Here is a 57,671-nt window from a genome sequence, read left to right as displayed (position 1 = left end):
GAATACTGTTGACTTGTTCCATAGCGTTGATAAGAATAAATCATTTGCGCATCTACCCATTGATCATAAGATAATGCTTTCATCTTATGAAGCATAAGATTTTCTCGAAGGATAAGAATATCGTCTGATCCCCAAGAAAGCAGCATATATTCATCACCACACCATTTTTGAAAGTACTGCATAGCCGTCTTGAATGGCACACCATGATTGAGCTCATGGGTAGTTATCCCTGTCAACTCGCGCACATGTTTATGCATCCGTGTCAGATATTGAGGTTTGATGAACATCGTAAAATGATCTATAATGTCCATCTTTTCATTCAGTTTTACCGCTCCGATTTGAATGATTTCCCCTGTCAACGGCATTTTTGTGCGCTTCATAAAGCTAATGTCATTGCTATAGGGTTGATTCCATTCTAAATCAAATACAATATAGTTCATATGTTTATTTCGATTCTAAAAGCAATGTTTCCGCTGCTTTAATAACCTGATCTTCAGAAATTACAGATAAACCTTTATAATTTCCTTCTTTAATAATTTTTTTCATGCTTTTACCAATCTCATAAGAATCCATCGTTTCTAAAACGATAGCATGAGCTTGATAAGGTCCATAAAAGAATGGATTTGATGGACCATACAGTGCCACAATTGGCACACCTTGACTGATTCCTACATGCATTGGTCCAGAGTCATTAGTAATTAATAGATTACAACGGCTCATAGCCGCTGCCAAAGGACCTAACTGGAATTTTCCGGTAGCCACAATAGGCTTTGTTTCCATTTGTTCTACTACAGGCTGCACCATTTCAAGGTCCATAGGTCCGCCAAAGAAAACCGTCTTATAGCCTAAACGACCAAAGTAATCTGCTACATGAGCAAATCGTTCAGCTGGCCAACGTTTCTCAGGAACGGCGCTACCGATATTAAATCCAATGAGTATATCAGTATCAGTTAATCCGTGACCAGAATAAAACTCTCGAGCCTGACGACACCATTCTTCACAGGTCTCAATATGTAAACCAGAGTTAGAAGTATCTGTTACACCTAATTGCTCTAGTACATTAATGTACATATCCGCAGCATGACGAGTTTTACGATCTAACCGCGTATACTTTGTCATGAATGGTCTAAAGAGGAAATGACTCATACCAGTTGTAATAGGTGCATGAATCTTCCATGCTAAATATGAAGTACGCTCATTGGGATGTAAATTAATGACAATGTCAGGTTTTCCCTTAGCATTGATTTCACGAGCCACTTCATTGAGACCTGAGATGCTATTATGGCGCCCTTTTTTATCTACAACAATAAGTTCATCAATATTTGGATTATATTCCATTACTTGTTGTAATTTTTCATCTATTACATACGTAATATGACTATGAGGAGCCGCTTTGCGAAGCACTTCTAAAAACGGAGTCGTTAATATAACATCGCCTAAATGCATTAAAAAGGTTACCACAATGCGCTTATAATCTAGTTCCATTATAGTTCCTTTCCAAGTACTTGTTCATACACTGACCATACCGCGTCTACAGGAATTTGTGCCATACAGTCTGAATCATCTACTAGTGGTTGCTCAGGTGTAGCCTTAGAAGTAGGTGAAATAATGAGATGTACATGACTACCACCATAAGGGCCTGTACGTTTAGGAGATGTTGTACCAAACATGGCAATTAAAGGACGCTTCAAAGCATTTGCAATATGCAATGGTCCCGTATCGGCACTAATAAAAATTTGACAATGACGAATCAACTCAATGAGTTCAGGCATGGTTGTAGATCCCACTAAATTGATGAGATTCTTATGTTTTACATAATTTTCTATGAAAGCACCTTTATCTACATCATCAGGAGCACCGGCAATAACAACCTTCTTACCAGATTCACATAAACGAATACAAAGTTCTCCAAAATTTAGAAGTGGCCACTCCTTAACAATCCATCGTGCCCCTGGTACAACTACAATATATTCATCATCTACACCATGGCATTTCAACTTTTGTTTTATAGATTTCTCAGCCTCAACGTAAGCTGGCATAGGAAATTCAATCTCCTCTACCTCGCCACCAAGTGCACGTACAGTATCAAGATACCGTTCGATAACATGGTCGTATTTATGCTCACCTACTAAGGCTTTATTAACAAGATTACTGCCCTCACGAAGCTCCCAGTAGCCATATTTTTCAGGGGCACCAGATAATAAAGAAACAATAGCACTTTTTGCGATGCATTGAAGGTCTAAGGTCATATCAAAATGACGACTATGTAGCTCCTTGCGCAATTGATATAAATACGTAGGCTTCTTTAGTTGTTTTTTGTCAATGATAATCACATCATCAACCCATGGTGTACCAGGTAAGAGGCTAGCGAATTGCTCATGAATAGCCCATGTAATACGCGCATTAGGCCAATTCTTGCGCACAGCGTACAAGGTAGGCAATGCGTGAATTACATCACCTAAGGAACTCATCTTGATGATGAGTATATTCTTGTAATCTTTCATAAAGCCTCCCCAAATACAACACAACAAACCCAAATATATTCTTCCGAAATAGACTAAATGGAATAAATGATTAAATTATTGTTTTAATGAAATCCAATAGATTAGAACCTTTAAATAGGTACCCCTTAATGCCAGCAGCCTCAGCTGCATCAACATCACGTTGACTGTCACCGATAAGAAAACTATCTGATATATTTACATCATAATCCTTAATAGCTTGCTTAATCATGCCAGGTTTAGGCTTTCTACATTCACATTCTACTGCATAGAGAGGAACAATACCTTCTTTATGATGTGGACAGTAATAGAAATGTAAAATCGGTGCTCCACTGCGATCTAGTTCATGAGCCATATAGTCATGTAAAATCTGAACATCAGATTCTTTATAATAACCACGAGCTACACCACTCTGATTTGTCACTACAATGAGATCATAGCCCTTACTATGAGCATAAGCAAGGGCCTCTTTTGCACCATCTACCCACTCTAAATCGCTGATTTTATATAGATAACTAACATCCTTGTTAATAACACCATCGCGATCTAAAAATAATACCTTGCGCATTAGCGTAAATACCCTTCATTATTATCTAATAGTTCACAGTATTCTTTAACCGCATCTTCCATTTTATGGAACCCTTTATCATAGCCAGCTGCTAACAATTTAGTAGTATCAGCCTCTGTAAAGCTTTGGTATTTGCCTTTTAACACCTCTGGGAATGGCACATATTCAATTTTGCCTTGACCATTGTAGTCAATTACAGCTTGCATGAATTGGTTAAAGCTATGAGCATTACCTGTACCACAGTTGAAAGTACCAGAGATTTCAGGATGCTCCCAAAAATAAAAGTTTACATTAACTACGTCTTTTACATAGATAAAGTCACGTGTTTGACCACCATCTTCGTAGCCATCCGTACCTTCAAAGAGGTTAATGATACCTATTTCTTTATTTTTGTAGAACATTTGGCGTACTAAAGAAGCCATTTTATCTTTATGAGCTTCATTTGGACCGTATACGTTAAAGTAACGCAAACCTACAACTTGTGCAGTATATTCACCTTCATATTTGCGTACATAACGGTCGAATAACAGCTTAGAATACGCATATGGATTAAGTGCTTCTTCAGCTTCAGGCCTTTCTACGAAACCATTTGTACCATTACCATATGTAGATGCAGAGGATGCATAGATGAATGGAATGCGACGGTCTTGGCAATAATGGAATAGATTTTTAGAACCTTCATAGTTGTTCTTCATCATGTATTTGCCATTATATTCCATTGTGTCTGCACAAGCACCTTCATGAAATACGACTTCAATAGGGCCTACATCGAATGTACCATCAGCAATAGCACAATCAAAATCATCACAATCGATGTAATCTAGAAATTCTAGATTTTGAATATTGCGAATCTTACGACCATCTGTAAGATCATCTACGATGAGAATATCTGTACGACCACGATCATTCAGTGCTTTCACAATATTACTGCCAATAAAACCAGCACCACCTGTTACGATAATCATAATTTGCCCTCCTTAGCCATAGTGGCTATTTTCCCTACAATATCTGATGTAGAGTAACCTTCTTTAAACGAAAGAACCTCTACATTGTCAACGAACTCCCGTCCGATAATATCTTCGATTTTGTAATCTCCGCCCTTAACAAGAGTATTAGGACGTAAGTACGCTAATAACTCAGCAGGAGTATCTTCTTCAAATAATACAACCCCGTCAATACACTGCAATGCACTCAATAAAGCTGCTCGATCCTCTTCACTAACGATAGGACGAGTATCGCCTTTAAGACGTTTAACAGATGCATCTGAATTCAAACCAATGATGAGATGGTCTCCAAGCTGTGCGGCCTCTTGTAAATACGTGATATGTCCAAGGTGAAGAATGTCAAAACAACCATTGGTGAACACTACTGTCTCACCTTTGCTTTGCCATTGTGAAACGAGTTCTTTCATTTCTTCCTTTGTATATAATGGTTTAGATTGAATACTATGTTTATAGGAATGCCATAAGTCTAATAGCTCAGAACGATGTATTGGATACGTACCAACCTTAGATACTACGATACCCGCTGCACCATTGGCGATATGCAAGGCTAAACGCATCGATAAACCACTTGCAAGACAGGTCATCATCATGGATACAACGGTATCTCCTGCACCACTCACATCGAATACCTCTTGTTGAGTAGCAGGATTATGCCATGTACGGCCATCCTTTGCAATAACCGTAATCCCTTTTGCAGAGCGCGTAGCTACAATATAATCTAAATCTACAGTAGCGAGTACAGACTTAGCAGCCTCCACGATAGTAGCATCATCATTTTCTAATTTACGGCCTACACATTCACCAAGCTCTTTCACATTCGGTGTAATACATGTAGCACCATTATATTTAGACCAGTCTGCACCCTTAGGATCTACGATTGTTTGCACACCATATTCCTTAGCCAAACTAAAGATTGTCTTCAATAAGGTAGGTGTACAAACGCCTTTACCATAGTCGGATACGACAATACCATCGATACCAACTTTACATAGATTTTCAAGCCAACTAGATAATTGTTGCTCTTCTTGGTACGTTAGATCTGTAATCGTTTCAAAATCAAGACGCATCATTTGTTGACGATCACCTAAGATGCGCATCTTAGTAATAGTAGAGCGGTCATCACTAGTGATTAAACCAGTCGTATCGATTTTATCAGTATCAAGTAAATGTTGTAATAAACGGCCATGGTCATCATTACCTGCTAATGCACCAAGATACACCTTACAGTCTAAATTAGACAAATTAGATGCAACATTACCAGCTCCACCAAGGACCTCTTTCATCTTGGACACGCGGTTTACAGGAACCGGTGCTTCTGGAGAAATACGACTTACATCACCAAAAACATAACGATCTACCATTACATCACCTACAACGGCAATCTTTAAGTTCGGTAGTTGTTTTGTTAAAAATTGATTAATGGTAGTATTTATCATAATCCACCTATTCCTTATCAAAATTACATATGTTCCTAATTTAAATAAATTTTTAATTGAAACAATGTGTATCTATGAGTAAAAACCTATCGGTTAATAATCTTCTTCAATAATTTCGCACATAATGTGCCCAGCTAAGATATGCATTTCTTGAATGCGCGCTGTCACATTACTGGGAATAGCCAGCGTAATATCACATAGTTCGGCTAGTTTGCCACCGCCTTCCCCAGTGAAAGCAATGGTATGCATACCGATAGAACGGGCCATTTCTGCAGCTTTTACAACATTCTTGGAGTTACCAGATGTAGAAATACCGATGAGAACATCACCTGTACGGCCTAAGCCCTCTACTTGACGTGCAAAAATAGATTCAAAATCATAGTCATTCGCAATAGCTGTTAATGCAGATGTATCAGTAGTTAATGCAATGCCTGCAAGAGAGCGCCGTTCCTTTTTAAAGCGACAAATCAATTCAGCTGCTAAATGTTGAGAGTCCGCCGCAGAGCCACCATTACCACAGAACAAAATTTTATTACCATTTTCTAAAGCCGCTTTACAGCGATATCCGATTTCTTGAATGGTATCCATATGTTCCATCGTTTTACCAAACACTTCAAGATGCTCTGTAAAACGATCAGCAATGATTGGATTTAAATCAGTCATTATAAAATCTCCTTTAATAGTCTATCTGCATTTTTCCAGAATAACTTTTCACATTGTTCCACAGATAAACCTGCCTCTTTAAAAGCATCATAAAGACGACTCATTTGAGACATATCTGCAATCTCTGTGTCGGGTGGAATCCCATCAAAATCAGTTCCTAATGCCACTACATCTTCACCGCCCTTGTCGATGAGATATAGACCATGTTTAACAATATCTTCAATGCGACTAATTGGCGATGTACCGAGAAAATTCTGTGCAAAATTAAGTCCTATAATACCTCCCTTATTAGCAATAAGTCTAATAAGATTATCTGGTAAATTTCGCGTATGAGCCCGAACTTCCCGTGCATTTGAATGAGATGCTATAAAAGGAACATCTAGAATATCTCCTAGTTGCTCTGTACCAGCATCATTAAGATGAGAGCAATCAACAATTATCCCTAACTCTTGCATAGCTTCTACAAATTCAACACCTTTAGATGTTAATTTTTTATGTTGCTCACCACAGTGTGGCTCGCCAAGTCCATTTGGATAGTTCCATGTTAGCGTTATAAGTCTGACTCCATCTTGGTAAGCTTGTTTAAGTTTATTTAAATCGCCACCTAGCACTCCACCTTCCTCAATAGACATGAGCGCCCCAATCTTACCAGACTTGTATACAGACTCTACATCTTGATAAGAGAGCACATGTTGTATGTGCTCTCCATAGTTATGAATTTGTGATACACACAAATTACGCATCTCTTCATAGCGACCATAAGGGTCATTCGTCTCACCCATATTAATAAAGAGTGCAAAGTCTTGTATCTTGCTATGAGCCTTTTGTAATTTTTCTATATCTATTTTCCAAGTATTACGATATAAATCACCACTATGAGGATGATCTAGCAATTGCATCATCGTATCACAATGTAAATCTATCATAAAGCCTCACACATCGCTAATTTCAAAACTATGTATAACCAATCAGTAATACAAAATCAATTATTCTTCTACGACAGGTTTGCGTTTCGGCTTTTTAGCGTCTAACTTCTTCAGAGCCTTTAACTCTTCCATAAAGCTATCAATATTATCAAACTTACGATATACACTGGCAAAACGAACATATGCAACTTGATCTATGTCTTTCAGTTGTTGTAACACAAGCTCACCAATGCGATCAGTTGTAACCTCTTGGTTAATTTCATTCCGAATGTCACGCTCTACATCATTAACTACTTGCTCCATCACAGACATAGGAACTGTACGCTTATCACAAGAGCGCAATAACCCATTCAGTAGCTTACCGCGGTCAAATAATTCACGTCGTCCATTTTTCTTCAATACCATAAGTGGTACTTCTTCTATAATTTCATAGGTAGTAAAGCGACGGCCACAATTGATACATTCACGGCGACGGCGAATACTATTACCTTCATCAGTCATTCTAGAGTCTGTTACCTTCGTGTCTGTGTGTTGGCAATAAGGACATCTCATCTGTTACTACTCCTTTTCTACTAATCATTCTAAAATAACGCATAATACGCCCATTTTCTCTATATTATATAGTACCATGAAACCCTTGAAAATACAAAGAATCCCTAGGATTTCCTAGGGATTCTTCCATTATTCTTCAATTTTTCATTTTATGAAATATTTGAGAAATAATATTTTTAATTTTAAATGATTGTTAGCTTATCGTTTTAAAGCATCTTCAATACGAAGCAAGCAGTCACCAGATTCGATACGGCTACCTTCACGTACAAGGATTTCTTCTACGATACCATCGATAGGAGCTGTAATTGTTGTTTCCATTTTCATCGCTTCTGTAACGATCAATGGTTCACCTTTAGTTACAGATTGACCATTCTTAATGAGGATCTTAACAACGGAACCAGACAATGTAGCACCTATTTCACCAGGGTTAGATTCATCTGCTTTGCGACGAACAACACCAGTTGTCTTAGCATGTTTATCATGAACCTTAATGCTACGAGGTTGACCATTAAACTCGAACAATACGATGCGGTTACCATCTTCATCAGGTTCAGAGAAACCATTCATCTTGATAATCAGTGTTTTACCTTTTTCAATGGTTACTTGGATTTCTTCGCCCCGTTTCATACCAAAGAAGAATGTTGGAGTATCTAATACAGATACATCACCAAAGTCTTTTACAAATTTATTGTAATCTTGGTAAACCTTAGGATACAAGCAATATGCACTAATATCTTCATCAGTTGTTTGGGCTCCCATTTCGCTTAATTCATGACGAATATGTTCAAAATCTGTTGGAGGTAATACAGCACCAGGGCGAACTGTGATTGGGCGAGCACCTTTCAAGATGATTTTTTGTAATTTTTCAGGGAAGCCTTGATATGGAGTACCAAGACGTCCTTCAAAGAATTCAACTACGGATTGAGGGAAATCCAATACATCGCCTTTTTCGTAGATATCTTTTTCAGTTAAGTTGTTTTGTACCATGTACAATGTCATATCCCCTACCACTTTAGAGGATGGTGTAACTTTAATGATATCACCAAACATCATGTTTACTTGGTGGTACATTTTCTTAATATCTGTCCAACGATCACCAAGCCCTACCATTTTAGCTTGTTGTTGCAAGTTAGAGTATTGTCCACCTGGCATTTCATGTTGATATACTTCAGTATTAGGATATGCTTCTGCTTTATCTACACCTTTGTAATATGGTCTGATACTACCAAAATAATGAGACATTTCTTCCATGTAATCAATGTTCATTTCTGGTTGACGTTCATGACCAGACAATGCATAGTACATGGAATTCATGCTAGGTTGAGAAGTACCATTAGCAAATGCTGAGTATGCTAAGTCGATTACATCAACACCAGCATCTACAGCGCGGCCATATGTATAGATAGAGTTACCGGAGCCTTCATGAGTATGCAAGTGAATTGGAACAGAGACAGCATCTTTCAAGGCAGATACCAAGTTATAAGAAGCTTGTGGTTTTAAAAGGCCGGCCATATCTTTAATGGCAATAATATTGGCACCAGCTTTTTCAAGCTCTTTTGCCATATTTACATAATAGTCCAAGTTGTATTTTGTACGAGCACCATCAAGGATATCGCCAGTATAGCACAATGCAACTTCAGCTATTTTATTTTGTGCACGCACTTCATCGATAGCAACATGCATATTATCAAGACTATTCAAGCTATCAAATACGCGGAATACATCAATACCATTAGCAGCAGCCCGTTGAATGAATTGACGAACTACGTTGTCTGGATACGATGTGTAACCTACGGCATTTGCACCACGAAGAAGCATTTGAAGCAATGTATTTGGCACTTCACGACGGAACATGCGCAAACGCTCCCACGGATCTTCATGTAAGAATCGGTATGATACGTCAAAAGTAGCACCCCCCCAACATTCTAAGGAGAATAAGTTAGGTACACCTTTTGCAGCATGACCAGCTACGCGAGCCATATCGATTGTACGAAGACGTGTAGCAAACAAGGATTGATGGGCATCACGCCAAGTGGTATCAGTGAAGAATACTTGTTTTTGTTCCGATAACCATTTACTGAATTTATCTGGTCCAAGTTCATCAAATTTTTGTTTTGTACCAGATGCTGGACTTACATCCAAAGTAGATGGCATTTGAATCGGTTCAAAGTCAGGAACCTCTTGAGCCCCTGCACCAGAATAGCCATTAATTGTAACATCAGCAATGTAACGTAATAATTTAGTACCACGGTCACGATCTGGTTTCAATTCGAATAATTCAGGATGTTCTTCAATGAAGTTTACATTGTAAGAACCACTTTGGAATTCAGGATGTTCCAATACATTAATCAAGAAGTGAATATTTGTTTTTACACCGCGAATACGGAACTCTTTTAAGCAACGAAGCATTTTACGAATAGTTTCTTCGTTGTTAGGACCAAATGCTGTCGCTTTCACAAGCAAGGAGTCATAGTAAGGTGTTACAACGGCACCTGTAAAAGCATTACCAGAATCAAGACGGATACCAAAACCACCAGAGCTACGGTACGCTAAGATTTTACCGGTATCAGGCATAAAGTTGTTTTTAGGATCTTCTGTGGTAATACGACATTGGATAGCAGTGCCTTTACAAGGAATTTTATCCTGCTCAGGAATACCTACTTCAGGGCTATGTAAACTAAAGCCTTCAGCGATTCTAATTTGAGCATGAACAATGTCAATATCTGTAATCATTTCTGTTACAGTATGCTCTACTTGAATACGTGGATTAACTTCGATAAAGTAGAAGCTACCATCAGCAGTTACCAAAAATTCTACAGTACCTGCATTCACGTAGCCAACATTTTTCATGATTTTAACGGCAGCATCACATACAGCTTTACGAGTTTCTAATGATAACGCAAAGGCTGGCGCCATTTCAACTACTTTTTGGTGACGACGTTGAACAGAGCAATCACGTTCATGCAAATGAACTACATTGCCATGTTCATCACCTAAGATTTGAACTTCAATATGTTTAGGCTCTACGATAAGTTTTTCTACATATACATCATCATCGCCAAACGCAGCTTTCGCTTCAGATTTAGCACGATCATATGCATCTCGAAGATCTTCTTTATGATGAACTTCACGCATACCACGACCGCCGCCGCCATTAACGGCTTTAATCATCAATGGAAAACCATGTGTATCAGCAAATTCTTCTAGTTGAGCATAATCTTTTAAAGCCCCATCAGAACCTGGGATCATCGGAATTTTTGCTAATTTAGCTTGCTCACGAGCATTTACTTTATCACCAAACATATTCAAATGCTTGATTTTAGGCCCAATAAAGATAATTCCTTCTTCTTCACAACGACGAGCAAAGCCTTCATTTTCAGATAAGAAGCCATAACCTGGATGGATAGCATCGATGTCATGTTCTTTTGCAATACGGATGATATCTTCAATATCAAGATATGCGTCAACTGGTTTTTTACCTTCCCCTACGAGATAGGCTTCATCGGCTTGGTTACGGTGCAAGGATAATGTATCCTCTTTAGAGTAAATGGCTACAGTTTTAATTCCCATTTCATTACATGCACGGAACACGCGGATCGCAATTTCTCCACGGTTGGCAACCAATACGGATTTAATTTTTCTCATGTATTGCCTCCTACTAGCTTCCACAAATGTGAACTATCAGCTTTCATTTTTATTAATATATGAATATTTCCTATACTTATAGATAAATCAATATTGAGGAAAGCCTCATCAAAATTTATGATGAGGTTTTATATTCATAATAATATATACTTATTATACAATATTTTCATTATATTTAAAGGATTATACCAATTATGAAAGTATAAAATATATTTTTTACTGTTCATTACAAAAAATCATATGTCTTTCAATAATGCACATCGAATAAATTCCATTTTATATTACTTACCACCTAGAAAATGATTCATTAATCGATTTAATTGCTCTTGATCAGCTGCCCCCATCAATTCTCTAGCTGAATGCATTGCTAAAAGAGGCAAGCCTACATCAATAGTACGCATTGGTAACATAGCTGATGAAATGGAACCTACTGTAGATCCACCTGGAATATCCGAACGATTTACATAAATCTGATACTGTGCATCCGCTTCTTCACAAAGGCCTTTAACGATAGCAATGGCCTTAGCATCCCCAGCGTAAGATTGGCTACATGCAATCTTAAGGGATAGCCCTTTATTAAGTACAGGAATATTCGTAATGTCATTTTTCTCTGGATAGTTTGGGTGTAATCCGTGTGCTACATCGGAGGAAATCATAAAGCCTTTAGAGATAAAGCTGTCCATCTCTTGATTAGAATATCCTAATGCGTCATACACGCGTTTAACGAGATTTGGTAATATCATGCCAGCCCCACCTTGTTTCGTACGACTGCCCACCTCTTCGTTATCAAAGAGTATAGCACAGCGAACACCATTAACATTCATTTTTTTGGCTTGAATAATACCAGATAATACACTAAAGCAAGATGTTAAATTATCTAAACGAGGTGAGCTAATGAAATCACCTTCCGTACCGAGTACACAGCCTTGTTCCGTAGGATATAAAGTCATTTCATAAGATAATATTTCGGAAGGATCGCAATCTACTTCATCAGCTAAAAACTTTGTCCACTCATCGTATTGAGTATCTGATTCTGAAAATAAACTTGGATTATTTCTATTATTTAAAGGTTTTGTAGGATTATCTTCATTATTACGTTCCATCATCAATATAGGAAGCATTTCTTTTTGACGATTTAGTTTAACCCCATCATTAACAGAGCGATTCATATGAATAGCTAGGTTTGGAACAATAGCGATAGGCCGTTTTGTATCGACTAGAACAGAATCTACGTCAAAGGCATTTTTTCCTTTTAACACAACCGTACCTGCTGCACCTAATGGACGATCAAGCCATGTATTTTCTATAAGACCGCCATACATTTCTACATTTAACTTTGTGTATCCTTTCATAGAGGTTATAGGGTTTGGTTTAACACGAATAGCAGGAAAATCTGTATGAGCCGACGCAATACGTAATGTATGTTCTGGTTTCTTCCCTATATGAAAGGCAAATAAGGTGGTGCCGAACACGTTAACTACATAAGAACCAGAGTCTAACTGCCACTCATCTTCTAAACTGAGCTCTGTAAATCCTGAGTCCAATAGCATTTGTAAACTTGTATCTACTGTGTGATACGGAGATGTACAAGCGCCAATATACTTTAATAATTGTTCATTATCAAACTTCATAGGTCCCTCCTATGCACAAATCATATAAAATTTGTACAATTAGCTTGAATAATTTATTATGTATATTATTTTACAATATTTACATTAATTATCTATTAACTACTCATATTTTATCACAAAAAGCCGCCCCTATCGGGACGGCTTTTTATATACGATGTAAATGCATAGTACACTAAGTCTAATAGGTTTAAAGTACATGCCATTACAATCCTATAAAATTGTCAGTACTAAATTTTACCACATACCAATCAACTTCATCCATACAGAGCCAAGACCCATGAAGATAATTAAGTTGATTACAGATGTGAAGAAACCAAGTTTCCACCATATATTTTGAGGAACATAACCAGTATTAAAGATTACTGGAGATGGACCTGCTGCATAGTGAGTCAAAGACATACACAAGTTAGATGTGAATGCAATCATCAACAATGTCAACATAGGTGGGGCACCTGCAGAAATAGCGATTGCAGAGAATGCTACGAACATCGCAGAAATATGTGCTGTTAAGGATGCAAATACATAGTGAGCATATGTATTAACAAGAACAGCTACAACAAAGGCAATTACCCAAGAGCCTTCTGGAATATAACCACCCACTTGAACTGTAGCCCATTTGATAAAGCCCAATTTGGAAAGGAATCCGGCAAAGCCCATCAATGTACCCATCCAAACCAATGTATCCCAAGCACCCTTTTCACTCTTAACATCGTCCCAAATTAGAACGCCTGTAGCAAGTAAAATAGAAATACCTAAGAATGCAACAGTTGTAGCATCAAGTTTTGTAAATTGAGACGTAGCCCACAATACTAATGCTAAAATAAATACGCCAAGCATTACCCATTCTTGGAAAGAAATCTTGCCAAGACCTTTTAACTCTTCACGAATCATTTGTTGAGCTTCACGAGCATCTTTGATTTCCGGTGGATATACTTTATAAATGAAATACGGCATAATAATCAATGCAATAATACCAGGTACGATAGCTGCCATAGCCCAGTCGCCCCATGTAATACCAATACCAAAAGATTGAAGCGCTAATGCTGCAACCAATGTATTACCAGCCATGGATGTTTGGAACATCGCAGATGTAATCGTATTTACTTGGTAAATTGATTGCATCAAGAAAGAACCAATTTTACGAGGTCCATCTTGTGGTTCAGAACCGAAAGCTTTTGCTAAGCTAGTTGTAATTGGCATGATTACACCGCCTACACGAGCTGTGTTAGATGGTGTTGCGGGAGCTAAAATCAAATCAGACAAAGCCAATGCATAGGCCAAACGCAAGGAGCTACTACCAAAAGCAGAAATCAAATTATAAGCAATACGTTTCCCCAAACCAGTTTTAATAAAGCCACGAGAGAATAAGAAAGCACCTACAATTAGCCAGATTGCAGAGTTAGCAAAACCTGAAATACCTTCACTAATCTTTAATGTGCCTGTCAATGCAGCAACAGTAATAACAACGATAGATACGCCACCAATCGGTAACGGCTGAGTAATGAAGCCTACGATAGTAGCTACAAAGATTGCAAATAAATGCCATGACTGAGGAGTTAATCCCTCTGGAGTTGGAACAAACCACAGACCTAAACCAAAGGCTGCTGGAATGATCCAGTTCAATAGTTTTTTCATACACATACGTCCTACATAGGAAAACATTAAAATTAAACCAATATATGCCAATACACCCTATAGTATCATGTTAAGAAAAATAAAAATCTATACTAACTATGTTCAGCATATCTGTAGTAAGAGAATTAAAGATATAATTCTATCTTCCTACCATAAATATAACATAATTCACCATAAAAAGATGTGATAAAAAGCTGTGCATTTATAAATACACAGCTTTCATCATCATATGAATCCTATTCAGGTAGAGATACGTCCTCTAAATTTGTTTTTTCGATAGACTCAATATCACCTTTATCGCAAAGGTTTGCAATAGTTGGGTCAATTGGTAAACGGTTCAACAATAATAGACCGTATTTTTGAAGGATTTCTTCGATGTGGCTTTCACCAAAAATTTGATAATCCTTACCGTTATCTGGGCAATGGAAGTAAGAGTAGTTTTCCACCACACCAATAATAGGCACTTGCATTAAATCAGCCATTTTAACTGCTTTTTCAACAATCATGGATACCAAGTCTTGAGGAGATGTAACGATAATAATACCGTCCAATTTCAAGGATTGATATACAGTAATCGCTACGTCACCTGTTCCCGGTGGCATATCAACAAATAAATAATCGATGTCTTTCCAAATAACATCTGTATAAAATTGTTTTACTACATTACCTAAAATAGGACCACGCCATAAAACAGGATCTGTATCGTTTTCCAAAAGGAGGTTAACAGACATAACGTCAATACCGCCTTTAGATTTTACAGGATACATACCGATTTCGTCAGCATATGCCTTTTCCTTAATGCCAAACATCTTAGGAATAGAAGGACCTGTAATATCCGCATCGAGGATACCTACTTTGTAACCTTTACGCGCCATTGTAATGGCCATCAAGCTGGTAACGGAGGATTTACCTACGCCACCTTTGCCAGATACTACACCAATTACATGTTTAACAGAACTAAGCTCGTGTAATTGAGCTGTAAGATCTTGAGGTTGTTGAGACGCGCCACCACCGCAACCAGAAGATTGAGATGGGCATCCGCCACAATCACTGCTGCTACCGCAACCCATAGTAAACACCTACTTTCTTTGAGGCTATACCTCACATCTATATTAAAAACTTTTTTATATGGTAAACACAATGTATCTACGCCTACATTGTATCACGTTATATCAAAAATTATCAATATATTACTCACCACAAAATTCTTTAGTTAACCCGCCGAGAATTTCCATCCCCTTTGTAATTTCCTCTACTGTTGGTACCGTATAGCTCAAACGAAATGCATGACCTGCTCCTGCTCCATCTGCTGCAAAGGCACCACATTTAATAATCCCAACATTGCGGTCCATACAAGTTTCAAAGAATACATCACAATCTACATCCTCAGGCATCGTCATCCATGCAAACATACCACCTGTAGGTTGTGTCAAATGAACTTTAGAACTCGCATACTTTTTAAAAGCGTTAAGTAAAGCTTCACATTTCATTTTATATACTTTTCGTACATTATCTAAATGAGCATCGTAATCAATGGTATCAAGAACCTTCGCTACCACCTTTTGAGTTACTAATGGCATTTGACCGGCCGTATTATTTTTTAATGCTTGGATAGCTTCAATAACTTTAGTTGGGCCAAATAAGAAGCCTACACGCAAGCCTGCAGATAATGTTTTAGAATAAGAACCTGCATACAGAACACGATCTTCTGTGTCGAAGGATTTGAACGTTGGAATATATTCTCCGGCGAAACGAATTTCACCATATGGATCATCTTCATAGATAAATAAATCATATTTAGATGCAATAGCATAAATCTCCTTACGGCGCTCTAAAGGCATAGTAATGCCTGTTGGATTCTGGAAGTTGGGAATTAGATAAATATATTTACCTTTACCAGATTGAGCCGCTTTTTCTAACTCACCCGGAATCATACCGTACTCGTCAGTTTTAATACCTATTGCTTTACCGCCCATGTTGCGCACAGAGTTAATAGCACTGGTGAAAGTAAATTCATCCATATACACTTCATCGCCTGGTTCTAAAACTGTAATTGGTACAAGACCTAATAATTGACCTGCACCATTGGAAATAATGAGACCTTGTCCTTCCGAATTCATCTTATGAGTTTGTACTAAACGTTCTAACGTAAGTTCTGCTAAATGTGCATCACCTTGCATTGGACCATATTGTAAAAGGCTCATAGGATTAGAATGCACAACTTCATCAAAAGCCCTTTCGATGACCTCTACCGGTATCGCTTCTGGCGCAGGATTACCAATACCAAAGCTAATAAAGCCTTCCACGCCTACACCACGTTCAAATACTTCACGAATAAAATTAGGACCTTTTAAGGTTACACGTTCAGGAAGAGAAAAGCTCATACTATCGCCTCTTTCATATATACTATGTAGAAAACACTTCTAAGTAGAAAATATTACTAACATCAAGAATTAAGAATATTACATTATTAAAACGTAAGCAGCCTATAGTTAATTAGTTATTTTGTAATGGCTTACCTAATTAGACTTTATATTACGCATTAGGATCATGCTCTTGTTCCGCATTTTTCTTATTAATATAGTTCTTATATACTTTCCAAAGAATGAAGTATACAACACCTGCAACAAGAACAATAATTCCTAATCGTCCCATATTTTCTTGGAAATTTACAATATCTGTACCAATAGCTACTTCTAAAGCCGTAGATGGAAATTTACCAATCAAGTTTGCCAATATATAATCTCTAGGTTTGATTTTACTAATGGCCCCTAAGGCGGTAATGACTCCAGATGGAAAATACGGTAAGGATCGTGCAAATAACATGACCACAAAACCATTTTTACCGGAAAAATCATCTACTTTCATCAATACCGTACTCTTAGCAATCAACTTGTCCGCTGTATCACGTAAGAAGTAACGCATAATATAAAAGCTAATGACTACACCAATTGTTTCAGCCAACCAAGAAATAATGATCCCTGGCCACATACCAAATACTAAACCATTAGCTGTAGATATGAAAATTGACGGTAAAAAGCCTACGGCGTTAACAAAAATATCGAGGACCATACTCACCAACATGGCCATAGGGCCAAAACTTTGAATATACTCCGCTACCTCTTCCATAGAGCCACTTGTTGCTAAGTGCCACATGGTCGGATAAAATGTAGGATCTACAATATTTATAATAATTAATAAAACAATAAAACCTATGCCTGCTATTAACTGTACCCAACCTTCACCAGAAGGTTTTAAATTTCTTTTACTCATATATACCTCGTATAAAAAAGACTAGCTTCATTATATCACGTATTCTATAGAACAGTTATAACTAGTTACATTTCTTTAATTTGAATAGCTTTTTTAATATATTTAAAATTGATAACCGATATAGCATTAGAGGTGTATACATATATCTATAAAATATGTATCATTACATTAGCATAAAAATTATCGAAAGATGTATAATACTATTATAACGAGAATTTTCTTAATGAAAGAAGGTATAATATGGTATCAGCAGGTCAAACAGCTACGGCTACTGTAACAGTTACAGAATCTAATATTGCTAAAACAATGAAATCTGGTTCTTTAGATGTCTTTGCCACACCAGCCATGTGCGCTTTAATGGAAGAAGCGGCTCAAGAAGCAGTACAACCATACTTAGAAGAAGGTGAAGGCACTGTAGGTATTGCTTTATCCATCACCCATGAAGCCCCTACTCCACTTGGTGCAACAGTAACAGCAAAAGCTATTGTAAGCGCCGTAGAAGGTCGCAAAATCACATTCGATATCGAAGCTTCTGATGGCATTGGTATTATCGGTCGTGGTACACATGAACGCTTTGTCATTAACAACGAAAAATTTATGGCTAAAGTGCATAGTAGAGCAAAATCTAACTAATAATCTACTATTTTACTAATAGGTTTATTGCTAATATCTTATTTACTTTATTAAAATAATAAAATACAAAACAAAAACGGCATCTATCATACGGTAGATGCCATTTTTATATACTTTCATGTTTGCATAATTAAATCATATTTGCATAGTTAAATAATTAGCAAATTTTAACTACCCAGCCTTCAGGAGCTTCGATTTCACCATGTTGAATGCCAAGTAATGTGTCATATAATTTTTTAGTGATAGGACCCATATCATCCATGCCAGCAGGAACATTAATAGTGCCTTCTGGAGTATCGATTTGACCTACTGGAGAAATAACAGCCGCTGTACCACAAAGACCAATTTCAGCAAAGTCTTTTAATTCATCTTTATGAACAGGACGATGTTCTACAGTCATATCAAGGTAGTGTTCTGCTACATACATCAAAGAACGACGTGTAATGGATGGCAAGATACTATCAGATTTAGGTGTAACTAATTTACCATCTTTCGTAATGAAGATGAAGTTAGCACCACCAGTTTCTTCTACATGTGTACGAGTAGCCGCATCAAGATACATATTTTCTGCATAGCCTTTATTATGAGCATCAGTGATAGCATACAAACTCATAGCATAATTCAAACCAGCTTTAATATGGCCAGTACCATGAGGAGCTGCACGATCAAAATCAGTAATACGAATTTTGATTGGTTTAGCACCACCTTTAAAGTAAGGACCTACTGGTGTTGTAAACACACGGAATTGATATTCATCAGCAGGTTTTACACCGATAACGGAGTTTGTACCCATCATGTAAGGACGAATATAAAGGCTTGCACCATGACCATATGGAGGAACAAAGTCTTTATTTGCTTTTACAACTTCTTTTACAGCTTCGAGGAAACGACCTTCAGGTAATGTAGGCATCACAAGGCGTTCACAGGATTGATTCAAACGTTCTGCATTCAAATCTGGACGGAAGCATACGATGTGACCATCTTTTGTATAGTATGCTTTCAAACCTTCAAAAACAGTTTGAGCGTATTGGAATACACCAGCACATTCATTAAGGACAACGTTAGCATCAGTAATTAGACCACCTTCGTCCCATTTACCATCTTTATATGTAGTCAAATAACGGTAGTCGGTTTCTACATAACCAAAACCGAGATTATCCCAATCGATATTCTTGCTCATAACAATAACCTCCATTTATATTGATATACACTTAATCTTATCACTATCATCTTGTATTTTCAATAGATTCTATAGAGATGATAAATTATATATACAGATATAGTATCTATTAAGATATATCATCTATATATAGGTAACATATTAATAGATATGTATATTATCAAATAGGCCCCTAGCTATACTATCGTTGAATATAAAAATTGTTTTTTACAGTATAGCTACCGCCCTATTTATATTATAATAATTTCAGATATACATTATCCTATTTTACTAGAGGTCCCTATTATGAACGAAAATAAAAATTTTTTAATTCCTAATCCTAAAAGTATCATTTGTATCGGCCTTAACTACGCTGATCATATTGCTGAAACTAGTCTAGCTACACATGATTTTCCAGAAATCTTTATGAAAACATCAAATGCTCTTGCAGGTAATCATGATACAATTACTATTGAAGACGAAACTTTCCATTACGATTATGAAGGAGAATTAGTTATCATCATCGGTAAATCTGGTAAAAACATATCTCCTGAAAAGGCAATGGAACATATCTTAGGCTATACCATTGGTAACGACGTATCTGCCCGTACATTACAGTTTAGAGGTTCTCAATGGATTCTTGGCAAATCGCTTGATCACTTTGCTCCTATTGGTCCTAATATTGTATCTCCTGATGATTTTGACTTTGAAAGTGCTACTATTACGACAACAGTAAATGGTGAAATACGTCAACAAGCAAAGCTAGAACAAATGATTTTTAAGCCTTATAACATTATTGCCTTCTTATCAACATATATGACACTCCAAGAAGGTGACATTATCTTTACAGGTACGCCTAGTGGTGTAGTATTAGGTAAAAATGAAAGTAAGTATTCTTGGTTAAAACCAGGAGATATTGTTACAGTTTCCATAAGTGGTATTGGTACCTTAGAAAACAAATTTATTTAAAATAAGTACATTGTTAAAGTATTGTATTTGCTCGTATTCTTATTATTACGATATCTATTTACATTACAACTAAATATATCTAAACACAAAAAAAGATTACTTCTATGTATGTCTAACTATACATAGAAGTAATCTCTTTTATTATTATCTATGTTTTATATTTACTATTACTTTATTTATGCTCTGACTCTAGGTCTAGCATATATTTCTTGCGTTCAATGCCCCCTGCATAGCCCGTTAACTGGCCATTACTACCAATAACACGGTGACAAGGAACGATGATAGAAATTGGATTATGCCCTACAGCCCCCCCTACGGCTTGAGCAGAGAATTTCTCTTTACCTTGTTGCTGTGCAATCTTTTTACCAATATCTCCATAAGTCGTAGTCTCCCCATAGGGAATTGTCTGTAATATAGACCATACAGATTTACGGAACTCTGTACCCTCTAGCTCAATTGGTGGTGTAACAATAGGCTTTTTACCAGAAAAATATTGATCTAGCCACATAATAGTCACCTCAAAAGGACCTGTTTTTTGTTCTATATAATCTGCATCATCATACGTAGGTGCGTGACTTTCATCAACAAAAAACAAATCTGTTAAGTATGATAATGTACCAAGCATAACCATGGTTCCTAATGGGCTTTCATAGGTGTATTTATAATTCATAGTACATTAACTCCTTCTTAAGATAACAAATCATTCAATACCTTTTGTATGTCATTATTAAACAATACTGTATTTTGCTGAATATCAAATGGAATCGATTGTTTTTCAATATTAACTGGTACATATAGTGTGTCTATATTGTCATGTGCCATCCGCATAAATGGATATTTAATAATCATCGGTGTATTATAGCCAACACCAAGTTCTAACAATACGGTTTTCTTATCTTTATAATTCTCTATAAAACTTGCATATCGTTTTTGAGCTGCATACCAACCTTCGTCTTGCACAAAGGCACCGTCAACACGTAAATTCATCGTCATTAGTTCGCCACATCTAGGACAGTGAGGAATTAATTCTGTGGGAATTTTCATATCCTTTTGTTCTTTCACCATACGACGCACTTGTTCTTCATTATCATAAGTCTTTTGATGACATGGCTCAGAGCATTGCCACAAGCCATAATCACCTTGCATATAATAAAATCTATTTTTATCCACTCCAGCAAATTGCATTTGATGATCTACATTAGTGGTAATCACAAAGTAATTCTTATTTTGTAACAACTCCATCAACCAAATATAAGGTTCACCTGCTGAAATATCATAGCGATTATAGTAGATATGACGGCTCCACCACGCCCAATATTCTTCCATGCTTTCAAATGAATAGAATCCACCAGAATACATATCTGTGATAGCGTACTTTTTGTGAAAGTCATCGAAGTATTTATGAAAACGTTCTCCACTATAGGTCAGACCCGCTGCAGTAGACATACCGGCCCCAATACCTACGAGTACCGCATCAGCTGTATTCAAAAAATCTTTTACACGTTCTATATTATCCCAATAATTTGTTGTAGATGTCATAATCTATATCCTTAAATACGTTAAATACCACTTGGATTTTACTATTTGTTTCTTTTAAATACCTACGTACCGTATCGATAGCAATTTGGGCTGCCAATTCATTAGGAAATCTAAACTCACCTGTAGAAATGCAGCAAAATGCAATGGACTTCAAACTATAAGCATTAGCTAGCTCCAAGCAAGATCTATAGCACGATGACAATTGTTCTTTTTCTAAGTCTGTAACAGTATCATAAACAATAGGCCCTACCGTATGGATAACATGACTGGCAGGTAAATTAAAACCATAGGTCATACGAGCTACACCTGTCTTTTCAGGCATATCCATATACTCAGTCATCCTAGCACAGGCCATACGTAACTCAATACCAGCAAAAGTATGAATGGCATTATCAATACATTTGTGATTCGGTAGAAAACAACCGAGCAACTGCTCATTAGCTGCATTGACTATAGCCTTTACCGCTAGACGCGTTATATCCCCTTGCCACAAATATATCTGAGGTTCTCGCTCTTCCATATCGTTAATCGTAACGATGCCTTTTTCATGAGCCAATGTATTTAAGTATTCATCCTGTATCTTCATCCATTCCGCGGGCATGGCTCCTGCTGGACGAATATTACATAGTGCTCTAAATAGAGTAAATTGTTCTTCTTCATTTACTGGAATATCTATATGTTCGTTATATTTCTCTTTATATTCTGCTACCAATCCCTCTAAAAGATAGCTCAATCGTTCTTGTTGTGTCATATATAACTCCTAAATAGAATTAACTAGATTATAACCTATTATATAGCAAAAAACTGCTAGCACATAATATGCTAGCAGTAACTTTACTGATTAGTATTTTATCAAAGACTAAGGTCTAACAAAAGCTTGACCACCATGGTTTACGAGGATATCCCCATCTAATACTTTAGTAGTAACCCCTTGTAGACTACCTTGGATTTGGCTCATCATAAAGCGATAGCCTGGACTATTCAAGTGTTTAGTAAGGGCTTCCTGATTGCTATAGATCTGAATGATGTACCAGCGATTTTTTGCGTTTCTTTCACGAAGCACATAACCAGCCTTATAACCCGCATCATCCCGAACGGCACGTTCCATATCGAGTTGATATTGTCGTTGTACCGTATCGATTTCATTGCTATCAACAGTAAACTCAGTTAAGGTAACTACTGCCTTACCATCATTTACAATGGATAATGCATCTTTCTTTTCAAATAAAAGTACAGACTGTACATCATACATCTTACGATTTGTTAATTTAGAACCTACTTCATTAACAAAGGCTTGATAATGGTCAGATTTGCGATGTGTCTCAATAGCAGCTAAATCTTTATAGATTTCAACTACATAAGACTCCGAAGGATTACCCTTTACATGCGCCACATTCATGGACAATGTATTAGGTTCTTTTTCCATAGATGCTGTCAGATTAGCTACACCTGCACTATTATAAGTTCCTTGTAGCTCTAAAGGTACTTCGAAACGATACATACCTACACTTGGTGCTGTATCAACTGATTGATCTCGTTCCATAACAAGAGCTGCAAAAGATGTGCTTACACCTAATACTGCAATAGCAGATGTTAGTACAATACGTTTTAACAAATTTTTATTCATAAAAAACTCCTAAATCACAATGTAATATATTCTACTATTGTACCATGCTCTTCAATGAGTTTAACTAGTTCTTTACCTTGAAGCCACACAGTCGCATCATTTTGGTTCGGATGTATGCCGATTAAATTATTCTTGTAGTCCGCGTCAATATAATAATGGACCTTACGGTCCTCATCATGAAGCAAGCAGAATGGAGATACGTGACCTGGTTTAATCTTCAAAATATCCCATAGCTCTTCTTCTGAACCAAAAGAAATCTTTTTTAGCTTGTGATCCTTACGGAATTGTTTTAAATCTACACGTTTAGAACCACGAACGGTAATTAAATAGTAATGCTCTCGTTTATGATCTCGTATAAACAAATTCTTCGCATCCCACTCAGGATAGGGCAACTGCACATTTGGCTTATCGTCCATACTAAATAATGGTGCGTGATCTGTAATTTCAAAATCGATATGATGGTCACGTAAACAATCATATACGCCTTGTTTATCTAACATGTAATACCTCTAATATATCGGTTCTACTTGGTGAAAGTTACTACATAATAAAATCGATTAACATAGTGAAAGTACCAGTTGTACCAGTTGTACCAGTTGTACCGGTTACATCGATTATATCTTGTTAAATATATCCCAAGCTTATTCTGGAATCGTATAGGTACCATCAAATACAAATAATTCAGGATGTTCATATACGAATGTATCTTCATAAATTCCATCATATTCATACACTACATCATCTTTTTTATCGAGAAAATCGAACAATTTCTCTTCATTTTCCCAGTCTTGTAAAATAGTCCATCGTTCAGCTCTATCAAATGGAACTGAACCACCAAAGTAATCGATAAGTGATTGTAAATTATCTGCTAGCTCATCCATCTTGAAGAGGCGTAAGCCAGCAAGAGCATCTTCCCATACAATGCCTGTTGAGTTATATAAAAATTGATGATGACCACCATTATTGACCTCGGCAAAATACCAACATATTGCATTTAGGTATCGTTGCTCTAAAGTGAAAGGTTTTCCAGATTCTAAATAATCATCGTAAGAACCATATATATTGATAGTCCAATACATGGGCTCATTAATGGTCCACATATCATCTGTAGCTTGGATTTCTTCAATAGTAATGGTCCGATGACGAGGTACACCTTCTCGGTTCTTCTTTTTCTCTGCTACATAATTGCTATAAGCTTTACATAACTCAGGATACTCTGCTTCACACTGTTCAAAGTCCATCTGCATATAGCACATATCAATGACTTCAAAACAATACGATTTTATATCATCCAGATTCTTTTCCTGAGCTAAACGTACGCCCTGATCTACTAATCTTAGCATCTGTTTCATAGTATCTGATGTATACGATTCATTATTGTCTAAAGCAATGGCTCCATACGCATAGGCACAACGATAATACCACACCGCATCACGATACTCTTCATCAATAGACTCTAATACCTTTATTGCCTCTTTTTCATTGCCATTATTGTTATAAGCTCTACCAAGCTCACCTAACAGAGGTATAGATAAATTTTCTATGCCTACACGAGTTAACACATCAATAATAGTTTTTACATTTCCAGTATCATTAAGCTCTTTAACAGTTTGTAATTGCTCACTTTCAGAAAAAGATAAAAACTGTTCAACAGTCATAGACATACAATACACTTCCCCTCATATTATCAATATGTATATGAACTCATCTTAGCATAATAATAACAAACAACACAAAACAATAAATTACAGATTTTAAAATAATAGTTTATGACAAAAAAGACTATTTAACTAGCTACCAAGCCATACAACAAATACAGGAATACCTTCATCATTATCGTCAATATCTTCAATTTCATCAGCTTCAAATTCGTGATCATCATAGACTAGATTTTCAAAGAATACATGATCACCGAGCTCTTTATTGGCCATTAAGTTATGTATCTTGAAAAGAAGCTCTTCAGTAGTAAAGTACTGACCATTATCTGCTTTAAGGCGAGCATAGATTTCAACTTGCCACATATCATCTTCTTTATCGTCTTCTAGTAATTCATCTACCTCGTATAAGTGTTCATTAGCGTGAAGCTGACATTTGCTTTCAATCCAAGCTTCATAGCTTACAAAAATTTCAGGCTCTACTAATGGCGGTAAATTATCAGGATTAACTTTATGCTCTTCTAAGCATGTATAAAACTCCTTAGCAAACTCTTCTTTAGTATAGGTAGTTTTATTAAAAACCCAAGGAATTCCCTTAAACTCATGATAATAACCTTCATATATTTTATTACCATCTTTATCAACACCAAGATATTCAATCTTTTCCGTGTTCTCATTTTTGTTAAAAAGGTTTTTGATCATTTCAAAAATCATAATATAATCCTCCTTGTAATCTTTTAAACAATGCTTTGATTTTATTATACCTAACATATTTCTCAATATTCTACATTAATCCCCTATAAAATAACGTAGCCCGAAGCACAAAAGTATATAATTTCTACGTATATAGTAAAAGCCCCTCGCATAGCGAAGGGCTAATCTATTATTGTCTTATAATGTTCTATACTAACTAGCTACCACAAACAATAAAGAATACAGGTATACCATCTTCATTATCTATAAGTCCGTACCCTTCACATTCATGACCTTCGTATTCAATACCTTCAAAGAATACGTGATCTCCTAATTCTTTATTGGCCATTAAATTGTGTAATTTAAAAAGTAATTCTTCTCTAGTAAAATATGTACCATTATCCGCTACAAGATGAGCCATAATTTCTACTTGCCACATGTCATCTTCTTTATCTTCTTCCAGCAATTCTTCGTCGGTAACACGTTCATTATCAAAAAGTTGGTCTTCACTTTCAATCCAAGCTTCATAGGTTACTAGAATTTCAGGTTCTTCTAATCTATCGTCGTCATCTGCTTCATCATCTACATATTTCTTTACATTTTCATTGTATTCTTTGGTAAACTCTTCTCTGCTATATGTTTGCTTATTAAATACCCAATGCACTACATCATATGTAGGATAGTTATCCTCTTCGCGTTCATCAATGTCTCCAGTAGCTTTACCTTCTGTAGTAATTTTACTATTTTTCTTATCAAAGAGGTTCTCAATGGTATCAAAAATCACAGGGTAATCCTCCTTGTAATCTTTTGGCTTGATTTGAGTTAATAAGTATTTTACAACTTCGCAACACCAGCCCAGCTGTTTATCTAAATGGGACTCTTTCGCCATTTTCATACTTGCTTCTATTAACTGTAATGCTTGCTGCACATGTTCAGATTCGTAGCTTTCACCACATCCCAAAAATGCATGAGCATAGCCACAACGATAATACCAAGACCAATCGCGATATGCCTCATCAATACGATTAAATAAATCAATAGCCTCTGCTGCGTGGCCATTATTGTTATACATACGTCCTAAGGTGCTTAATAGTATAGGAGACAAATTATCGATACCCATATTAGTTAACAGTTCCATCGCACGCTTGATATCAATGCCCTCTTGTTCATTAAGGAGCTTAACCTTTTCCGCATCACTTAACGATTGAAACTCTTCATCCGTAATTTCTTCTATACTGATATATAAGTTCTTAATAAAGTCACCAAAATTATCTGCTAAGAGAGTAATTGAATAATCACCTTCTTGGTCTACACGTACAACCTTAGGTTTACCGCTAGGACCACAGTCACGATAATCAAGGAAAATCATATCGTGACCACCAGAAATCGTATCCGCTACAACGACACCGATAGGGGGATATTTTACTTTCGAAATCCAAAATTCATTCCCCATCTCACCTAAAAGAGAGTATTTTTTATCTCTATCGATGCCATATATTCCTGTTATATATACACAATCGTCATCATCATTAATAAAACAATTTTTCTTTACTACACCACCATTATGGTTTTTAAGTAGCTCAATATATGCAGCAGGCAATGTATAACCTAATTCTGCTTCAGCTGCTTTAATATCCTTATCAGTAACCGGTTTACCAATATAGGATTCAAATGCATAGTCAACATCGTTCCAAAATCCAGTCCAATCAAAGTCTTTCAGATTACTCATAATACCCTCTCCTAGTTTAAACCGATATAATCTAAATTCTTAATTACTCATTTATAGAATAAGTTTTGATTAAAGCTTTTACCTCATGTCGTATCAATATGGTATCTACAATATAAGAAAAAATGATATAAGGAGATGCATTTATAATCGCTATAGGCGCTAATATAATTGCTACCCATAATAGATCTAGAGGATATGCATACCACTTAATATCTATGGTATTTAAAATGGGTATCACATAGTCTATGACTCTTAATTCCCATTGCATTAAGGGATTTAGTTCCTCAGTTGTTCCTACTAGCCAAGCAAAGATAATCCCAAAAAGCAAAAAATATAATATTCCAGCTGGAATTAATATCTTCGCTCTCTTTTTTAATAGATTACGACAAATCTCATCTTCTTCCTCTGGTGCTAAATCATATAACATATTACACTGAATCTGAATCCGTCTAAATCGATAGCGAATATACTTATACAAAATGTTATTAGGTGTATATAACATAATAGACTCCACATATAAGTCATACTAGCAAAATCATGGAAAATATATCATCCATCTATGGCAAAATAATGTAAATCTTTGAATTCATTATCCCAGCAAAACTGTATTCCTTCGTAGGATATGGTATATTGCCTTAATTGTTCATCAAATATTACAGGATTAGTCATCGTTTGTACCCATTACATAGCTTTCCATTTTTGGTCTTAAATCTAGTACGACTTCCCAATCATCTAATGATGGTAACTTATGATGTGCAATAAATTCTTCTATGATCTGGAATGCTTCTTGATGTCCTAGCTCATTTTTACCGTATATGATAGCGCCCTTCTCACCATCATTAGTTACACTAAGCTCTATATGTAATAAATCGGTATCTTGATCACTACAAACTTGCACAAAGTTATACTTTTTAGTATCTATCGGAATTGCCTTTGATGGTGATATAACTACAAAATCCTGTTCTTGATCCTCAATAGCGTAGAGATTTTGCTCAACCTCATTCAAGGTAATCCCTTCATACTTATAGTCACCTACATCAATGGACCAATCTGTATATGTTTTCTCAAAAGTATCTATCATATGTATCGCCTCTCCTTTACGATATACATTAGAATAAGTTTTCTAATTGACCTGCCATATCTACCATAAACTCATCAAACTTACAGAGTTCACGTAGCTCCTGATACTCGGTATCATAACAACCAATCTTTTTAGATTTAGGATCCCATACAATTTGCCAATCATTATACTCGCCTAGCTCTTTAGATAAACGCAATAGGTTACGACGACCTACTTTAAATGGAATTGTATCAATTAGAGGGAAAAATTCTATGGATATAAAATCAGAATCTGGCAATTCAAAGTAGAGATTATCTCCCTCTAAAAATAATACTAACGCCTTTGGTAGTTTAAATGATTTTAATTGATCCATTTTATTCTGTAAATCATGATACTCAGCTGGTTCTAGATTTTTAAAATACTCAGCCATTTCCATATCGCCCTTTTCAACAGCAATGCTATAGGGACGCATGCCATCCTTTTCTGTGATGGTCACATCAGCGCCATGTTCTACCAAGTATTTGCACATTTTTAAATCTACGTACCGAGCAGCTACACATAGTGGAGTTGGCTTAAAAGGATATACAAAATCTGGTTTATTGTAATTAATATCTACACCATGATTGATAAAGAAATCTAGGACCTCATAATTTCTATCTGTAATAGCATTTCTAAAAGCTGGACCACCATATTTCTGAACTGTATGGCCTAAGTCATGAATTATCTGTAAGTGCTTATATTGCTTACCATATAAGGCAGCTTGAAAAACATCTACTTTCACACGGTTTAAAGCATGAACATTAGCACCATGAGCCACAACATAGTCTATAATCTCTTTATTACAATACCGTACAGCTAATAAGAAACTTGGGTTTTCCTCATCGTTAAGCTCAGCGCCATTCTCCACTAACCATTGAATACTTGGCAAGCAACACATAACCAAAGCTAATTCTAAGGGTGTATGCTCACTATACTCACCAATTTCTATAGGTTGATTAATATTCCAACCATTGGCTAATGCATTTTCTAACGCGCTAATATTTCCTGTTACAATATCTGTTACGATATGAGGCACTGATTCAAATGTACCTAAATCTTTTAACTGTATCATGTCTCTCTCCCATGAACTATATTTTTAAAATGATTATCACTAATTACATTATATTACATTTATAAGTATGAGTGTATAGTAAAAGCCCCTCGCATAAGCGAAGGGCTTAATCATAATTTTTCTAATATCTGTCTAACACTAATTTAGTCCAAATAGGTTACCATTATATTTATTAAAATCTAATAATAATGTACTATTATATTCTCTTATTATCTAAGAGTGTTTTTAATATATTAATATTTTTTATTAATTCATCATCCTTAATACTATCTGGTTCATGGGCAACTTTATTTCGAAAAGCTCGTAAAGTTTTAAGATACGATTCATCAAATACAGAAGATTTATCTAAAATTAAATTTTTAATGCTGTTAATACTATTACTTTTATAGTTTTGATAAGTTTCTATATTTGACCATAATGTTAAAAAATCACCTAATAATTTTGTATTCGTATTTTTGGTAATTTTATTGCTCAAATAGTATTTAGAATCTTTAATTTTATTACATATTTCTTTCATTATATCATCATTAGGATATAATGCATTTTCACTTATAGGTCTTTCTTCGCCCCAAAACTGTTGATCGTTTTTAAACTTATAAATGGCTAATAATCTTCTATTAAAGTCTAATTCATCCATTTTAATATTATTCTCAATATCTGAAGTAAATTCGGTTTGTACTAAATATCCCTCTTGAAAAAATGGTCTTTTAGCAGCACTAGAGCTTATACTTAGCAATCTTACATTAGTTATATATTCCTCAGAGTCAACAGAGATTCTACCATTTATATATGGAAGGCCAAGTACATAAATGTATCCAATATTATTTTTATTATTTAGTATTGCAAATGAGCAGGCTACTTTTATAGATTGCGTTAAATCTAATAGAGGTGTTTTACATACTTCATAATGTTGTAATATTGAATATTGTAATAATTTGATTTTTTTTATCTCTTTAAGTTCTTCTGAATCAATCCGATCATCTGCTTTAAGCGCATCAATCAATTTTACAGCTGCCTCATTTAATACTTTAAAATCAAAATTTATATTACTTTTATTAGTAGCACGATATATGGTTGGATATAAAGTAGCAATATTATTCTTCGTATAATTATTATTTTGTCCTCGATAAAATAACATTACATCAGGATTCTTATAAGATAGTTCGGCTATCTCCATAATTAAATCATAAAAAGTACTCACCTCTATTGGATTTTCTCTAACTATAGATGTAATCGTTTTCTTTAAATTAATATTTTCATCGCATAATGAACTTAACTTCCTTGTTAAATTTTTTTTACCTAAGAAATACGCTCTCATAAATTATACCTTTAACAGGATTGAATCAAAAAATTTGCTAATAAAATCTAATCATTAACAATACTCACTTTATTGTTAAATTTAAAAATTTAAGCATCTAATTTAACATACGCTTTTTTTATAATTTGGGCCATTAATAATCTACGTTGTTTTAAGAACTCTGAATATGATAACGTTTCAAAATTTAAAGGTAGTGCATTTTGTTCACAAGAAAGATTAAAAGCTTCCTGACCTAGTTTTTGTCTATATTTTTGTACATATTCTAATGGAGAGGCATCAGAAATTTCAATATTTGTAACATAGTCCAAATATGTAAAATTAGCTATTTGATTTCTATCACGATCATCATCATAACCAATAGATTGAAGATAATGCTTAAGAAAAATATGATGCTTATCAATGGCACTTTTATCACCATTTGTTCCTATAATAAAATATCGTGATAAGGGCTCTGTACTAAACAACATAGGTGTACCTAAAACATTAAGTGCTGCTACATATCCATACCAAGCAGGAGATGTTGCTGATGAGCTATTTAGTTCTGATGGTAATGAAACAGTAAAATAATCATCCGTAAACCTATTAGATATAATAGTATCTAAATAGCTAATAAAATCATCTGCCTTACTGATTTTCCGTAAGTCTGCAAATTGCTTTTCTACCTCACTCTCTGTTGAGCCTGTATAAAAACCAGTAATTGTAGACATAAAAATCCACTTACGTATAATCTTATTTAATTTTACGGATGGTACTTTATAATCATATTTTCCAATTAAATACAATACATAGCTAAACACTACAGCATTTGAAGATGCAATCAAACTACTTTTCAAATATCCTGCAGTGGAAAATAAATTCATAAATGCATGCCAATTATTAAGATTACATACAAGATCAAGTGAATCCTTAAATACTTTTAAATTTTCATCACGTACAGATTGAGTTATCTCGCCAGTTTTAAGATTCTTTCCTCTAAGTAACATATAAGCATAACGCAATCGTGCTCGCTTAAACCCAACACCTACGGCCACTCTAATTAAATGTGCCGGACTAACTTGAATGATTTGGTTAAAGGATGTTTTCTCAGCTGGAATTCTAGATTCGGCACAGAACTTGTTAATAAGTTCATGGACCTCATTATCATAAACTGCTAAAAGAGTTTCTATAAAGTTTTTTTCCGTAAGATTTTGTCCACCTGAGTTAACTCTAACAAATATATCTGCAACATCTTCTTCTGTTGCTCTAGAATTAATTTTTAATGTTGGTAAAGAATACGTTTCCAAATTCAAGAGAGCATTAATATTACTTTCAATCAAGTCCTCTTCATCTTCAGTTAATATATCAACACCATTTTTTATTCGATTTTCATTACAGTTTTTAATAAATGATTTACGAAATTTCGCAATATTAAAGTCTTTATGGTCCTTAAACACACTACTTATCGAACTAATCCACTCTTGGTTTCGTTCATAAGCTTGTGTCCACACGGCAAACTCTCGAGTTAATGGGTTATAAGAAATACGTATATTCCGTTCTCTATAATTTTTATCCTTAATGCTTACACCATATAATGCACCTAATAAAGCAGTTAATCGCTGTTGACCATCAATCACTAGATCATCTGGTTGCTTATATAACTTATCATTTTTACCAATATGACCAGTATTCTCATAGTCTTCTGGGGAGGCCCATAACATAATATACCCAATAGGATATCCTTTCATCATAGAGTCTAATAATTCTCTAACTTTATTATCTTTCCATACAAATGGTCTTTGTAAGTCTGGCAATCCAATTCGACCATTTCTAACATCAGATAATAAGTCTGATACCCTGCTTGGAATATTATCAAACAATTCAGTTCCCATTTTATTTACTCCCAATCCCCTCACATTAATTAATTAATTATATAAAAATTTACTTTGTCACAATATCTAGTAACGACTTATAGCTATCAACAACATCAAAAACAACGTCCCCTTTACTGATAGCTTTAAAGTGTTCTCGTGCACAATGTAGTTTGGATTCTTCAATCAAACGAAGTTGCATGGAATTCATAGATCCTTTTGTTTCAGCAACAAAATAAATATGTTTTACAGTACCTTCATAAAAAGCTATTGCCCAATCTGGGTTATATCTACCAACTGGCGTTGATATATAGAATCTATCAGGTAATTTAACATATACAGCCACGTCAGAGTTTATGTCCAATTCAGATGCAAAGTTTTTCTCATTTGTTGAGTCATAAACAATATGATCATATAAATGCTTATTAGCCTTCATTGCATTCGTGCCTAAACGTCCCTTAATTGTTGGATCTGTAAATACATTAGTATCATATTTTTCATCTAATACATCATATGTAATATGCTCAATAATTGCTGTAGCTTTTTCATCATTTATAAGTGATGCAGCTTTAATAATGAACTCTTCTGGATTATCTTTAAATTGATTAAAAACAGCAGATTCAATACCTTGAAGAATCTGTATAATTGCTTTTCGAGTTATCCCTGTCTCATCTACTAGTTTACCGACTAAATCATATTTAACATTTGTGCTTACAGCATTTTTACTTCCATAAGTTGAAGCAGCCTCTTTTACAAAAGATCCTGATGTTTCTAACTCCTCTTTTGATTTAATCTGTTTCATAGTACCAGATTCAACTTTATAGAAAATCTTTGAAACTCGAAGTTTGCTATCTAAAGCTGAAATTGCATTTCTAACAAGCTCATCCGTATCAAAATCAACGACATATACTGATTTGGAGTTTATCTTTTCCCATAATACCTTGAATTCAGGCATAGAAACTTTATCTTCGTCTAACTGAAGCTCAACATTATTACTGCGCGCATTTTCAAATTGCATCGATTTAGCATCATAAATAGATTCAATGATTCTTATAACTGCATCTTTGGAGTCAGATACTTCATCAGCAACCTCTATTAAACCATTAGACTTATCATCATAATATTTATCAGTAAGAGCGCCAGTTTTATCGATGTATCCATTTACAATAAGGTCAAAATGAATGGCACGTCCCAATTTATCATCTATAACCTGTTCGTTATTATGTATATCTTTAATTACTTTTCCAATAAATAATTCAGGTGTGATTGATTTCGGTCTATCGGCAACAGCTTCGGCAATTTCGGCTTGTAACCCCTTTGCAAAACTATCGTAACTTTCACTAGCTATCACTGTAAGAACGTTTACATTATGTACATCACTTCCAAGTACATTTGCATCCATACGTTCCCCATCTTGGTTTACACAAAGACGAAGGCCTCGACCTACTTCTTGACGTTTACGCACATTACTACTACTTTGTTTTAATGTACAAATCTGAAAGACATTTGGATTATCCCAGCCTTCACGTAACGCTGAGTGAGAAAAGATGAATCTAACAGGAGATTTCTTAGGGTCTCTATCTAAAAGAAGTTCTTTATTCTTCATAATAAGATTAAAAGCATCAACATCATCAGATGTTTTCTCTTTTTTATCTTTAAGCTTAGAGTCAACCATTTTTCCTTTTTTATCAATGGAGAAATAACCAGCATGTGTAGAAGATTCAGAAATAGCATTAATATACTTTAAATACTCATCTTCACCAAATTTTGTTTGAAGATTATCAATAATATTCTTATATTCCTCTTCAAACATATCTGCATAGATACCATTAACAGGATCTCCAGAAGTATCATATTGCTTATATTTTGCTACCTCATCGATAAAGAATAAAGATAAAACTTTTATCCCCTTATAAAATAGGTCACGTTCTCTTTCAATATGAGATAAAATGGTTTCTCTGATTTGAATACGTCGAAGTTGATCTTCATTTACTTTGCCAATTACATCACCAGCATAGATTTTTATACCATTAATAAACTCTACCGAATCATCGCGACCATCAATTCTAGATACAACAAAACCATCTTTATACTCTTCCATTTGACCTGAGTTATCATAGAGGTTATAGCCTTCCGAAACAACTCTAGTTATCTTTCTAATACCTTTAGTACCTTTATAGTCAAACTGAATAGTTGCTGTAGGTGCTAACTTTGAGAGATTAATACTTTCCAGATAAACATAACTTTCAGTAGCTGTACTTCCAGATTCAGTAATACCTTTAACAGAAATTTTTTTTACAAGATGCTTATTGTAAGCTTCTAATGCATCTAGTCGATAAATCATATTATAAATACTATCACGCTTATGAGTTGCAGAATAACGAAGAGTCATTAACGGGTTAAATTGTTTTAAACTCTCTTTTGTCTGCTTTCCTTCTACAGATTGCGGCTCATCAATAATTAATATTGGATTTGTCTTAGCAATAATATCTATAGGACGACGAGATCTAAACTCATCTAATTTCATATATATCCGTCTAGCATCTTTTCCTTTAGCATTAAATGCTTGAGAATTTATAATCATCACATTAATAGAGCTATCAGATGCAAATCGATCAATTTCAGTTAGTTGGGCAGAATTATAAATAAAAAATCGGATTTTTTTACCATATTCTTCTGCAAAATGTTCTTGTGTAACCTGAAAGGTTTTATAAACACCTTCACGTATAGCAATGCTAGGTACAACAATAATAAACTTACTCCAACCATAATGTTTATTAAGCTCATACATAGTTTTAATATATGTATAAGTCTTACCTACACCAGTCTCCATTTCAATAGTTAAATTATATCTACCTTCTAGTTTATCAGATGGTTGAATTTGATTATCTCGTTGTATTTTCTTTATTCGACTAAGAATTAAATCATCATTTAATTCTTTTACTATTTTTTGATTACTAAAGCCAGTAAAGTCTGTTTCCTCTGTCAGTGATTGCTGAATGTAACCGGAACCTCTATCCATCATATACGTTGGTGTTAAATAAGGCTGTCCTGCAAACACATCTACTACTGCTTTTGCAGCATCGGCTTGAAATTTTTGATGCTTAAATTGTAGTTTCATGTCTGTACCACCTTAAATAACTTTTATTCTTGTATCTGGAGCTATTGATTTAAAAATCTCACCAACATTTATTTTAGCTGGACTACTAGCAAAACTACTATCTCTAAAAACTGCACGAAGAGGTTGTTTTTTTGCAATATATTTAATAACTGAATCTGGTATATTTTCATTAAAACATGCTACTAAATCGCCATTATTATAATTATGTACGATATATCCTTCTATCTCTTCTGAGTCATATGGCAAAGACAGTGGCAAGCCCCATTCATTGAGACAACCAAATAGTAAATCAAGATCATTACGATCAGACTTAATATTTGACTCTAAATTTGATAATAAATTTTGTGAGTAATCCTCTACTGAATAAAATACATCAGTCATATTAGAATCATCTAGCTTAAAAACACGAAAACCTATATCTAAATTTTCAGCATAAACATTTCCATTACTATTTTCTAGGATTTTTTTTGATGCTTTTCTAATTCTCTCCTGTCCTAGTTCACAAATATTTTTATAACCTTCTTTAAATGCTACAGATTTTGGATCTGTCTTCTCAGGAAGTTGTACTAATATATATTTTCTGTTACCACAATCTTCGGCATTCAATTGCATTACAGCATGAGCAGTAGTTCCACTGCCGGAAAAGAAATCTAGAATAATAGAGTCTTTTTTAGAGTAAAGTTCAATACATCTTTTTATTAATTCAACGGTTTTTGGATAGTCAAATACCATTTTATTATCAAATAGATCTTTTAATGCTTTACTTGCATCTTGTGAATGACCTACCTCACCATACTTCCATATAGTCATAGGCGTAACACCTTGTTTTTTCAGTTCAGACAAAAATCTCTTCATCCGCGGAACCCCATTACCATCTGCTCCAAACCAAATTCTGTTGTCCTGAAGTCTCTCAGAAAAAGCTTTTTCTGAGAGCCTCCAGCTGCGACCAGCTGGAGGCTCAACTATACGCCCACTGGGTGTAACTATTGGATAAATATTGGCTTCAACTGCAGGTCCTACAGATAAATTATCTGACTGCCATACACCTCTTGGGTCATTATCTGGATTGGAATATCGATTATCGGCTTCTTCACTTCGTTTAATGCCATTATTAATAGCTAGAGTCTCATTTTTGGCATAACAAAGTATAAAGTCATGAGACCTTGAGAAATGTTTCTTTAAGTTTATAGGTGCATAAGCTCTTTCCCAAATTATTTGTGCCAAGAAATTATCTTCACCGAATACTTCATCACATATTTTTTTTAGATTTTCTTGCTCATTATCATCAATACTAATAAAAATAACACCATTATCACTTAATAAATTTCTTGATAATAATAATCTGGAATAAATCATGGAACACCAATCAGAATGAAATCTACCATTACTATCAGTATTCTTAAATAACCTATTACCTTCTTCATCTAATTCATTATTCACTTCGGAATATTCTTCACTTGATAATTTAAAATCATCATTATAGATAAAATCATTTCCCGTATTATAAGGCGGATCAATATAAATCACATCTACTTTTCCAAGATAACTCTCTTGCAGGAGTTTTAGTACTTCAAGGTTATCACCCTCAATATATAAATTCTCAGTATTGTTCCACTCAACACTTTGTTCAATACAAGGACGTAAAGTTTTTCGAATCGGCTTATTTGCTTCAACAATAGCTGCTTTTTTACCAACCCATGTAAACTCATAGGCTTCATCACCATCTATGATTTCTTTAGAAAGCATTTGTTTTAACACTTCAAAATTTATAGCTTTTTTTAACTTCCCACTTTCATCTAAAGCTTCTGTAATACAATTAGGAAATAATGATTCAATTTTCTCTATATTTTTTTCAGTCATATCTACTGATTCCATTCTCATTTTTTCCATTATATTTTCTCCAATGCACTTCTTAACTTCTTCAGCTCGGTATTCATTTCTATTTGTTTATTTAGCTGCTTTTCTTTTCGTATTTTATTTTGTAATATACCAATTTGCTTTTGCAAAGTTTCTATTTCTTTATCACGTTCTACAGACTGTTTCAAAGTCTTGGTAGAGTTATCAGATTGTAACTTATCACCAGCAATTTGACGTACTAAGTTTTCATATACATCATCAAGGTTAAGACCTTCAACTTTTACTATTAATTCTGTTTCTTCAAGCCAATTTGTATGATAGTATCTATCAACTTTAGATATTTTCTTTTCTATATTCGTAGATTCCTTATATCCAATCCAAGCCTGGTACTTACCATTGTATTCTAAAATATAAAGAATATGATATGGTATTACATTATCAATAGATTTTAATAAATCAATATCAACTTGTAAGCTATTAAGATTGATTTCAAATACCTCTATCTCTGTTACATATTTTCCTTCAATCAAATTGGTAGTTGTAGACGCAATTTTATTTCTCCAATAAACATTCTTTACCTGATCTACAAATAATCTTTTTAATGAAGATGTAATATTTATATTCTCATAAAACTTAGCCTTAGGAATTCGCCGATTAAATTCTGTAGTTTTTGGTAAACCTAGCATCATGTATCTCCTTCTTATTTAACTACCAAGAAAGAAATAAGCTCAAAGTCATCTAAGCCAGATACTACTGAGATAAGTGCAGAGGTTCCACCAGATGTAAATAAGCTATCAATATCACTTACCTCTTTAGTATCGATAATGGAATGAATTGTTTCACGAAGAAGGTTTGATAATTCCTGCATATCTTTCCCATCATTCGTATCTTCATTAAACTTTTGACATAATTCTAGTATCGGTTCCTTCTTACCTCTACACAATAATCTAATATCATCTAGTAATTGTTTTGGATTTAGATAATCACAGATAATCTCTCCATCCATACTAATATAAACCATATAAAATGGATGAATACTGTTTTGATTATCAATATTTACAGAGTTATTAACATTCTTCAATACAAATATTACACCCTGCGGAAGCTCTTCAGATGATTGAACCACAGCATGTAAGCCTTTAGGTTTAGTATCCATGTCACCATGAGTATTAATATGCTCCAAAAAATCTAGCCTAAACTCATTTAAACCTAAATCCATAATCGAAATACCAGTAGACATATCTTCTATATCTACTATTTCTTCTTGCAAACGTTTAAGCTGTTGCTTTCTATACTCTAAATCTCCTTTCTCCTCGGCATTAATAAGATCATCATCCCCCGTTGAAGACATAATAGAAATCTTCATCCTTGTTTCTACACGACCTTTAAGGTTGATATATTCATCTAAATCCATATCAGGCCAAAAGTTAACAAGTTGAATACTTTCATTTTTACTACCAATACGGTCTACACGACCAAATCGTTGGATAATACGAACTGGGTTCCAATGAATATCATAGTTAATAACACAGTCACAATCTTGTAAATTTTGACCTTCGGATATACAATCTGTAGCAATTAATATATCAATTTCATCATTAATATCCGGCAATAAAACAGATTTATCTTTTGAAATAGGAGAAAAACATGTCAATACATTATTAAGAGTAGCCTTAAAATTCTTAATAGTAGTTTTACCATCAATAGAACCAGTTATAACAGCTGTATTAAGTCCATATTTTTCTTTTATATAAGTACTAACATGTTCATATAAATACTCCGCAGTATCTGAGAAGGCAGAAAAAATAAGCACCTTCTTATTATTACTATTAATTGGATTTTCTATTTTGTCAGAGATAACCTTGAGTAAAGATTGTAACTTGCCATCATATTCAGGTGTTATTACATTCAACATACTCATCAAATCATTTAAAACCTCGATATCTGAAGTAAGTTCAGATCGCCAAGTTTTATAATCCATATCAGCTAAATTAATTTGAACCTTATTTCCGACAGTAAAATATTCTGTATTGCTATCATCGATATCCCACTCGGTATCAGCAGTTTCATACATATCCAAACTACTTGTACCATATTCCTCAAATCGGTTTATCTTATCTACAGTATCATTAATAAGATTATAAATACGTTGTAAGGTAAGTTGAAACGAATTAACTGAACTTTCTAAACGTTTCAACAAATTAACACTCATTAATTTGCGAATACCTTGCTCACGACCTTTTTGGGTTAGCTCATTCCCTTTATTATGTGTTAGATTAATATATTTTTGAATTTTACTTGGAAAAATATAGTTAGACGGTATATAGATACAAAGGGAAAGCTTACTTAATTCTTCATAAATTTGATTATAATTTGTAGCAGATTCTAAATTAGTAAGTACTGGTCTTAACGAAATAGGTTTCTTTCTTGTAGGAAACTTACCAATGTCAGAGGTATCATAATATTTTTCAATATGCTTCCTCGATCGCGCAATCGTAACACTATCCAATAATTCAAAGAAATCAAAATCTAATGTTTTTAACAAAGCATCTGTTGTTCGTTCCACAACATCTAGCTCACTCCAAGCATTAAATGCTCGTTGCGCTTGTCTAAATATTTCATCAATCGACTTGTTTGTACCTAGTTTATTATCAATTAACGAAGTGTCACCTTCATAAGCTATGGCTAATTGGTTTTTCAAATCAATAAATCTATTATTAACTGGTGTCGCAGAAAGCATCAATACCTTTGTTTTCACACCAGCTCTAATAATCTTATCCATCAATTTCACATACCGATTCTCCACAGTATTAGCATGAGTACCAACACCATTACGAAAATTATGAGATTCATCTATAACGACCAAATCATAGTTTCCCCAATTTAAACGATTTAAATCAAGGCCATTCGAAAAGCCACCAGGTCTTGATAAATCTGTATGGAATAAAACGTCATAATTAAGACGATCCGCAGCAATTAGATTATTTACATAATTATCTTTATAAGTATTCCAGTTCTCTGCTAGCTTTTTAGGGCAAAGAACAAGAACACTTTTATTACGATTTTCATAATATTTTACAACAGCTAATGCGGTAAATGTTTTACCTAAGCCAACACTATCTGCGAGAATACAACCATTATATCGTTCTAGCTTGTTTATAATGGCAAGTACTGCATCTCGCTGAAAGTCATATAACATATTCCAAATTTTACTTTGTTTAAACCCTGTAGCTTCATTGGGTAATTCATCAGTGGAGATATCATTGAGAAACTCACTAAATACATGATATAAAATCAAGAAATAAATAGACTCTGGTGAATTTTCATTATAAACAGAAGTCATATTGTCTATAACAATATCCGTAACATCTTGAAGTTTATTTTTATCATGCCACAGGCTTTCAAATAAGTTAATGTACGTATCAGCAAACGGTGATTCAAATCGATTAACAATATTATAAGTATTATTACCACGTTCACAACCAATATCAACTGTGGTAAATCCGTTAATAGGCATATAAGTAATAGCAGAATTAGAATTCGTTACATTTACAAAGCCAGTCATATTCTCTCCCGTAATATTAGACTTAAAGATTGCTTTTCGTTTAATCCACTCTGCACATTCTTTTGCTATAGCCTTCTGGTTCATTTCATTACGAAGTTTCAATTCAAACTCTGTACCATATAAGCTAGTCTCACGATTCAATCTAGGAATATAAAATTCTCTCTTTTTCTTCTCTGTTTTTTCTTTAACAAATGTTGGTGCTGTAAAAATAAATCTACACTCATCTATTTGTTCCAACTGCTCTTTCAATTCTTTATAAGCATAGATGGAAAAGCAAGCAGCAGCAATCGATATTTTACTCCCTTTATTTATTGTAGATATCATATCATCACGAACAATATCATTAATATTATCAAAAACTTTGACATCCATCAGTATAACCCCTTACCTCTGAACTAATTACCCCTATTACATTCTGAACTTATATTTATAATCCTATTATATAAAAAAATCAGACAATCTGAAAATTATTTACTAGATAAACCTTTAGAAATTGTATTAATGTAAAAAAGGCTGTAAAAGCATACAGTTTTACAGCATGCTTTTACAGCCTTCATATTATATTGGAGGTAAGCTTTAAAAGTTATAGATTTAGAAAAAATATAAATGAATAGTCTTAATAAAGTATTATTTCTTATCAATAAAAACTGCATCACCTCTATAAAGTGAATAGGAGTCATCCAAAACATACTTATTAGATGCATTTAATGGTGGAAACTGAATTACTGCCTCGCCAACCTTAACCGCATCAGACTTAATATGAACTTCAAAAGGGCTATTAGTATCGATATTAGATAAATCAAATAATGATTGATAACCTACTGTTACCCACATACCAGGGCCTTCAAATTGATCATCACCACGTACAGTCTCTATTGGATAATATGTATTTCCATTTTGTACTATAGATATAATGACATTATTAGTATCATTATAAATCTTACTTTCCGGCATATAAAGGAAAGATCTAACCTGTAATATATTGTTAGCATTTCTTGTTGAATAATTACTTGCTACACCTCTAGCATCCTCCAATGCCGTATTGGCATAAATTGCAAATGGAGTTTGAACATATACGATACCTTGCAATTCATTCCTTGGGAAAATTCCACCATAACGTCTTTTAATAAACTTTTTCTTAGCAGTAGATATCATTTTAATATTTTTCTTCTCTGCTAAAGACTGTCCATAAGATGTTGCTGATGCAATATCTTCATTCGTAATTTGGTGTTTCTCAATAACTTGAGGATTATAAGTACTAATATCTTCTGCAGATACTGCCATAACAAACATAGCTAAAATTGAAAATAAAATAATTTGTTTCTTAAAATTCATAGTCTCACCTACAAAACATATACTTTTAAAAATCAGCTAGAAAAAATTTTAGACATCTATAATCTGGTCAGTGCTATCACTCACTGCGTCGTTTCACTCCTAGTGAGTAAGGCCACTGCCTCAACGTGAGCAGTCATTGGGAACATATCTACAGGTTGTACTTCTTTTAGTTCATAACCATAGTGTGTGAGGATTTCAATGTCTCTCGCCATGGTTGCAGGGTTACAGGATACATAGACAATACGTTTTGGCTCCATGTTAGCTGCAGATGTCAATACTTCTTCTTTACAGCCCGCCCGGATTGGATCGAATACGATAACGTCAGGTCGTACGCCTGCTTTGTAGAGTTTTGGCATTTCTACGGCCGCATCAGCAACGATAAACTCTGTATTATCATAGCCATTGCGTCGTGCATTTTCACGAGCGTTGATAATGGCTGGTTCTACGATTTCTATGCCGATAACATGTTTTGCTTTATGCGCAAGGAATAATGAAATAGTACCCGTACCACAATACGCATCGATAACGATTTCGGTTCCTTTTAGGTCTGCATACGCTAGTGCTTGATCATAAAGCACCGTAGTTTGTTCAGGATTAACTTGGAAAAAGGAATGTGGAGATAAGGTAAATCGTAAATCTTTGATATGGTCTGTAATTGTTCCATCCCCATGGAGAACACTATTTTTAGGCCCTAATATAACATTAGTACGCTTCCCATTTACGTTATGAACGATGGTTTCCACTTGGGGAACTCGTTCAGTTAATTTTTCAACCCACTTCTCTTGATGTGGCAAGTGTTCTGTCGCGGTTACAAGGATAATCATCCATCCAGATTGTCCGATACGACCGATAACATGACGTAGTACACCCTTACCAGTATGTTCATCATACGGTTCGATATCAAATTCTTTAGCAATTTGATAACATGCTTGAGCAATGATATTATTGCCCTCATCTTGTATAGGACAATTCGTACCTTGCACGATATCGTGAGATCCCATCGCATAGAATCCCATTTGGATATCACCTTTAGTACCGCCTACAGGCATTTGCATCTTATTGCGATATGCCCAGGGATTTTTAGGTCCTAAAGTAGGTTTAACAAGGTCAGGATTTTGATGACCAATGCGTTCGATAACGTCCTTCACCTTTTGTGTTTTTAGTGAAAGTTGTCCTTCATAGGTAATATGTTGTAATTGGCAACCACCACAGAATCCATAAAGATCACAACTGGCATCGATTCGATTCGGCGCCATAGTAACGATTTCCAAAAGTCTACCTATAGCATACGTCTTTTTCACCATAGAAATAGATACTTTCACCGTTTCCCCAGGTAAAGCAAAGGGAACAAACACTGTAAAGTCCTCTACGCGACCTACCCCTTCGCCACTACTGCCAATACCGTGAATGGTAACTAATACTTCGTCCCCAAGTTTAACAGGGGCATTCAACATAGCTTGTTGTTTTTTAGATGTAGAAGGACTGGTATTTTGTTGTCCATTATAATGATTGGAATTCTGTTGCCCATTAGAGCTTTTTTTATTCTGTTGTTTAACTTTAGATTTATTCTTACGAGATGTACGACTTGTACCGTTCATTACGAGTCTCTTTTCTTCCAAATTTTAATCATACCAGTTACAATGAGTACAAAGAATACAGTTCCAAATTTCACCAATAACTCTTCTCCTTGAATATAGGGAACAAGGAGTGGATCTTCTACAATCATTTCACCCGCAACCCAGCCGAGAAGTGCACCACCAGCCCAAAGAATGGCAGGATATTTGTGAATAATACGAGCAAATAATGTAGAACAGAATATGATAATCGGCACCGTAATCAATAGACCTACGATAACGAGCTCTAAATGACCTTTTGCAGCACCTACTACACCGATGACATTGTCGATACTCATCATCGCATCGGCTACGATTATGGTCCAAATAGCTCCGCTTAAAGAGTTTTTAGCTTCAATGTGAGCCTCTTCTTCTCCACCTTTTAATAGCTGAATAGCAATCCATACGAGTACTAGGCCGCCACCTAAATGGATAAGTGGAATTAGTGTCAAAGCTTCAACTAAAATCGTAGCGAAGATAAGTCGCATTACGATAGCACCTACAGTTCCCCAAAGAACTGCTTTCTTTTGCAATTCTGGCGCTAATTTACCTGCAGCCATACCGATAACAACGGCATTATCCCCTGCCAATAAAATGTCGATCAAAATAATTTTACTGATGGTTATCCACGTAGAAGCTTCTAAAAATTCCATTCTGTCCTTACCTCAATTCAGTCTACTAATTCTATAACTATCCCTTAACTATACCATATTTCTACTATTTTCTCATCTATAATAGATATGTTAAACAGTTACGATTAGTCTTAAAATAAACGCTACGAAGCTCTGTATAGTTCTATGTATAATAGTCTTACTATTAATCTTTATATTACGCTTATAATTCACTCTATTATAACTATATTTTTATATGAAAAATATCTCTCCTCCTACGACTAGAAGAAGAGATATATTGCATTATTTTTTTAAGCTTTTAGCTATCAAAGATGCACCTACTACAAGGATGACCGCACCAATTTTGATGAACAACGCATATGGTTCAACTGTATGAGAAATCAATTTGTCTTCTACACTCATTGCAGCACCTACCCACGCAAGGATACCACCACCTACATACAGAATGATTGGGAAACGTTCGATAACTTTCACGAACAATGTACTACCATAGATAATGATAGGAACTGTAATGAGCATACCGATGGCAACTAATGTCATGTTGCCACCAGCAGCACCTACTACACCGATAACATTATCAATGCCCATGATGCCGTCCGCAATTACAATCGTCGTAATAGCAGCACGTAAATTATCTTTAGCCTCAATATTATGCTCACTTTCATCATTAACGACGAGCTTATAACCAATCCATAAAAGAAGGATACCACCTACTAAACGCAGTGCAGGAATATTATTTAATGCTTCTACGAATAGGAATGCCATAACAAGGCGTAAAATAATGGCACCTGCTGTGCCCCAAAAAATCGCTTTCTTCTGTAAATGTGCTGGCAAATTACGAGCCGCCATACCAATAACGATGGCATTATCGCCAGCTAATAAGATATCGATAACGATGATTTGAAACATCGCTAATAAGCCTTGTACAGTTAAGATGTCCAATATATTCTCCTTAGAATAATAATATAGTATATATAATATAATCGATATAATATATATATTATAATCGATATAGTTAGGTAGTGTAAAATTCAATTATTAAAATATATATACGTTTTTATCATAATTCCCTCATATTAAATATAATACTTTACGATTTATATTATTGTATTTTTAGTCTTAGTAAATCATAATATCCAATCTATAATTTTATAAATTTAATTCCTTTTTTCCTTAGGTTTTAGCTATTAAATTAAGCTACTTTATGGTATAGTATAGTATATCGTTAATTGGGAGGTTAGTATGTATCAAACATATTCTATACTGCAAAAATTATGGTTGTTCATAAAACTATTTACTCCTATGTGCATCACTCAATTTTCCCTGATTGGGGCTACCTTCATCGCCATCTTTTTAACGGGACAATATAGTACGACTGATTTAGCTGGAGTCGCTACGGGATATAATTTATGGCTCCTTTTTTATATCTTTGCACAAGGAACGTTGATGGGTATCACGCCAATCATCTCTCAGCTATTGGGGGCTAAGAAAACAAATGATATCCCAACCATCTTTCATCAAGGTCTTTTCATCGGTACAGGCCTAGCGTTCTTAATTTTACTAATCGGTATATTTGGCTTGCGCCCCTTACTGACCGCATTAAATCTTGAACCTGCTGCCGCCGAGGTTTGTATTAGTTATCTGAAAGCTTTTGCATTCGGTTTATTCCCACTTCTTTGGGTAAACACCTTGCGTAACACTGTCGATTCCCACGGATTAACTCATTACTCCATGGCCATTGTCTTTACAAGCTTTGTTATTAACGTATTCTTAAACTACGCACTCATCTTTGGACATTATGGTTTTCCTGAAATCGGTGGCGTTGGCGCAGGCTACGGTATTGCTGGTGCCTGTTGGACCAACTTTATTCTATTTAGCTTAGTCATTCTATTACATCCTAAGCTAAAAGGTTATCGTATCTATAAAGACTTCAAAAGTCCAAGCTTCCACTACATTCGTGAACAATTACAAGTTGGTATTCCCATCGGTTTTTCTATCTTTTTTGAAGCTAGTATCTTTAGCATTGCTGGGCTCTTAATGGTTCACTTTGGATCTGCTGTAGTAGCAGCTCATCAATCAGTTATTTCCTTTACTAATGTATTCTACTGCTTGCCATTAAGCATCGCCATGTCCTCTACCATTGCCGTTGCTTATGAACTCGGTGCAGAACGAAAAAAGGAAGCCATCCAGTACTCTTATATTTCTCGTGTATTAGCCATCATCATAGCCGTTCTCATTTGTGCCTTTACGTTCACTCATATGGATAATATTGCAGATCTATTTACAAATGATGATGAAGTATATGAACTTATTTATCACTTCCTTGGGTATGGCGTATTTTTTGCAGCTATTGATGCCATAGGTACTCCATTACAAGGTATTCTAAGAGCCTACAAGGATGTAAAAGTAGTTCTTTACATTTCTCTCATATCTTATTGGGGCGTGTGTTTCCCAACAGCTTATACCCTTGCCAAAAATCCTAATTATGGACCATTTGGCGTATGGATTGGTTTGTTGGCTAGCGTAGTAGTTGCGGGTATATTATTTACACTTCGCACATACTACATACAACATTACAAACCTAGAACTATTGTAAAATAATAAAAGCACCTATTGAATATTACATATCAGTGTAAGGCATCAATAGGTGCTTTTTCAATTTTATTTTAAAACCTCTTGTTTCTCTACTTTGGACATACGGAAAAAATTATATAGCGTTTCTGCCGTCTTATAATTCATAGATTCTACATTTGCAAGTTCATCGATAGATGCCTCTTTTATGGCCTCTAAACTATTAAAGTGAGCCCATAAGGCCTTACGGCGTTTAGGCCCGATACCTTCAATATGGTCAAGAATAGATTCAAGATTTCGCTTACCGCGCAACTTACGGTGATAGGTAATGGCAAAGCGATGCGCTTCATCACGAATTTGTTGAAGTAATTGAAGCTCCGGTGTGTGATGACTCAAAATGATACTTTCAGATTGCCCCTCTACAAAGACCTCTTCAATACGCTTAGCCAAGGAGATAACTGGCACATCTGTAACACCAACGGCACGGATTAACGGCAAGGCCGCATTGAGCTGACCTTTACCACCATCGATGATAATAAGATCTGGCATAGGCCAGTCTGTTTCATTACCGTAACGACGTTCCATGATTTCAGCCATCGACTTAAAATCATCAGGTTTACCTTGAGTAGTTTTCAGTTTAAAGCGGCGATATTCCTTCTTCGCAGGCTTGCCACCTTCAAAAACAACCATAGAAGCCACAGTTTCAGTTCCTTGTGTATGAGATATGTCAAAACACTCCATGCGTTCAGGTAAACGCGGTAAGTCGAGAATCTCGGCTAGTTTCTTAACCGCCCCGCCAGTCTTATCAATTTGGTGTTGCCACTGACGACGACGTTCTTCAAGGAAAGTTTCTGCATTTTCATGAGCCATCTTAATCATATCCATCTTATAGCCACGTTGTGGCACAGATACATCTACATGTTGGCCTTTGAGCTGTGTAAACCATTCCGTTAATAAGTCCCTATCTGTACTCTCCATAGGTAGTAACAACTCTTTAGGAATAAAGTTTGTATCTCCATAGTATTGCTTGATAAAGTCTGTCATAATCGTTTCTGAACTATCGCCATCATGTTGCACAAAGTAATTCTCACGGCCTAACAGACGACCACCGCGGATGAATAGCAACTGTACACAGGCCATCGATGTATCAACAGCCAATCCTAAGACGTCTAAGTCGCCACGTTGGGTAACCATGCGTTGCTTTTCTTGTATCTTTTCAATGCTAGACAATTGATCACGATAACGTGCAGCATCTTCAAAGCGTAAGTCCTCTGCCGCTGCTTCCATCTTTTCTTTGATTTCTTTAAGAAGCGATACAGACTTGCCTTCAAATAAAGCTACGATTTCATCGATATATTTACGATAATTGGGTACCGATATTTTATTAAAGCACGGTGCCTCACAGTAATGCATATGATACTGCAAACATGGGCGTTCTACATTCATAGACTTACAAGTCCGTAGTGGGTAGTACTGGCGTATTAATTTCAATACCACATGGACAGATGTTACATCTGTAAAAGGTCCAAAATACTTGGCTCCGTCCCGTTCAAGACGGCGCGTCATATATACGCGTGGGTAATCCTCTTGCACAGAGACTTTTACATATGGGTATGTCTTATCATCACGAAGTCTAATATTATATTTAGGTTCATGTTCTTTAATTAAGGTATTCTCTAAAATGAGCGCTTCCATTTCCGTCTTGGTTTGAATGACTTCCACATCGACGGCACGCTTCATCATGGCTGTAACCTTTGGTGCGCGGTTCGCATCGTTACGTACATAGGAACGCACACGGTTGCGCAGATTAATAGCTTTACCTACATAGATGATGCGGTTATATTGATCGCGCCATAAATAGACACCTGGCGTCGTTGGTAGATGACTGACCTTTTCCAGTAATTCTTCAGACGGCATGTTTCCTCCTTTCCTTGCAGATTACAAGAGAATAGCTTACACACTTCTTTAAATAATGCCCTTTATGAGTTGAAGGATGTAGTCTATTCTCTTTATGATTTTTCTTTTATGGAAACTTAAATATATATACTATTTTATTTCTTATGCTTCGCTGCTTTCATAAATTTCTTAGTCTGTTCCAATACAGGACCTAAGAATTTGCCGGTATAGCTTTCTTTCACCTTAACAATTTCCTCAGGCGTACCAGTTGCCACGATAGTGCCACCGCGATTACCACCTTCAGGACCAAGATCAATAATGTGGTCAGCCATCTTAATAACATCTAAATTATGTTCGATAACGACAACAGTATCCCCGCCCTCTACAAGTTGTTGCAATACATGTAACAACTTACGAATATCTTCAGCATGAAGACCTGTAGTAGGCTCATCAAGGATGTATAGCGTTTTGCCGGTGCTACGACGCGCTAGCTCTGTAGCTAATTTAACCCGTTGAGCCTCACCACCAGATAATGTAGTAGCCGCCTGACCTAAACGGATATACCCAAGACCAACCTCTTGAAGAGTAACCATCTTACGATTGATCTTAGGTATGGCACTAAAAAATTCTACAGCATCATCAACTGTCATATCTAATACATCAGCAATGGATTTGCCTTTATATTTAACCTCCAAAGTTTCACGGTTATAACGCGCCCCTTTGCAGACTTCACAAGGCACATACACATCAGGCAAGAAGTGCATTTCAATCTTGATGATACCATCTCCACGACAGGCCTCACAGCGACCACCTTTTACATTAAAGCTAAAACGACCTTGTTTATAACCGCGCATCTTAGCTTCTGGCGTTTGACTATATAGTTCGCGAATTGCATCAAATACACCAGTATAAGTAGCTGGATTGGAACGAGGTGTACGGCCAATCGGACTTTGGTCTATATTGATGATTTTATCGATATGTTCAAGACCACGGATTTCTTTATGAGCTCCTACCTTGTGGAAAGAACGATATAACTGATTGGCTAATCCTTTATAGAGAATTTCATTGATCAAGGTAGACTTACCAGAACCACTAACTCCAGTAACGACAGTTAATATGCCGATAGGAAATTTTACATTAACATTTTGTAAATTATTTTCCTTAGCCCCTCGAATTTCAATACAGTTTTTACCTGGTTTACGTCGCTCTTCTGGTAGCGCAATAAATTTACGACCACTCAAGTATTGTCCAGTGATAGAGTCTTCTACGTTCATCACTTCCTCTACCGTACCAGACGCAATAATTTGCCCCCCATGCTCACCAGCACCTGGACCGATATCAACAAGATAATCGGCAGCACGCATCGTATCTTCATCATGTTCTACAACGAGCAAAGTATTGCCTAAGTCACGTAACCCTTTTAATGTATCGATAAGGCGATCATTATCTCGTTGATGTAGACCGATTGACGGTTCGTCTAAGATGTATAATACGCCTACTAGGCCGGAACCAATTTGAGTTGCTAATCTAATACGTTGCGCCTCACCACCAGATAAAGTACCTGCACTACGGTTCATAGTGAGGTAATCTAAACCTACATTATTAAGGAACCCAAGACGAGCATTGATTTCCTTCAAAATTTGAGCACCGATCACTTGTTCACGCTCAGTTAATTGCAGATGACCAAAGAAATCTAATGCTTCTTTTATAGTTAATTGTGTCACCTCATTGATGTTCTTATCCCCTACGGTAATAGCCAATACTTCAGGTTTAAGACGAGCGCCTTCACAGGTTGTGCAAAGCTTAATGGACATAAACTTTTCAAACTCTTCACGCATAGAGTCTGTAGAGGCTTCACTATGACGGCGTTTAACCATCGGTAAAATACCTTCGTACTCTGTAAAGAATTCCTTTATTTCACCTCTCATATTTTCATAGGTAAAACTTACCTTATCCGTCGTACCGTACATCACCTTTTTCTGTAATGCTTTCGGCAATTCATCATAAGTGGAGTCTAAGGAATATCCATTAGCTTTTAATAGACCTTCTACTTGACGCATAAACCAAGCATTAGGATTGGAGCTCAAAGCTTGCACGCAACCATCGTTAAAGCTAATAGAGCCATCTGGTATAACGCGCTCCTCATCAACCTCCATAGTAGAGCCAATCCCTAAACAAGATGGGCAGGCGCCAAATGGACTGTTGAAGGAGAACATACGCGGTTCAATTTTAGGTAATGAAATATGACAATCTGGGCACGCAAAATGTTGACTATACATGTGTTCAGGTCCGTCTACCTCTTGAATCACAACGATGCCTTCTGCCCATTTTGAGGCGGTCTCCATAGAGTCAGCCAACCGAGATTCAATGCCTTCTTTTACAACGAGGCGGTCCACGACGATATCGATGGAGTGTTTCTTGTTCTTCTCTAATACGATTTCTTCGTCCAAGGTGCGCACTACACCATCTACTCGAGCACGAACAAAGCCTTCTTTGCGAAGTTGTTCAAACACGGATTTATGTTCCCCTTTTTTACCTTGAATCATAGGGGCCAGTACTAAAACCTTTGTACCTTCGGCAAAGCTCATTACATCGTCGGTCATTTGTTGTATTGTTTGCTGGGTAATAGGCTTACCACACTCTGGACAGTGTGCATGACCTACGCGTGCAAATAAGAGACGTAAATAGTCGTAAATCTCCGTTACGGTACCAACCGTAGAACGAGGGTTGCGACTCGTCGTCTTTTGGTCGATAGAAATGGCTGGAGACAAACCTTCAATATAATCGACATCGGGTTTATCCATTTGTCCCAAAAATTGACGTGCATACGCAGACAGGGACTCAACATAACGTCGTTGCCCTTCTGCGTAAATCGTATCAAATGCTAGGGATGATTTACCAGAACCACTGAGGCCAGTTAAGACGATAAACTGATCACGTGGCAAGGATATATCAATATTTTTTAGGTTATGCTGACGCGCACCTTTTACAATCAATTGATCTTTCATTATCTTTCCTATTTAAAGAGATGATACCAAACGGCATCATCTCTCCGATTACTAACATGAAATAATATATGTATATTATCGCACATATAGTCTATATAATCTATGTGTTTTCTTACAATCTTTTAAAATTGCTCCTAAGATTTACTTTTTGGACTCGTCCGCTTTCTAGATTTGGTAGAAGCAGGCTTCTTCAACTTGCTATCTCCTGCACTATGCATATCGGACCATTGTTGACGTAATACGCCCAATTGATCACGTAATTTAGCAGCGGATTCAAATTCAAGCTGCTTGGCGGCGGCCTTCATTTGACGATCTAGCTCTTCAATCTTATTGTACAATTCTTCCGGTGTTATATCTGCCACCTTAGGTGCTGATGTATCTTGAACATATGATTCGTGTCCATGGTCCATGCCCTCTGAGGATTTTTTTTGTTTTCCTTTTTTCGGTGAAAGTCCCTTTCCCTCGGTAACCATATCTTCTTCGATTTTCGTTAATTCGATAAGCTCTTTTACATCTTTAGATACAGATTTAGGCGTGATATTATGTTCAATATTATAAGCCTCTTGCACGGCACGACGACGATCGGTTTCATCGATAGCTCGTTGCATGGAACCTGTTACACGATCTGCGTACATGATAACATGACCATTCACATTACGAGCCGCACGACCTATAGTTTGAATCATGGCCGTATCGGAACGCAAGAAACCTTCCTTATCCGCATCTAAGATAGCAACCAAGGAAACCTCTGGCATATCGAGACCTTCACGAAGCAAGTTAATACCAACTAATACATCGAATACGCCAGCCCGCAAATCACGAATGATTTCAGCCCGCTCAATAGTAACAATATCGGAATGAAGGTAACGAACTCGTACGCCCATTTCCTTCAAAAATTCCGTTAAGTCCTCAGCCATCTTCTTCGTCAATGTCGTAACAAGAACCCGTTCATTCTTGGCAGCTCGTTTGTGAATTTCTCCAAGCAAGTCATCCATTTGCCCCTTAATAGGACGAATTTCTATAGATGGATCTAATAGGCCCGTAGGACGAATGATTTGCTCTGCAATATTCGTTTCTACTTCCATTTCGTATGGGCCAGGTGTAGCCGATACGTATACAATTTGATTGATACGCTCTACAAATTCATCGAATTGAAGAGGTCTATTATCTAATGCAGAAGGAAGACGGAAACCGTATTCGATAAGAGATTCTTTACGGGCACGGTCACCATTATACATAGCACGAATTTGAGGCATCGTCACATGCGATTCGTCCACCATGATGAGGAAATCATCTGGGAAATAATCAATCAATGTAAACGGTGCTTCCCCAGCCTTACGTTCAGACATATGACGGGAATAGTTTTCGATGCCCGAGCAATAGCCCATTTCTTGCATCATTTCTATATCGTAACGGGTACGCTGTTCTAAGCGCTGAGCCTCCAATAGACGGTCAGCAGCTTTTAACTTCGCCAACTGCTCATCTAATTCGGCTTCAATACGCTCTACAGCAATATTCATCTTCTCTTTCGTCGTTACATAGTGAGATGCTGGATAGACAGCAACGTGTTTTCTTTCCGCAATAACTTCACCCGTCAAGGAATCTACCTCTACGAGGCGGTCGATTTCATCACCAAAGAGCTCCACACGAATGGCTCTTTCACTATAAGCGGCAGGGAAAATATCAATTGTATCCCCTTGTACACGGAAGGTACCGCGGATAAAGTTCATATCATTTCTCGTATATTGAATATCTACGAGTTTAGATAAGATTTCATCGCGCGATTTAGTTTGACCTAAGCGCAAGGACAATACAAGATCAGAATAGTCCTCAGGGTCACCTAAGCCATAAATACAGCTAACAGAGGCAACGATAATGACATCGCGGCGCTCAAAAAGGCTCATCGTAGCACTATGTCGCAGTTTATCGATTTCATCATTAATAGACGCATCCTTCTCGATATATGTATCACTAGAAGGAATATAGGCCTCCGGTTGATAAAAATCGTAGTAAGATACAAAGTATTCTACCGCATTATTTGGAAAGAAACTTTTAAATTCACTACATAATTGAGCCGCCAAGGTTTTATTATGAGCAATGATCAAGGTCGGCTTTTGAACTGCTTCAATAACCTTAGCCATTGTAAAAGTCTTACCAGTACCAGTGGCACCGAGCAAAACTTGCGCCCATTCACCACGTTCAATACCTTCTGTTAAAGATTGAATCGCGGTAGGTTGGTCACCTGTAGGCGTAAAGGGCGCCTCCACTTTAAATGGTTGGCCCCCCTCGTAATTATATGTACTATGCTTCATTACTGTTCATCCTGATGTTTACGGATGGCTTTCATTTCTTCATCCGTCAAACGACGACCTACATTTTCCGCTTGATTCAACGTATCCTCACCTTCTAAGACTTCGATGAGCATAGCAATAGAAAAGCGATCTAGTGTAGGTGTGGTCTTCTGGATTTCATCAGCCATCATCCAATCTGATTCAGTATAGTTATTAATACGTTCTGTAATTTCTTCCCAGTTTGAAAGTAGCAATCTCGTAATGGGGCGATATAGTTCAATACCGAAGTACTCGATTAAGCTAACTATCTTATTCATATTTTCTAGGCTAACATTACATTCATTTTTTTTATTTTCAGATTCTACATATTCAAGTAAGAATTCCCGGTTATATTTATTTGTCACCTTGAATCATTCCTTTATTAAATAGTGCATTAGCAAATTCTTTTGCATTAAATGGACGCAAGTCATCCATACCTTCGCCAACGCCAATCCAGCGTACGGGTACGCCCAGTTCCTCTTTAATAGAGATAACTACGCCGCCTTTTGCTGTACCATCTAGTTTAGTTACTACAATACCATTTACTGGTACAGCTTGACCAAATAATTTAGCTTGGCTTACTGCATTTTGACCCGTAGTACCATCTAAAACGAGCAATGTTTGATGCGGCGCACCTTCTACGTGGTTATTCGCTACGCGCCCCATCTTTTTAAGCTCTTCCATAAGGTTAACCTTAGTATGTAGACGACCAGCCGTATCTACGATAACAAGGTCTGCATTACGAGCTTTCGCAGCTTCCATTGCATCATATACAACGGCAGCAGGGTCTGCGCCTTCTTTATGTTTAACAATCGGCACACCAACGCGATCAGCCCAAATGGATAATTGGTCAGCTGCAGCGGCACGGAATGTATCACCTGCAGCAATGATAACCTTTTTACCTTCTTTAGTATAATAGTTAGCCAATTTAGCGATTGTCGTTGTTTTACCAACACCATTTACACCAACTACGAGGATAACCTCAGGATGGTGCAAAGTAATTTCATCTTCTTGATCGATGAGCATTTCCGTGATGCGGTCTTCCATAAACGGCATTACATCGCCTGTATGATTAATGATACCTTCTGTTACACCACGACGAATTTCTTTCATCAAGTATTCTGTCGTCTTAGGGCCTAGATCACTAGTAAGCATAACTGCTTCTAAATCATCTAAAAAATCATCATCGATTTGCGCATAACCAATAACGATGCTTTCTACATTTTTTACAAAAGACTTACGAGTTTTCTCTAAACCGTCTTTAATTCTATCAAAGAATCCAAATGCCATTATGCTAGATCCTCCTTCACATCTTCAAATGCTACTGTTAATAATCGCGATACACCGCGTTCCACCATGGTTACCCCTTGAAGTACTTCGGCAGCTTCCATCGTCTTTTTACGGTGAGATACAACGATAAATTGTGTTTCTTTATTTATTCGATTTAAGTAAGAGCTAAATCGTTCAACATTAGCTTCGTCAAGCGCCGCGTCAACTTCGTCAAGCACACAGAACGGAGCTGGACGATAGTCAAGGAATGAGAACAATAAAGCGATAACCGTAAGAGCACGCTCACCACCCGATAAAAGTGTCAATTGTTGACGCTTTTTCCCTGGTGGTTGAATGTAGAAGTCGATACCACCCGTCAAGATATTATCTGGATCAGTAAGTACAATTTGCGCAGTACCACCGCCAAACAATTGGCTGAATACTTCTTGGAATCTACGGCCTACCACATCCAATACATCATATAGCTGTGTACTCATCGCCTTATCCATTTCGGCAATAACCGCCTGTAATTGCGCCTTTGCCGTATCTAAATCAGCTAATTGTGTGGTTAAGAAATCATAGCGTTCTTTAGTCTCTTCGTATTCCTCAACGGCATTTGGATTGACTGGACCCAATTCGGCAATTTCGGCTATCAAACGAGCTTGCTCATCCTTCCAATCGCTAACGGAGCCTTCAATGCGAAGGACTTGAGCATCTTCCAAAGTAAAGCCTAGCTCTTGTAATTCTTCTACAAAGCGCTCACAGTCCATGCGATGACGTGTAATTTTACCTTCCATATCAACAAGGCGACCTTGCACCACTTTGTAGCGTTGATTCAATCGGTCTTGCTCACTGAGGATAGATTCCATTTCCTCGCGCCCCGTAGATGTTTTATCATAAGCTTCATCGCGAAGGGCACGTAATCGTTCAACCTCAGCCGTAGCAGAGGTCAACTCTTGTTCTGCAACTTCCTGAGCCAGAGGGATATCCTCTTCATAGCGTTGTGTAGTACTCACTAACAAATTACGAAGTGGTGTTAAACGCTCAATAATACTAGAAATAGACTGATTACGCTGTTCACGTTGTGATTCCCGTTCCTGAATGGTATGTCGCAAGGTATCACAAGTAAGGCGAGCTTCTGTAAAAGCTTCATACGCCTCTTGTTGCACCTTTTGCAACACGGTTAATCGACCCATCAACGCCCCTTGATTACCATCCATACCATGATCCTCTTGCAAGGAAGCTAATGCTGTTTCTTGATCTTTCAAGTTAGCTGTTGTAGTAGCCAAATCAATATCAA

The 57,671-nt window shown here is 36.0% G+C and carries 46 protein-coding genes (2 of these 46 running past the window's edge); 3 read left to right on the top strand and 43 right to left on the bottom strand.

All coding sequences use genetic code 11. The features are described from left to right. The 15 genes from AAA071_RS00760 to AAA071_RS00690 all read right to left on the bottom strand — a co-directional run. Nucleotides 1-440, bottom strand: partial view of a 3'-5' exonuclease gene (locus AAA071_RS00760; RefSeq protein ID WP_316581438.1) — the 5' portion only. Its footprint begins 544 nt before the window's first position; 440 of the gene's 984 nt are visible here — the first part of the coding sequence; it begins with the start codon at nucleotides 438-440; its stop codon lies off the left edge, out of view. A 4-nt stretch (nucleotides 441-444) separates the two neighbouring features. Continuing rightward, nucleotides 445-1,485, bottom strand: a complete 1,041-nt coding sequence (locus AAA071_RS00755) for a glycosyltransferase family 9 protein (protein WP_349233998.1) — start codon at nucleotides 1,483-1,485, stop codon at nucleotides 445-447. After that, complete coding sequence (locus AAA071_RS00750) at nucleotides 1,485-2,504, bottom strand: glycosyltransferase family 9 protein (RefSeq protein ID WP_270278836.1); 1,020 nt, start codon at nucleotides 2,502-2,504, stop codon at nucleotides 1,485-1,487. Before AAA071_RS00750 ends, AAA071_RS00755 begins: the two co-directional genes overlap by 1 nt. Before the next feature lie 70 nt (nucleotides 2,505-2,574). Next, a complete protein-coding gene (locus AAA071_RS00745; RefSeq protein WP_004692981.1) occupies nucleotides 2,575-3,069 on the bottom strand; it encodes a D-glycero-alpha-D-manno-heptose-1,7-bisphosphate 7-phosphatase in 495 nt (164 codons plus the stop codon). After that, nucleotides 3,069-4,034 carry an ADP-glyceromanno-heptose 6-epimerase gene (gene rfaD / locus AAA071_RS00740; RefSeq protein ID WP_316581441.1) on the bottom strand — a complete coding sequence of 322 codons (966 nt, stop codon included), beginning with the start codon at nucleotides 4,032-4,034 and terminating at the stop codon, nucleotides 3,069-3,071. The genes AAA071_RS00745 and rfaD overlap by 1 nt, the downstream gene beginning before the upstream one ends. Continuing rightward, entirely contained in the window at nucleotides 4,031-5,509 is a 1,479-nt protein-coding gene (gene rfaE1 / locus AAA071_RS00735; protein WP_316581442.1) for a D-glycero-beta-D-manno-heptose-7-phosphate kinase, read from the bottom strand. The genes rfaD and rfaE1 overlap by 4 nt, the downstream gene beginning before the upstream one ends. A gap of 93 nt (nucleotides 5,510-5,602) precedes the next feature. Beyond that, the gene (gene gmhA, locus AAA071_RS00730) at nucleotides 5,603-6,172 is read right to left on the bottom strand and encodes a D-sedoheptulose 7-phosphate isomerase (RefSeq protein ID WP_349233997.1); all 570 of its coding nucleotides are present in this window, start codon (nucleotides 6,170-6,172) and stop codon (nucleotides 5,603-5,605) included. Further along, the gene (locus AAA071_RS00725; protein ID WP_205112322.1) at nucleotides 6,172-7,098 is read right to left on the bottom strand and encodes a dipeptidase; all 927 of its coding nucleotides are present in this window, start codon (nucleotides 7,096-7,098) and stop codon (nucleotides 6,172-6,174) included. Before AAA071_RS00725 ends, gmhA begins: the two co-directional genes overlap by 1 nt. A gap of 60 nt (nucleotides 7,099-7,158) precedes the next feature. Next, the gene (nrdR, locus tag AAA071_RS00720) at nucleotides 7,159-7,650 is read right to left on the bottom strand and encodes a transcriptional regulator NrdR (RefSeq protein WP_349233996.1); all 492 of its coding nucleotides are present in this window, start codon (nucleotides 7,648-7,650) and stop codon (nucleotides 7,159-7,161) included. Between the two features lie 198 nt (nucleotides 7,651-7,848). Next, nucleotides 7,849-11,295, bottom strand: a complete 3,447-nt coding sequence (locus tag AAA071_RS00715; RefSeq protein ID WP_008600728.1) for a pyruvate carboxylase — start codon at nucleotides 11,293-11,295, stop codon at nucleotides 7,849-7,851. 281 nt (nucleotides 11,296-11,576) lie between these two features. Beyond that, nucleotides 11,577-12,926 carry a M18 family aminopeptidase gene (locus tag AAA071_RS00710; protein WP_008600727.1) on the bottom strand — a complete coding sequence of 450 codons (1,350 nt, stop codon included), beginning with the start codon at nucleotides 12,924-12,926 and terminating at the stop codon, nucleotides 11,577-11,579. Nucleotides 12,927-13,160: 234 nt separating this feature from the next. Next, nucleotides 13,161-14,561 carry an anion permease gene (locus AAA071_RS00705; RefSeq protein WP_008600725.1) on the bottom strand — a complete coding sequence of 467 codons (1,401 nt, stop codon included), beginning with the start codon at nucleotides 14,559-14,561 and terminating at the stop codon, nucleotides 13,161-13,163. Nucleotides 14,562-14,797: 236 nt separating this feature from the next. After that, nucleotides 14,798-15,631 (bottom strand): Mrp/NBP35 family ATP-binding protein, encoded by an 834-nt coding sequence (locus AAA071_RS00700; protein ID WP_004697392.1) that lies wholly within the window; start codon nucleotides 15,629-15,631, stop codon nucleotides 14,798-14,800. A gap of 120 nt (nucleotides 15,632-15,751) precedes the next feature. Further along, on the bottom strand, nucleotides 15,752-16,945 hold the full coding sequence (locus AAA071_RS00695; RefSeq protein WP_008600722.1) for an aminotransferase-like domain-containing protein: 1,194 nt from the start codon (nucleotides 16,943-16,945) through the stop codon (nucleotides 15,752-15,754). 151 nt (nucleotides 16,946-17,096) lie between these two features. Further along, nucleotides 17,097-17,834, bottom strand: a complete 738-nt coding sequence (locus AAA071_RS00690) for a TVP38/TMEM64 family protein (RefSeq protein ID WP_004692970.1) — start codon at nucleotides 17,832-17,834, stop codon at nucleotides 17,097-17,099. A gap of 240 nt (nucleotides 17,835-18,074) precedes the next feature. Between AAA071_RS00690 and AAA071_RS00685 the strand changes: the two genes are divergently transcribed. Beyond that, a complete protein-coding gene (locus AAA071_RS00685; RefSeq protein ID WP_195213247.1) occupies nucleotides 18,075-18,467 on the top strand; it encodes a thioesterase family protein in 393 nt (130 codons plus the stop codon). Nucleotides 18,468-18,624: 157 nt separating this feature from the next. Here the strand turns inward: AAA071_RS00685 and AAA071_RS00680 are convergent, their stop codons facing one another. Continuing rightward, nucleotides 18,625-19,647: a branched-chain amino acid aminotransferase gene (locus AAA071_RS00680; RefSeq protein WP_008713759.1), complete on the bottom strand. Its 1,023-nt coding sequence runs from the start codon at nucleotides 19,645-19,647 to the stop codon at nucleotides 18,625-18,627. Nucleotides 19,648-19,932: 285 nt separating this feature from the next. On the opposite strand from AAA071_RS00680, the gene AAA071_RS00675 reads away from it, so the two are divergent. Then, a complete protein-coding gene (locus AAA071_RS00675; protein ID WP_004697151.1) occupies nucleotides 19,933-20,595 on the top strand; it encodes a fumarylacetoacetate hydrolase family protein in 663 nt (220 codons plus the stop codon). Between the two features lie 172 nt (nucleotides 20,596-20,767). Here the strand turns inward: AAA071_RS00675 and AAA071_RS00670 are convergent, their stop codons facing one another. From AAA071_RS00670 to AAA071_RS00570, 21 genes are all read right to left on the bottom strand, one after another. After that, entirely contained in the window at nucleotides 20,768-21,265 is a 498-nt protein-coding gene (locus AAA071_RS00670) for a methylated-DNA--[protein]-cysteine S-methyltransferase (RefSeq protein ID WP_278604620.1), read from the bottom strand. Nucleotides 21,266-21,282: 17 nt separating this feature from the next. Beyond that, complete coding sequence (locus AAA071_RS00665) at nucleotides 21,283-22,134, bottom strand: SIR2 family NAD-dependent protein deacylase (protein ID WP_195213248.1); 852 nt, start codon at nucleotides 22,132-22,134, stop codon at nucleotides 21,283-21,285. Beyond that, nucleotides 22,106-22,885 carry a protein-ADP-ribose hydrolase gene (locus tag AAA071_RS00660; RefSeq protein ID WP_195213249.1) on the bottom strand — a complete coding sequence of 260 codons (780 nt, stop codon included), beginning with the start codon at nucleotides 22,883-22,885 and terminating at the stop codon, nucleotides 22,106-22,108. Before AAA071_RS00660 ends, AAA071_RS00665 begins: the two co-directional genes overlap by 29 nt. Before the next feature lie 108 nt (nucleotides 22,886-22,993). Continuing rightward, nucleotides 22,994-23,761: a putative quinol monooxygenase gene (locus AAA071_RS00655; RefSeq protein WP_195213250.1), complete on the bottom strand. Its 768-nt coding sequence runs from the start codon at nucleotides 23,759-23,761 to the stop codon at nucleotides 22,994-22,996. 14 nt (nucleotides 23,762-23,775) lie between these two features. After that, on the bottom strand, nucleotides 23,776-24,261 hold the full coding sequence (locus tag AAA071_RS00650) for a prolyl-tRNA synthetase associated domain-containing protein (protein ID WP_195213251.1): 486 nt from the start codon (nucleotides 24,259-24,261) through the stop codon (nucleotides 23,776-23,778). A gap of 141 nt (nucleotides 24,262-24,402) precedes the next feature. Beyond that, nucleotides 24,403-25,425 carry a DMP19 family protein gene (locus AAA071_RS00645; protein ID WP_195213252.1) on the bottom strand — a complete coding sequence of 341 codons (1,023 nt, stop codon included), beginning with the start codon at nucleotides 25,423-25,425 and terminating at the stop codon, nucleotides 24,403-24,405. A gap of 126 nt (nucleotides 25,426-25,551) precedes the next feature. Continuing rightward, nucleotides 25,552-26,130 carry a hypothetical protein gene (locus AAA071_RS00640; protein WP_195213253.1) on the bottom strand — a complete coding sequence of 193 codons (579 nt, stop codon included), beginning with the start codon at nucleotides 26,128-26,130 and terminating at the stop codon, nucleotides 25,552-25,554. Between the two features lie 196 nt (nucleotides 26,131-26,326). Next, nucleotides 26,327-27,838: an SMI1/KNR4 family protein gene (locus AAA071_RS00635; protein ID WP_195213254.1), complete on the bottom strand. Its 1,512-nt coding sequence runs from the start codon at nucleotides 27,836-27,838 to the stop codon at nucleotides 26,327-26,329. Nucleotides 27,839-27,881: 43 nt separating this feature from the next. Continuing rightward, the gene (locus AAA071_RS00630) at nucleotides 27,882-28,340 is read right to left on the bottom strand and encodes a glycosyl transferase family 4 (RefSeq protein WP_195213255.1); all 459 of its coding nucleotides are present in this window, start codon (nucleotides 28,338-28,340) and stop codon (nucleotides 27,882-27,884) included. A 159-nt stretch (nucleotides 28,341-28,499) separates the two neighbouring features. Beyond that, the gene (locus AAA071_RS00625; protein WP_004697316.1) at nucleotides 28,500-28,919 is read right to left on the bottom strand and encodes a hypothetical protein; all 420 of its coding nucleotides are present in this window, start codon (nucleotides 28,917-28,919) and stop codon (nucleotides 28,500-28,502) included. 28 nt (nucleotides 28,920-28,947) lie between these two features. Continuing rightward, nucleotides 28,948-30,009: an ankyrin repeat domain-containing protein gene (locus tag AAA071_RS00620; protein ID WP_004697163.1), complete on the bottom strand. Its 1,062-nt coding sequence runs from the start codon at nucleotides 30,007-30,009 to the stop codon at nucleotides 28,948-28,950. Between the two features lie 196 nt (nucleotides 30,010-30,205). After that, complete coding sequence (locus tag AAA071_RS00615) at nucleotides 30,206-31,327, bottom strand: FRG domain-containing protein (protein ID WP_004697225.1); 1,122 nt, start codon at nucleotides 31,325-31,327, stop codon at nucleotides 30,206-30,208. Between the two features lie 89 nt (nucleotides 31,328-31,416). Beyond that, nucleotides 31,417-33,195, bottom strand: coding sequence for a GmrSD restriction endonuclease domain-containing protein (locus AAA071_RS00610; protein WP_349233995.1), 1,779 nt, complete (start codon nucleotides 33,193-33,195; stop codon nucleotides 31,417-31,419). 49 nt (nucleotides 33,196-33,244) lie between these two features. Beyond that, nucleotides 33,245-36,295: a type III restriction-modification system endonuclease gene (locus AAA071_RS00605; protein ID WP_118091490.1), complete on the bottom strand. Its 3,051-nt coding sequence runs from the start codon at nucleotides 36,293-36,295 to the stop codon at nucleotides 33,245-33,247. A gap of 12 nt (nucleotides 36,296-36,307) precedes the next feature. Further along, on the bottom strand, nucleotides 36,308-38,185 hold the full coding sequence (locus AAA071_RS00600) for a site-specific DNA-methyltransferase (RefSeq protein WP_004697160.1): 1,878 nt from the start codon (nucleotides 38,183-38,185) through the stop codon (nucleotides 36,308-36,310). After that, on the bottom strand, nucleotides 38,185-38,841 hold the full coding sequence (locus tag AAA071_RS00595) for a DUF4391 domain-containing protein (RefSeq protein WP_229039582.1): 657 nt from the start codon (nucleotides 38,839-38,841) through the stop codon (nucleotides 38,185-38,187). The genes AAA071_RS00600 and AAA071_RS00595 overlap by 1 nt, the downstream gene beginning before the upstream one ends. An 11-nt stretch (nucleotides 38,842-38,852) precedes the next feature. Further along, nucleotides 38,853-42,089: a helicase-related protein gene (locus AAA071_RS00590; protein WP_349233994.1), complete on the bottom strand. Its 3,237-nt coding sequence runs from the start codon at nucleotides 42,087-42,089 to the stop codon at nucleotides 38,853-38,855. A 255-nt stretch (nucleotides 42,090-42,344) separates the two neighbouring features. After that, the gene (locus AAA071_RS00585; protein WP_004697490.1) at nucleotides 42,345-43,052 is read right to left on the bottom strand and encodes a hypothetical protein; all 708 of its coding nucleotides are present in this window, start codon (nucleotides 43,050-43,052) and stop codon (nucleotides 42,345-42,347) included. Nucleotides 43,053-43,132: 80 nt separating this feature from the next. Further along, on the bottom strand, nucleotides 43,133-44,650 hold the full coding sequence (gene rlmD, locus AAA071_RS00580; RefSeq protein ID WP_118091487.1) for a 23S rRNA (uracil(1939)-C(5))-methyltransferase RlmD: 1,518 nt from the start codon (nucleotides 44,648-44,650) through the stop codon (nucleotides 43,133-43,135). Then, a complete protein-coding gene (locus tag AAA071_RS00575) occupies nucleotides 44,650-45,318 on the bottom strand; it encodes a TerC family protein (protein WP_024062199.1) in 669 nt (222 codons plus the stop codon). The genes rlmD and AAA071_RS00575 overlap by 1 nt, the downstream gene beginning before the upstream one ends. A gap of 261 nt (nucleotides 45,319-45,579) precedes the next feature. Further along, nucleotides 45,580-46,239: a TerC family protein gene (locus AAA071_RS00570; RefSeq protein ID WP_195213256.1), complete on the bottom strand. Its 660-nt coding sequence runs from the start codon at nucleotides 46,237-46,239 to the stop codon at nucleotides 45,580-45,582. A 300-nt stretch (nucleotides 46,240-46,539) separates the two neighbouring features. Here AAA071_RS00570 and AAA071_RS00565 point away from each other — a divergent pair, with 300 nt between their 5' ends. Further along, the gene (locus AAA071_RS00565; RefSeq protein WP_118091485.1) at nucleotides 46,540-47,898 is read left to right on the top strand and encodes an MATE family efflux transporter; all 1,359 of its coding nucleotides are present in this window, start codon (nucleotides 46,540-46,542) and stop codon (nucleotides 47,896-47,898) included. Between the two features lie 60 nt (nucleotides 47,899-47,958). On the opposite strand, the gene uvrC is transcribed toward AAA071_RS00565, so the two are convergent. The 6 genes from uvrC to smc all read right to left on the bottom strand — a co-directional run. After that, the gene (gene uvrC, locus AAA071_RS00560) at nucleotides 47,959-49,785 is read right to left on the bottom strand and encodes an excinuclease ABC subunit UvrC (protein WP_349233993.1); all 1,827 of its coding nucleotides are present in this window, start codon (nucleotides 49,783-49,785) and stop codon (nucleotides 47,959-47,961) included. A 134-nt stretch (nucleotides 49,786-49,919) separates the two neighbouring features. Continuing rightward, on the bottom strand, nucleotides 49,920-52,772 hold the full coding sequence (uvrA, locus tag AAA071_RS00555) for an excinuclease ABC subunit UvrA (RefSeq protein WP_195213258.1): 2,853 nt from the start codon (nucleotides 52,770-52,772) through the stop codon (nucleotides 49,920-49,922). 134 nt (nucleotides 52,773-52,906) lie between these two features. Next, nucleotides 52,907-55,084, bottom strand: coding sequence for an excinuclease ABC subunit UvrB (gene uvrB / locus AAA071_RS00550; protein ID WP_004697449.1), 2,178 nt, complete (start codon nucleotides 55,082-55,084; stop codon nucleotides 52,907-52,909). Continuing rightward, the gene (locus AAA071_RS00545) at nucleotides 55,084-55,380 is read right to left on the bottom strand and encodes a hypothetical protein (RefSeq protein WP_227036835.1); all 297 of its coding nucleotides are present in this window, start codon (nucleotides 55,378-55,380) and stop codon (nucleotides 55,084-55,086) included. The genes uvrB and AAA071_RS00545 overlap by 1 nt, the downstream gene beginning before the upstream one ends. 76 nt (nucleotides 55,381-55,456) lie before the next feature. After that, nucleotides 55,457-56,392 carry a signal recognition particle-docking protein FtsY gene (gene ftsY, locus AAA071_RS00540; protein ID WP_004693455.1) on the bottom strand — a complete coding sequence of 312 codons (936 nt, stop codon included), beginning with the start codon at nucleotides 56,390-56,392 and terminating at the stop codon, nucleotides 55,457-55,459. Then, nucleotides 56,392-57,671: the 3' end of a chromosome segregation protein SMC gene (gene smc, locus AAA071_RS00535; protein WP_024061461.1), read on the bottom strand. It continues 2,275 nt past the right edge of the window; only the last 1,280 of its 3,555 coding nucleotides appear in the window; its start codon lies off the right edge, out of view — the gene reads right to left on this strand; its stop codon occupies nucleotides 56,392-56,394. Before smc ends, ftsY begins: the two co-directional genes overlap by 1 nt.

The sequence above is a fragment of the Veillonella parvula genome (assembly GCF_040097785.1).
In the GTDB taxonomy this organism is placed as follows: domain Bacteria; phylum Bacillota; class Negativicutes; order Veillonellales; family Veillonellaceae; genus Veillonella; species Veillonella parvula_D.
Note: the sequence above shows the minus strand (reverse complement) of the source record. Positions and strands in the feature narration are given on the sequence as shown.

What these genes read in the sequence shown, in the direction of transcription:
- AAA071_RS00755 (WP_349233998.1), bottom strand. Translation starts at nt 1,485, where the DNA reads ATGGAACTAGATTATAAGCGCATTGTGGTAACCTTTTTAATGCATTTA.
- AAA071_RS00750 (WP_270278836.1), bottom strand. Translation starts at nt 2,504, where the DNA reads ATGAAAGATTACAAGAATATACTCATCATCAAGATGAGTTCCTTAGGT.
- AAA071_RS00745 (WP_004692981.1), bottom strand. Translation starts at nt 3,069, where the DNA reads ATGCGCAAGGTATTATTTTTAGATCGCGATGGTGTTATTAACAAGGAT.
- rfaD (WP_316581441.1), bottom strand. Translation starts at nt 4,034, where the DNA reads ATGATTATCGTAACAGGTGGTGCTGGTTTTATTGGCAGTAATATTGTG.
- rfaE1 (WP_316581442.1), bottom strand. Translation starts at nt 5,509, where the DNA reads ATGATAAATACTACCATTAATCAATTTTTAACAAAACAACTACCGAAC.
- gmhA (WP_349233997.1), bottom strand. Translation starts at nt 6,172, where the DNA reads ATGACTGATTTAAATCCAATCATTGCTGATCGTTTTACAGAGCATCTT.
- AAA071_RS00725 (WP_205112322.1), bottom strand. Translation starts at nt 7,098, where the DNA reads ATGATAGATTTACATTGTGATACGATGATGCAATTGCTAGATCATCCT.
- nrdR (WP_349233996.1), bottom strand. Translation starts at nt 7,650, where the DNA reads ATGAGATGTCCTTATTGCCAACACACAGACACGAAGGTAACAGACTCT.
- AAA071_RS00715 (WP_008600728.1), bottom strand. Translation starts at nt 11,295, where the DNA reads ATGAGAAAAATTAAATCCGTATTGGTTGCCAACCGTGGAGAAATTGCG.
- AAA071_RS00710 (WP_008600727.1), bottom strand. Translation starts at nt 12,926, where the DNA reads ATGAAGTTTGATAATGAACAATTATTAAAGTATATTGGCGCTTGTACA.
- AAA071_RS00705 (WP_008600725.1), bottom strand. Translation starts at nt 14,561, where the DNA reads ATGAAAAAACTATTGAACTGGATCATTCCAGCAGCCTTTGGTTTAGGT.
- AAA071_RS00700 (WP_004697392.1), bottom strand. Translation starts at nt 15,631, where the DNA reads ATGGGTTGCGGTAGCAGCAGTGATTGTGGCGGATGCCCATCTCAATCT.
- AAA071_RS00695 (WP_008600722.1), bottom strand. Translation starts at nt 16,945, where the DNA reads ATGAGCTTTTCTCTTCCTGAACGTGTAACCTTAAAAGGTCCTAATTTT.
- AAA071_RS00690 (WP_004692970.1), bottom strand. Translation starts at nt 17,834, where the DNA reads ATGAGTAAAAGAAATTTAAAACCTTCTGGTGAAGGTTGGGTACAGTTA.
- AAA071_RS00685 (WP_195213247.1), top strand. Translation starts at nt 18,075, where the DNA reads ATGGTATCAGCAGGTCAAACAGCTACGGCTACTGTAACAGTTACAGAA.
- AAA071_RS00680 (WP_008713759.1), bottom strand. Translation starts at nt 19,647, where the DNA reads ATGAGCAAGAATATCGATTGGGATAATCTCGGTTTTGGTTATGTAGAA.
- AAA071_RS00675 (WP_004697151.1), top strand. Translation starts at nt 19,933, where the DNA reads ATGAACGAAAATAAAAATTTTTTAATTCCTAATCCTAAAAGTATCATT.
- AAA071_RS00670 (WP_278604620.1), bottom strand. Translation starts at nt 21,265, where the DNA reads ATGAATTATAAATACACCTATGAAAGCCCATTAGGAACCATGGTTATG.
- AAA071_RS00665 (WP_195213248.1), bottom strand. Translation starts at nt 22,134, where the DNA reads ATGACATCTACAACAAATTATTGGGATAATATAGAACGTGTAAAAGAT.
- AAA071_RS00660 (WP_195213249.1), bottom strand. Translation starts at nt 22,885, where the DNA reads ATGACACAACAAGAACGATTGAGCTATCTTTTAGAGGGATTGGTAGCA.
- AAA071_RS00655 (WP_195213250.1), bottom strand. Translation starts at nt 23,761, where the DNA reads ATGAATAAAAATTTGTTAAAACGTATTGTACTAACATCTGCTATTGCA.
- AAA071_RS00650 (WP_195213251.1), bottom strand. Translation starts at nt 24,261, where the DNA reads ATGTTAGATAAACAAGGCGTATATGATTGTTTACGTGACCATCATATC.
- AAA071_RS00645 (WP_195213252.1), bottom strand. Translation starts at nt 25,425, where the DNA reads ATGTCTATGACTGTTGAACAGTTTTTATCTTTTTCTGAAAGTGAGCAA.
- AAA071_RS00640 (WP_195213253.1), bottom strand. Translation starts at nt 26,130, where the DNA reads ATGATTTTTGAAATGATCAAAAACCTTTTTAACAAAAATGAGAACACG.
- AAA071_RS00635 (WP_195213254.1), bottom strand. Translation starts at nt 27,838, where the DNA reads ATGAGTAATCTGAAAGACTTTGATTGGACTGGATTTTGGAACGATGTT.
- AAA071_RS00630 (WP_195213255.1), bottom strand. Translation starts at nt 28,340, where the DNA reads ATGTTATATACACCTAATAACATTTTGTATAAGTATATTCGCTATCGA.
- AAA071_RS00625 (WP_004697316.1), bottom strand. Translation starts at nt 28,919, where the DNA reads ATGATAGATACTTTTGAGAAAACATATACAGATTGGTCCATTGATGTA.
- AAA071_RS00620 (WP_004697163.1), bottom strand. Translation starts at nt 30,009, where the DNA reads ATGATACAGTTAAAAGATTTAGGTACATTTGAATCAGTGCCTCATATC.
- AAA071_RS00615 (WP_004697225.1), bottom strand. Translation starts at nt 31,327, where the DNA reads ATGAGAGCGTATTTCTTAGGTAAAAAAAATTTAACAAGGAAGTTAAGT.
- AAA071_RS00610 (WP_349233995.1), bottom strand. Translation starts at nt 33,195, where the DNA reads ATGGGAACTGAATTGTTTGATAATATTCCAAGCAGGGTATCAGACTTA.
- AAA071_RS00605 (WP_118091490.1), bottom strand. Translation starts at nt 36,295, where the DNA reads ATGAAACTACAATTTAAGCATCAAAAATTTCAAGCCGATGCTGCAAAA.
- AAA071_RS00600 (WP_004697160.1), bottom strand. Translation starts at nt 38,185, where the DNA reads ATGGAAAAAATGAGAATGGAATCAGTAGATATGACTGAAAAAAATATA.
- AAA071_RS00595 (WP_229039582.1), bottom strand. Translation starts at nt 38,841, where the DNA reads ATGATGCTAGGTTTACCAAAAACTACAGAATTTAATCGGCGAATTCCT.
- AAA071_RS00590 (WP_349233994.1), bottom strand. Translation starts at nt 42,089, where the DNA reads ATGGATGTCAAAGTTTTTGATAATATTAATGATATTGTTCGTGATGAT.
- AAA071_RS00585 (WP_004697490.1), bottom strand. Translation starts at nt 43,052, where the DNA reads ATGAATTTTAAGAAACAAATTATTTTATTTTCAATTTTAGCTATGTTT.
- rlmD (WP_118091487.1), bottom strand. Translation starts at nt 44,650, where the DNA reads ATGAACGGTACAAGTCGTACATCTCGTAAGAATAAATCTAAAGTTAAA.
- AAA071_RS00575 (WP_024062199.1), bottom strand. Translation starts at nt 45,318, where the DNA reads ATGGAATTTTTAGAAGCTTCTACGTGGATAACCATCAGTAAAATTATT.
- AAA071_RS00565 (WP_118091485.1), top strand. Translation starts at nt 46,540, where the DNA reads ATGTATCAAACATATTCTATACTGCAAAAATTATGGTTGTTCATAAAA.
- uvrC (WP_349233993.1), bottom strand. Translation starts at nt 49,785, where the DNA reads ATGCCGTCTGAAGAATTACTGGAAAAGGTCAGTCATCTACCAACGACG.
- uvrA (WP_195213258.1), bottom strand. Translation starts at nt 52,772, where the DNA reads ATGAAAGATCAATTGATTGTAAAAGGTGCGCGTCAGCATAACCTAAAA.
- uvrB (WP_004697449.1), bottom strand. Translation starts at nt 55,084, where the DNA reads ATGAAGCATAGTACATATAATTACGAGGGGGGCCAACCATTTAAAGTG.
- AAA071_RS00545 (WP_227036835.1), bottom strand. Translation starts at nt 55,380, where the DNA reads ATGAATAAGATAGTTAGCTTAATCGAGTACTTCGGTATTGAACTATAT.
- ftsY (WP_004693455.1), bottom strand. Translation starts at nt 56,392, where the DNA reads ATGGCATTTGGATTCTTTGATAGAATTAAAGACGGTTTAGAGAAAACT.